The organism is Halomonas lysinitropha (assembly GCF_902500215.1).
In the GTDB taxonomy this organism is placed as follows: Bacteria; Pseudomonadota; Gammaproteobacteria; order Pseudomonadales; family Halomonadaceae; genus Halomonas; species Halomonas lysinitropha.
Map to the genome: position 1 here is coordinate 1 of NZ_CABVOU010000016.1, position 54,515 is coordinate 54,515.

General features: G+C 64.9%; 56 protein-coding genes (1 of these 56 running past the window's edge). 19 read left to right on the top strand and 37 right to left on the bottom strand.

From position 1 onward, the window contains the following. Positions 1 to 270: 270 nt before the first annotated feature. Positions 271 to 660: a hypothetical protein gene (locus tag HALO32_RS01960; RefSeq protein WP_151442111.1), complete on the top strand. Its 390-nt coding sequence runs from the start codon at positions 271 to 273 to the stop codon at positions 658 to 660. A 26-nt stretch (positions 661 to 686) separates the two neighbouring features. Here the strand turns inward: HALO32_RS01960 and paaZ are convergent, their stop codons facing one another. From paaZ to paaF, 12 genes are all read right to left on the bottom strand, one after another. Then, positions 687 to 2,729 carry a phenylacetic acid degradation bifunctional protein PaaZ gene (gene paaZ / locus HALO32_RS01965; protein WP_151442112.1) on the bottom strand — a complete coding sequence of 681 codons (2,043 nt, stop codon included), beginning with the start codon at positions 2,727 to 2,729 and terminating at the stop codon, positions 687 to 689. Between the two features lie 291 nt (positions 2,730 to 3,020). Further along, on the bottom strand, positions 3,021 to 4,118 hold the full coding sequence (paaE, locus tag HALO32_RS01970) for a 1,2-phenylacetyl-CoA epoxidase subunit PaaE (protein WP_151442113.1): 1,098 nt from the start codon (positions 4,116 to 4,118) through the stop codon (positions 3,021 to 3,023). 8 nt (positions 4,119 to 4,126) lie between these two features. Further along, positions 4,127 to 4,666, bottom strand: a complete 540-nt coding sequence (paaD, locus tag HALO32_RS01975; protein ID WP_151442114.1) for a 1,2-phenylacetyl-CoA epoxidase subunit PaaD — start codon at positions 4,664 to 4,666, stop codon at positions 4,127 to 4,129. 23 nt (positions 4,667 to 4,689) lie between these two features. Then, positions 4,690 to 5,454 carry a 1,2-phenylacetyl-CoA epoxidase subunit PaaC gene (gene paaC, locus HALO32_RS01980; RefSeq protein ID WP_151442115.1) on the bottom strand — a complete coding sequence of 255 codons (765 nt, stop codon included), beginning with the start codon at positions 5,452 to 5,454 and terminating at the stop codon, positions 4,690 to 4,692. 19 nt (positions 5,455 to 5,473) lie between these two features. After that, positions 5,474 to 5,761, bottom strand: a complete 288-nt coding sequence (gene paaB / locus HALO32_RS01985; RefSeq protein ID WP_151442116.1) for a 1,2-phenylacetyl-CoA epoxidase subunit PaaB — start codon at positions 5,759 to 5,761, stop codon at positions 5,474 to 5,476. A 12-nt stretch (positions 5,762 to 5,773) separates the two neighbouring features. Then, a complete protein-coding gene (gene paaA / locus HALO32_RS01990) occupies positions 5,774 to 6,730 on the bottom strand; it encodes a 1,2-phenylacetyl-CoA epoxidase subunit PaaA (protein ID WP_151442117.1) in 957 nt (318 codons plus the stop codon). A gap of 178 nt (positions 6,731 to 6,908) precedes the next feature. Next, positions 6,909 to 8,222: a phenylacetate--CoA ligase PaaK gene (paaK, locus tag HALO32_RS01995; protein WP_151442118.1), complete on the bottom strand. Its 1,314-nt coding sequence runs from the start codon at positions 8,220 to 8,222 to the stop codon at positions 6,909 to 6,911. A 39-nt stretch (positions 8,223 to 8,261) separates the two neighbouring features. Further along, positions 8,262 to 9,467 carry a 3-oxoadipyl-CoA thiolase gene (gene pcaF / locus HALO32_RS02000; RefSeq protein WP_151442119.1) on the bottom strand — a complete coding sequence of 402 codons (1,206 nt, stop codon included), beginning with the start codon at positions 9,465 to 9,467 and terminating at the stop codon, positions 8,262 to 8,264. Then, positions 9,464 to 9,931 carry a hydroxyphenylacetyl-CoA thioesterase PaaI gene (gene paaI, locus HALO32_RS02005; RefSeq protein ID WP_151442120.1) on the bottom strand — a complete coding sequence of 156 codons (468 nt, stop codon included), beginning with the start codon at positions 9,929 to 9,931 and terminating at the stop codon, positions 9,464 to 9,466. The genes pcaF and paaI overlap by 4 nt, the downstream gene beginning before the upstream one ends. Then, a complete protein-coding gene (gene paaH, locus HALO32_RS02010; protein ID WP_151442121.1) occupies positions 9,928 to 11,454 on the bottom strand; it encodes a 3-hydroxyacyl-CoA dehydrogenase PaaH in 1,527 nt (508 codons plus the stop codon). Before paaH ends, paaI begins: the two co-directional genes overlap by 4 nt. Before the next feature lies 1 nt (position 11,455). Further along, positions 11,456 to 12,247, bottom strand: a complete 792-nt coding sequence (gene paaG, locus HALO32_RS02015) for a 2-(1,2-epoxy-1,2-dihydrophenyl)acetyl-CoA isomerase PaaG (RefSeq protein WP_151442122.1) — start codon at positions 12,245 to 12,247, stop codon at positions 11,456 to 11,458. A gap of 15 nt (positions 12,248 to 12,262) precedes the next feature. Next, entirely contained in the window at positions 12,263 to 13,036 is a 774-nt protein-coding gene (paaF, locus tag HALO32_RS02020) for a 2,3-dehydroadipyl-CoA hydratase PaaF (RefSeq protein WP_151442123.1), read from the bottom strand. A gap of 398 nt (positions 13,037 to 13,434) precedes the next feature. On the opposite strand from paaF, the gene paaN reads away from it, so the two are divergent. After that, positions 13,435 to 15,114, top strand: coding sequence for a phenylacetic acid degradation protein PaaN (paaN, locus tag HALO32_RS02025; RefSeq protein WP_151442124.1), 1,680 nt, complete (start codon positions 13,435 to 13,437; stop codon positions 15,112 to 15,114). 12 nt (positions 15,115 to 15,126) lie between these two features. Continuing rightward, positions 15,127 to 15,741, top strand: coding sequence for a phenylacetic acid degradation protein PaaY (paaY, locus tag HALO32_RS02030; protein WP_151442125.1), 615 nt, complete (start codon positions 15,127 to 15,129; stop codon positions 15,739 to 15,741). A gap of 404 nt (positions 15,742 to 16,145) precedes the next feature. On the opposite strand, the gene paaX is transcribed toward paaY, so the two are convergent. The 7 genes from paaX to serA form a co-directional block, all read right to left on the bottom strand. Continuing rightward, positions 16,146 to 17,072: a phenylacetic acid degradation operon negative regulatory protein PaaX gene (gene paaX / locus HALO32_RS02035; RefSeq protein WP_151442126.1), complete on the bottom strand. Its 927-nt coding sequence runs from the start codon at positions 17,070 to 17,072 to the stop codon at positions 16,146 to 16,148. A 153-nt stretch (positions 17,073 to 17,225) separates the two neighbouring features. Then, positions 17,226 to 17,738 (bottom strand): Lcl C-terminal domain-containing protein, encoded by a 513-nt coding sequence (locus tag HALO32_RS02040; protein ID WP_151442127.1) that lies wholly within the window; start codon positions 17,736 to 17,738, stop codon positions 17,226 to 17,228. Further along, the gene (gene bhcR, locus HALO32_RS02045; RefSeq protein ID WP_151442128.1) at positions 17,735 to 18,580 is read right to left on the bottom strand and encodes an HTH-type transcriptional regulator BhcR; all 846 of its coding nucleotides are present in this window, start codon (positions 18,578 to 18,580) and stop codon (positions 17,735 to 17,737) included. Before bhcR ends, HALO32_RS02040 begins: the two co-directional genes overlap by 4 nt. A gap of 106 nt (positions 18,581 to 18,686) precedes the next feature. Continuing rightward, entirely contained in the window at positions 18,687 to 19,472 is a 786-nt protein-coding gene (locus tag HALO32_RS02050) for an enoyl-CoA hydratase (RefSeq protein WP_151442129.1), read from the bottom strand. A 74-nt stretch (positions 19,473 to 19,546) separates the two neighbouring features. Further along, positions 19,547 to 20,890, bottom strand: a complete 1,344-nt coding sequence (locus tag HALO32_RS02055; protein ID WP_151442130.1) for a uracil-xanthine permease family protein — start codon at positions 20,888 to 20,890, stop codon at positions 19,547 to 19,549. A gap of 60 nt (positions 20,891 to 20,950) precedes the next feature. Continuing rightward, the gene (locus tag HALO32_RS02060; protein WP_151442131.1) at positions 20,951 to 22,306 is read right to left on the bottom strand and encodes an 8-oxoguanine deaminase; all 1,356 of its coding nucleotides are present in this window, start codon (positions 22,304 to 22,306) and stop codon (positions 20,951 to 20,953) included. Between the two features lie 358 nt (positions 22,307 to 22,664). Further along, on the bottom strand, positions 22,665 to 23,915 hold the full coding sequence (gene serA / locus HALO32_RS02065; RefSeq protein ID WP_151442132.1) for a phosphoglycerate dehydrogenase: 1,251 nt from the start codon (positions 23,913 to 23,915) through the stop codon (positions 22,665 to 22,667). A gap of 262 nt (positions 23,916 to 24,177) precedes the next feature. On the opposite strand from serA, the gene HALO32_RS02070 reads away from it, so the two are divergent. The 4 genes from HALO32_RS02070 to djlA are packed head-to-tail and all read left to right on the top strand — an operon-like array spanning position 24,178 to position 28,049. Next, complete coding sequence (locus HALO32_RS02070) at positions 24,178 to 24,462, top strand: exodeoxyribonuclease VII small subunit (RefSeq protein WP_151442133.1); 285 nt, start codon at positions 24,178 to 24,180, stop codon at positions 24,460 to 24,462. After that, complete coding sequence (locus HALO32_RS02075) at positions 24,449 to 25,336, top strand: polyprenyl synthetase family protein (RefSeq protein ID WP_151442134.1); 888 nt, start codon at positions 24,449 to 24,451, stop codon at positions 25,334 to 25,336. The genes HALO32_RS02070 and HALO32_RS02075 overlap by 14 nt, the downstream gene beginning before the upstream one ends. A gap of 15 nt (positions 25,337 to 25,351) precedes the next feature. After that, positions 25,352 to 27,262, top strand: a complete 1,911-nt coding sequence (gene dxs, locus HALO32_RS02080; RefSeq protein ID WP_151442135.1) for a 1-deoxy-D-xylulose-5-phosphate synthase — start codon at positions 25,352 to 25,354, stop codon at positions 27,260 to 27,262. 28 nt (positions 27,263 to 27,290) lie between these two features. Beyond that, positions 27,291 to 28,049, top strand: a complete 759-nt coding sequence (gene djlA / locus HALO32_RS02085) for a co-chaperone DjlA (RefSeq protein WP_151442136.1) — start codon at positions 27,291 to 27,293, stop codon at positions 28,047 to 28,049. A gap of 6 nt (positions 28,050 to 28,055) precedes the next feature. Here the strand turns inward: djlA and trhA are convergent, their stop codons facing one another. Together trhA and ribA are read right to left on the bottom strand one after the other, a co-directional pair. Next, positions 28,056 to 28,727, bottom strand: a complete 672-nt coding sequence (gene trhA / locus HALO32_RS02090; protein ID WP_151442137.1) for a PAQR family membrane homeostasis protein TrhA — start codon at positions 28,725 to 28,727, stop codon at positions 28,056 to 28,058. Between the two features lie 49 nt (positions 28,728 to 28,776). Further along, complete coding sequence (ribA, locus tag HALO32_RS02095; RefSeq protein ID WP_151442138.1) at positions 28,777 to 29,412, bottom strand: GTP cyclohydrolase II; 636 nt, start codon at positions 29,410 to 29,412, stop codon at positions 28,777 to 28,779. A gap of 155 nt (positions 29,413 to 29,567) precedes the next feature. Here ribA and hemE point away from each other — a divergent pair, with 155 nt between their 5' ends. The 3 genes from hemE to HALO32_RS02110 all read left to right on the top strand — a co-directional run bounded on the left by hemE (position 29,568) and on the right by HALO32_RS02110 (position 31,598). Next, the gene (gene hemE, locus HALO32_RS02100) at positions 29,568 to 30,644 is read left to right on the top strand and encodes a uroporphyrinogen decarboxylase (RefSeq protein WP_151442139.1); all 1,077 of its coding nucleotides are present in this window, start codon (positions 29,568 to 29,570) and stop codon (positions 30,642 to 30,644) included. After that, complete coding sequence (locus HALO32_RS02105; protein ID WP_151442140.1) at positions 30,637 to 31,029, top strand: VanZ family protein; 393 nt, start codon at positions 30,637 to 30,639, stop codon at positions 31,027 to 31,029. The genes hemE and HALO32_RS02105 overlap by 8 nt, the downstream gene beginning before the upstream one ends. A 140-nt stretch (positions 31,030 to 31,169) precedes the next feature. Continuing rightward, entirely contained in the window at positions 31,170 to 31,598 is a 429-nt protein-coding gene (locus HALO32_RS02110; RefSeq protein WP_151442141.1) for a host attachment protein, read from the top strand. A gap of 55 nt (positions 31,599 to 31,653) precedes the next feature. On the opposite strand, the gene HALO32_RS02115 is transcribed toward HALO32_RS02110, so the two are convergent. Next, entirely contained in the window at positions 31,654 to 32,580 is a 927-nt protein-coding gene (locus HALO32_RS02115) for a LysR family transcriptional regulator (protein WP_151442142.1), read from the bottom strand. A gap of 144 nt (positions 32,581 to 32,724) precedes the next feature. Between HALO32_RS02115 and HALO32_RS02120 the strand changes: the two genes are divergently transcribed. Then, complete coding sequence (locus HALO32_RS02120; protein WP_151442143.1) at positions 32,725 to 33,501, top strand: ferredoxin--NADP reductase; 777 nt, start codon at positions 32,725 to 32,727, stop codon at positions 33,499 to 33,501. A gap of 197 nt (positions 33,502 to 33,698) precedes the next feature. Here HALO32_RS02120 and glnK read toward each other — a convergent pair whose 3' ends face one another. The 3 genes from glnK to HALO32_RS02135 form a co-directional block, all read right to left on the bottom strand. Further along, positions 33,699 to 34,037, bottom strand: coding sequence for a P-II family nitrogen regulator (gene glnK, locus HALO32_RS02125; RefSeq protein WP_151442144.1), 339 nt, complete (start codon positions 34,035 to 34,037; stop codon positions 33,699 to 33,701). 153 nt (positions 34,038 to 34,190) lie between these two features. Next, positions 34,191 to 35,450 carry an ammonium transporter gene (locus tag HALO32_RS02130; protein ID WP_407646809.1) on the bottom strand — a complete coding sequence of 420 codons (1,260 nt, stop codon included), beginning with the start codon at positions 35,448 to 35,450 and terminating at the stop codon, positions 34,191 to 34,193. Positions 35,451 to 35,485: 35 nt separating this feature from the next. After that, positions 35,486 to 35,824 (bottom strand): P-II family nitrogen regulator, encoded by a 339-nt coding sequence (locus HALO32_RS02135; RefSeq protein ID WP_151442145.1) that lies wholly within the window; start codon positions 35,822 to 35,824, stop codon positions 35,486 to 35,488. Between the two features lie 290 nt (positions 35,825 to 36,114). Between HALO32_RS02135 and HALO32_RS02140 the strand changes: the two genes are divergently transcribed. Together HALO32_RS02140 and HALO32_RS02145 are read left to right on the top strand one after the other, a co-directional pair. Then, on the top strand, positions 36,115 to 36,462 hold the full coding sequence (locus HALO32_RS02140) for an accessory factor UbiK family protein (RefSeq protein ID WP_151442146.1): 348 nt from the start codon (positions 36,115 to 36,117) through the stop codon (positions 36,460 to 36,462). A 73-nt stretch (positions 36,463 to 36,535) separates the two neighbouring features. After that, entirely contained in the window at positions 36,536 to 38,038 is a 1,503-nt protein-coding gene (locus tag HALO32_RS02145; protein WP_151442147.1) for a YifB family Mg chelatase-like AAA ATPase, read from the top strand. A 20-nt stretch (positions 38,039 to 38,058) separates the two neighbouring features. Here the strand turns inward: HALO32_RS02145 and HALO32_RS02150 are convergent, their stop codons facing one another. Together HALO32_RS02150 and HALO32_RS02155 are read right to left on the bottom strand one after the other, a co-directional pair. Next, on the bottom strand, positions 38,059 to 38,541 hold the full coding sequence (locus HALO32_RS02150; protein WP_151442148.1) for a hypothetical protein: 483 nt from the start codon (positions 38,539 to 38,541) through the stop codon (positions 38,059 to 38,061). After that, on the bottom strand, positions 38,538 to 39,512 hold the full coding sequence (locus HALO32_RS02155) for an alpha/beta hydrolase (protein ID WP_151442149.1): 975 nt from the start codon (positions 39,510 to 39,512) through the stop codon (positions 38,538 to 38,540). Before HALO32_RS02155 ends, HALO32_RS02150 begins: the two co-directional genes overlap by 4 nt. Before the next feature lie 218 nt (positions 39,513 to 39,730). On the opposite strand from HALO32_RS02155, the gene HALO32_RS02160 reads away from it, so the two are divergent. Together HALO32_RS02160 and HALO32_RS02165 are read left to right on the top strand one after the other, a co-directional pair. Then, positions 39,731 to 41,917 (top strand): malate synthase G, encoded by a 2,187-nt coding sequence (locus HALO32_RS02160; protein WP_151442150.1) that lies wholly within the window; start codon positions 39,731 to 39,733, stop codon positions 41,915 to 41,917. A 152-nt stretch (positions 41,918 to 42,069) separates the two neighbouring features. Beyond that, a complete protein-coding gene (locus HALO32_RS02165; protein WP_151442151.1) occupies positions 42,070 to 42,483 on the top strand; it encodes a PaaI family thioesterase in 414 nt (137 codons plus the stop codon). On the opposite strand, the gene HALO32_RS02170 is transcribed toward HALO32_RS02165, so the two are convergent. Next, positions 42,459 to 42,851 carry a DUF423 domain-containing protein gene (locus tag HALO32_RS02170; protein ID WP_151442152.1) on the bottom strand — a complete coding sequence of 131 codons (393 nt, stop codon included), beginning with the start codon at positions 42,849 to 42,851 and terminating at the stop codon, positions 42,459 to 42,461. The genes HALO32_RS02165 and HALO32_RS02170 overlap by 25 nt on opposite strands. 253 nt (positions 42,852 to 43,104) lie before the next feature. Between HALO32_RS02170 and trmB the strand changes: the two genes are divergently transcribed. After that, entirely contained in the window at positions 43,105 to 43,845 is a 741-nt protein-coding gene (gene trmB, locus HALO32_RS02175) for a tRNA (guanosine(46)-N7)-methyltransferase TrmB (RefSeq protein WP_151442153.1), read from the top strand. Positions 43,846 to 44,041: 196 nt separating this feature from the next. On the opposite strand, the gene HALO32_RS02180 is transcribed toward trmB, so the two are convergent. After that, on the bottom strand, positions 44,042 to 44,956 hold the full coding sequence (locus HALO32_RS02180; RefSeq protein ID WP_151442154.1) for an AEC family transporter: 915 nt from the start codon (positions 44,954 to 44,956) through the stop codon (positions 44,042 to 44,044). Positions 44,957 to 45,064: 108 nt separating this feature from the next. On the opposite strand from HALO32_RS02180, the gene HALO32_RS02185 reads away from it, so the two are divergent. Together HALO32_RS02185 and HALO32_RS02190 are read left to right on the top strand one after the other, a co-directional pair. Beyond that, the gene (locus HALO32_RS02185; RefSeq protein WP_151442155.1) at positions 45,065 to 45,574 is read left to right on the top strand and encodes a hypothetical protein; all 510 of its coding nucleotides are present in this window, start codon (positions 45,065 to 45,067) and stop codon (positions 45,572 to 45,574) included. 2 nt (positions 45,575 to 45,576) lie between these two features. After that, positions 45,577 to 46,173, top strand: a complete 597-nt coding sequence (locus HALO32_RS02190) for an SCO family protein (protein WP_151442156.1) — start codon at positions 45,577 to 45,579, stop codon at positions 46,171 to 46,173. A gap of 13 nt (positions 46,174 to 46,186) precedes the next feature. Here the strand turns inward: HALO32_RS02190 and HALO32_RS02195 are convergent, their stop codons facing one another. From HALO32_RS02195 to HALO32_RS02225, 7 genes are all read right to left on the bottom strand, one after another. Further along, a complete protein-coding gene (locus tag HALO32_RS02195) occupies positions 46,187 to 47,254 on the bottom strand; it encodes a prolyl oligopeptidase family serine peptidase (protein WP_225809668.1) in 1,068 nt (355 codons plus the stop codon). After that, on the bottom strand, positions 47,247 to 47,939 hold the full coding sequence (locus HALO32_RS02200) for an FKBP-type peptidyl-prolyl cis-trans isomerase (protein WP_151442157.1): 693 nt from the start codon (positions 47,937 to 47,939) through the stop codon (positions 47,247 to 47,249). The genes HALO32_RS02195 and HALO32_RS02200 overlap by 8 nt, the downstream gene beginning before the upstream one ends. 147 nt (positions 47,940 to 48,086) lie before the next feature. Next, on the bottom strand, positions 48,087 to 48,530 hold the full coding sequence (locus HALO32_RS02205) for a universal stress protein (protein WP_151442158.1): 444 nt from the start codon (positions 48,528 to 48,530) through the stop codon (positions 48,087 to 48,089). A gap of 17 nt (positions 48,531 to 48,547) precedes the next feature. Next, positions 48,548 to 49,831 carry a TRAP transporter large permease gene (locus HALO32_RS02210; protein ID WP_151442159.1) on the bottom strand — a complete coding sequence of 428 codons (1,284 nt, stop codon included), beginning with the start codon at positions 49,829 to 49,831 and terminating at the stop codon, positions 48,548 to 48,550. Positions 49,832 to 49,861: 30 nt separating this feature from the next. After that, on the bottom strand, positions 49,862 to 50,440 hold the full coding sequence (locus HALO32_RS02215; protein ID WP_151442160.1) for a TRAP transporter small permease: 579 nt from the start codon (positions 50,438 to 50,440) through the stop codon (positions 49,862 to 49,864). A 211-nt stretch (positions 50,441 to 50,651) separates the two neighbouring features. Beyond that, positions 50,652 to 51,674: a TRAP transporter substrate-binding protein gene (locus HALO32_RS02220; protein ID WP_151442161.1), complete on the bottom strand. Its 1,023-nt coding sequence runs from the start codon at positions 51,672 to 51,674 to the stop codon at positions 50,652 to 50,654. 102 nt (positions 51,675 to 51,776) lie between these two features. Next, entirely contained in the window at positions 51,777 to 52,292 is a 516-nt protein-coding gene (locus tag HALO32_RS02225; protein ID WP_151442162.1) for a TIGR02444 family protein, read from the bottom strand. 56 nt (positions 52,293 to 52,348) lie between these two features. On the opposite strand from HALO32_RS02225, the gene HALO32_RS02230 reads away from it, so the two are divergent. Then, positions 52,349 to 54,292, top strand: a complete 1,944-nt coding sequence (locus HALO32_RS02230; protein WP_151442163.1) for an ATP-binding cassette domain-containing protein — start codon at positions 52,349 to 52,351, stop codon at positions 54,290 to 54,292. Here HALO32_RS02230 and dtd read toward each other — a convergent pair. Further along, on the bottom strand, positions 54,289 to 54,515 hold the 3' portion of the coding sequence (dtd, locus tag HALO32_RS02235; protein ID WP_151442164.1) for a D-aminoacyl-tRNA deacylase. The gene runs 211 nt beyond the window's last position; the window shows 227 of its 438 coding nt (coding positions 212-438); the start codon falls outside the window, past its right edge; it ends in the stop codon at positions 54,289 to 54,291. The genes HALO32_RS02230 and dtd overlap by 4 nt on opposite strands.

Sequence of the window (54,515 nt, forward strand, 5' to 3'; positions counted from 1 at the left end):
TCCGCGGGGTGACCCCCTTCTGGGTGGCGGGCACGCTGCGCGCCCTGCTGGTGCTGGTCTTCCCGGGGGTCGTGCTCTTCCTGCCGCAGCTGCTTTACTGAGGCGGGGTGAGGCGCCGATCCATTCAGGATATATGATACAAAAAAATCCATAATACGTTTTTTTGTGTGTCTAAATTTGCCCTGATTTGACCCTTGTCAAATCAGGGCGTTTTCCGTTGCGCTACTCTGAGGATGAGCAATAGATGATACCCGATGAGGAACGTGAAAGATGGAAAGGTTAGCTGATTACATTCAGGGGGAGCGCGTGGTTCGCGAGCTTCGTCGCCATGCCCCGGAGACCCTGGAAGCGCTGGCCCGCGACCTGGAGCAGCCTCTGAGTCTACCCCTGGAGCGGGCCGTGGCGCGGACCCTGGACGACCGTCGAGTGCCCGACTTCCAGGCCGCCGAGGCGTTGATGCCGGCGATGATGAAGACCTTCGAGGTGAACCCGGCCGCCATTGCGGAAGAGGAACTGGCGGTACTGGAATCCGCCTGCAACCGCTGCGAGGTAGTCGGCCAATGCTGGCGGGCGATGCGTGACTACGTGGATGCCGAGGCGTGTCGGAGTTTCTGCCCCAACGCCGAGGCCTTCATGGGCCACGGCGTCGAGGAGGGCTAGTCGGCAAGAGCCGCCATGCCGAGGACTTACTGTCGCTTCGCCACCAGCGTCAGGATGTCATAGCTGGCCACCAGCTCGTCTTCCTGGTTGGTCACCGCCACGTCCCATACCACCACGCCCTGTGGATGACCTTCGGGAGAGGCGCGTCCCTGGTCGATCTTGCGCTTGCACGTCAGGCGGGCGCGGATGGTGTCGCCCGGAGCCACCGGGGTAATGAAGCGCAGGGTGTCCAGGCCGTAGTTGGCCAGGACGGGGCCCTCGCCCGGGTAGACGAACAGGCCGGCAGCAGCGGACAGAACGAAGTAGCCGTGGGCGATGCGCTGGCCGAACTGGGTTTCTTTGGCGGCGATTTCATCGAAGTGCATGTAGAAGTGGTCGCCGGAGAGGCAGCCGAAGTTGACGATATCGGCTTCGGTGACGGTGCGGCGGTGGGTCAGCAGGGACTCGCCGATCTGCAGGTCGTCGAAATGGCGACGGAAAGGGTGGACGTCGTCCTCGATCACCTTGGCGCCACGAACGTATTCGCGGGTAACCGCGGCCAGCATGGTGGGGGAGCCCTGGATGGCGGTGCGCTGCAGATAGTGATGGACGGCAAGGATGCCGCCGAGCTCTTCACCGCCACCGGCGCGGCCCGGGCCGCCGTGTTTGAGCATGGGTAGTGGCGAGCCGTGGCCGGTGGATTCCTTCGAGGCCTCTGCGTCGAGGATCTGCAAGCGGCCGTGTTGTGCAGCCAGTACCGGGATCATCTCGGCGGCGATGGCAGGGTCCTTGGTGGTCAGGGTGGTCACCAGGCTGCCCTTGCCCTTGGCGGCGATGGTGAGTGCCTCCTCGATGCCGTTGTAAGGCATCAGGGTGGCCACCGGGCCGAAGGCCTCGAGGTCGTGGGCACCGCCGTCATTGAGCGGGTCGTGGTTAATCAACAAGTGCGGGGCGATGAAGGCGCCGTTCTCGACGCCCTGGCCCACTGGCTTGAAGCTGCCATCCTTGCCGAAGACGCATTCGCTGGTCTCCAGCAGTCGCTCGATGGCATCGTTGACGTCCCTGAGTTGATCGCTGGACGAGAGGGCACCCATGCGCACCCCTTCCTCTTTCGGATCACCCGCGACGATTCTGGACAGCCGCCCCTTGAGGATATCCGCCAGGGCGTCCAGGTGCTCGGCCGGGACCAGGACCCGGCGGATCGCGGTACATTTCTGGCCCGCCTTGGCCGTCATTTCCTTGACCACTTCCTTGGCGAAGATTCCGAACTCCGCGTCTTCGGGGCTGACATCCGGGGCCAGGATGGCGCTGTTGAGGGAGTCCGCTTCGGCGTTGAAGGGAATGCTGCGGGCCATGATGTTGGGATGGCCTTTCAGCTTCCTTGCGGTGTCGGCGGAACCGGTAAAGGTGACGAAATCCTGCTCTTCCAGTCGGTCCAGCAGATCGCCGGTGCCACCGATGACCAGCTGCAGCGCGCCTTCGGGCAGCAGGCCGGAGTCGTTGATGACTCGAACCGCGGCTTCTGTCACGTAGCTGGTGGCCGTGGCCGGCTTAACGATGCAGGGCATGCCTGCCAGGAAGGCGGGTGCGAATTTCTCCAACATGCCCCAGATGGGAAAGTTGAAGGCATTGATGTGAACACACACACCACGGCGGGGCACCAGGATATGCGTGCCGTTGAAGTGGTTGTTCTTGCCCAGCTGGGCCACAGGGCCCTCATGGGCCACATTGCCGGAGGGGAGTTCCTTGCGGCCGGTGGAGGCAAAGGTGAATAGGGTGCCGAAGCCGCCATCGATGTCGATCGCGGAATCCGACCGTGTGCAGCCGGTATGATGGGAAATGGCGTAGAGCGCTTCCTTGCGCTCCTGAATGTAAATCGCCAGTTCCTTGAGGATGGCCGCGCGCTGCTGGAAATCCAGTGCCAGGAGGCGCTTCACACCGGTGTTGCGACCGAATCCGACGGCTTGCGCAAAGTCGATGGTTTCCCCGTGGGTATGGGCAATAGTGTTGCCGTTGATGGCGCTTGGCAGGGCCCTGGCTGGGGTTTCACCCAACCACTGGCCGGCAATATAACTCTGAAGGACTGACATTAAGGGGTTCTCCCAGGAAAAATTCGAGCTGATCGGGCAGGCTATCCATCGACCCGATGACACATGTTGAACGGCAAGCGTGACGTCAGCCTGGACTAAACCGAGGTACTATCCAGCAGTTCAGGTGGCCAGCGGGTGAGGGGGCGACCGGAAGGCCGCCGATGCCTGACCGACCCACACCATCGTTCTAGCCACAGGCGTGATCAGGTCACCCAAAGCGGCGCGCATTTTTCGTGTGGATGATGGGTTACAAGGGTCTTATATGGGGACTCTTGTGGATTCGGCTGATCTTCAGCGCTGATCGAAATCGAGGGTCACTTCATCGGTAAGGGGGTGAGCCTGGCAGCTCAGCACATAGCCCGCTTCGATTTCGTGTTTCTCGAGTCCATGGGTCACGTCCATATCTACCTCACCCACTACCAGCTTGCACTTGCAGGTGGAACAAACACCGGCCTTGCAGGAGTAGGGAAGGTCCATGCCGTTGGCGATTCCCGCGTCGAGGATGTTCTCGCCGACCGTCGCCAGATCGAACATCACCGAACGGCCATCCGCGACCACGGTGACCTTGCTGCTCTTCTCCTCGCCGTACTCTTCGATACGCTGCTGCGCCTTGGCGAGCATCTTTTCCGAATCTGCCGCGGAGTTTGCGAAAAGTTCATAATGAATCTGGTCGTTGCTCAGGCCTTCGAGGCGGAAGCCATGTGAGACCTCGGCCATCATGGCTTCGGGGCCGCAGATAAAGGCCTCGTCGGTATTCTTGATATCGATCAGGCCGCTTTTTTGCAGCTGGTAGCCTTTCTTGTTATCGATTATGCCGTTGAGAAGATCCGCCCCCTGATCTTCGTAGTTCATGATGTTGATCCACTGGAAGCGATCCATATAGCGGTTCTTGACGAAGCTCAATTCATCCTTGAACATTACGGAGTTGGTGCGGCGATTTCCGTAAATCAACGTCACCTTGCTCTCAGGCTCGACAGCGAGTACCGACTTGATGATGGATAGCGTCGGCGTGATACCCGAGCCTGCTGCAATGCACATATAGCTCTTGGCATTCTCGGGGTCGAGCCGGGTATAGAAATTCCCTTGCGGCGGCATGACGTCGATTTCCATGCCACGCTTGAAGTTGTCATTGGCGTAGTTGGAGAACAGTCCATTCTTGACGCGCTTGATCCCTACGCGCATGTGACCGTCATTGACGCCGGAACAGATGGAGTAGGAGCGGCGTACTTCCTCACCGTCTATCCTGGTTCGCAGTGTCAGGAACTGACCCTGTATAAAATCGAATGTTTCCCTCAGCGTCTCCGGGACATCAAGGGTCACGCGGATGGCAGTATCCGTCTCTGGCTGGACGTCGGCGATTCGCAACGTATAGAAGTTCGTGTCAGACATCACTTAGCCTATATCTTCTTGAAATAGTCGAAGGTCTCCTTGCATGCTTGACACTGGAATAGTGCCTTGCAGGCGGTGGAGCCGAATTCGCTGAGCATTCGTGTTTCACGCGAACCGCAGTGGGGGCAAAGCGCATGAGCGTCGGGCGTCAAGCCATCCTCGGAGGCATCGGCATCCTCCGGTGGGGCGACACCGTAGTTGCGTAACTTACGACGCCCTTCAGGTGACATCCATTCGGAACTCCACGCCGGTGATAGCTGCAATTTCACTTCAAGATTTTCATAACCCTTGGCGTCAAGTGCAGACTTGATATCCTCGGTAATGGTATCCATCGCCGGGCAACCGGAATAGGTCGGCGTGATAGTGACGATAATACGTTCACCATGACGCTCGATGTCGCGCAAGATCCCTAGATCCCAGATGCTCAGCGCTGGTATTTCGGGGTCCTTGACCTCATCGAGCAGATCCCAGAGCTCCTTGACCTCAGAAGTGGCTCGCTGTTGTTGCCGAAGGTACTGTTCCTCCGGCATCAGTGAGATTTCGCTCATAATCAATTACCAATTAGATCCGGTTACCACTGGCAGCCAGGATAGGAGCGGTGAACAAATTGCATTTCTGTCAGCAGGTGACCCAGGTTCTCGGTGTGGTAGCCGATGCGTCCGCCGCGAACCGCCCAGCCATCCTCGGGCACGTTCAGGGTCGCCTCCTTGAGAATCTCGCTCACTCGGCGATGCCACTCGTCACGCAGCCTGGTGATATCGACGCCAATGCCGCTGTCAGCTAATAGTTGCTCGGTATCATCCATCTCGAACATTTCGTGGGTATAACCCCACAGGCTGTCCACCGCGCGTTGCGTACGACGATGACTTTCTTCGGTGCCGTCGCCCAGCCGCAGCACCCAGTCACGGCTGCGGCGCAGGTGGTACCGTGTTTCCTTGATCGCCTTGGCGGCGATGGCCGCCAGGGTATCGTCCTTGGACTCGGCGAGTTCCGGTAGCATCAAGCTGTAATAGACATCGATGAACAGCTGGCGAACCTGAGAGTAGGCAAAATCTTCCTTCGGCATCTCCATCAGCAGCAGGTTATGGTACTGACGGTCGTCGCGCATATAGGCGAAATCGTCCTCCGTGCGTCCATCGTTGGCTAACTCGGACGCATAGCCATAAAACATCCGGGCACGGCCAATGTAGTCCAGTGCCACGTTGGCATAGGCGATATCTTCTTCCAGGAAAGGACCACGACTCACCCATTCGGAGATTCGGTGACCCAGGACGTTGGCATCATCACCCAAGCGAATCACATACTCGAGGGTGGCGTCCTTGATGGTGTCGCTCATTACGTAGTCTCCTGAGCAGCTACATGTTGTTGACGGCATCGGGAAGATCGTAATAAGTCGCGTGCCGATAGGGTTTGTCATCGTTGGGATCGAAGAAATCTTCCGCATCATCTTCCTGGGAGGCACAGATATCGGCCGACTTGACAACCCAGATACTCACACCTTCGCTGCGTCGGGTATAGACATCTCGTGCATACTCCAGCGCCTGGGCGTGGTCCTCGGAATGCAGGCTGCCTACATGCTTATGATCGAGGCCGCGCTTGGAGCGAATAAAGACCTCAAAGAGTTCAAGGGCGTTGTCTTTCATGACTCTTACTCCTCAGGCGGCTTTGGCTTTATTGGCCTGCTTCTTGGCGTTATAGGCAGCCAGTGCTTCACGCACCCAGGCGCCTTCCTCATGGGCCTTGATGTGGTGTTCCAGGCGCTGACGATTGCAGTGACCGTTACCGGCAATCACGCTATGGAACTCTTCCCAGTCGATCTCTCCGCTATCATAGTGGCCGCGCTCCTCGTTCCACTTGAGATCCTTGTCCGGATGTTCGAGCCCCAGAAATTCGATCTGTGATGCAGTCTGGTCGATGAACTTCTGGCGCAGATCATCATTCGTCTCGCGCTTGATCTTCCACTCCATGGATTTCGCGGAGTGTGCGGATTCGGAGTCGTGAGGACCGAACATCATCAGCGCTGGCCAGTAGAAGCGGTTCAGGGAATCCTGGGCCATTGCCTTCTGTTCTGCGCTGCCGTTGACCAGTGTCAGCATGATGTCGTACCCCTGACGCTGGTGGAAACTCTCTTCCTTGCAGATGCGAATCATGCCACGCGAGTAGGGGCCATAGGAGGTACGCTGCAGGGATACCTGGTTGACGATTGCTGCACCATCAACGAGCCAGCCAATCGCCCCCATGTCGGCCCAGGTCAGAGCAGGATAGTTGAAGATTGAAGCGTACTTGGCCTGGCCACTCTGCAGCGCCTCGATCATCTCTTCACGGGTAATCCCCAGGGTTTCCGCGGCACTGTAGAGGTAAAGCCCGTGGCCAGCCTCGTCCTGGATCTTCGATAACAGGATCGCCTTGCGGCGCAAGGAAGGTGCGCGCGTCAGGAAGTTGCCTTCCGGTTGCATGCCAATGACTTCCGAGTGTGCATGCTGAGAAATCTGGCGAATCAGGTTCTTGCGATATTTTTCGGGCATCCAGTCCTTGGGCTCGATCTTCTCTTCCGCCTTGATCTTGTCCATGAACTGCTGTTCTTGAAGAGAAATATTCTTTTCAGAAGACATCGTTATGCTCTCCAGCCATTGGTTGAGCCTGTACTGCTTGTGCTGTGTTCCTCAGCATAGCAGACCGATTCTTTAAGCGACACAAAAATACAGCTTATCAATTTAATTCTGTATCGCCATTCATGTTGTTTGATTAACCGCCTGTCTAAAAGGACTTTTCAGCTTGGGTGGCTGTCGGTCAGCGCAAATCTTTCACCCGTTTGGCCTTGCCCACGGAGCGCATGACCTCCTCCACGCCGCAGACGTCCACCTGGGTGCTGATTCCCACATAGGTCTTGATGGCATGCTGGAGCTCACGGCCCAGTTGTTCGCAGGCCACCGGGTCGCGCGCAACATCGTTGCTGCACGCTTCGACACGCACGAGCACCATGTCCATATTGCCCTGTCGCGTGACCTCGATCTCATAGTGGGGCGAGAGCTGCTCGATCTTGAGCAATCGCTCCTCGATCTGGGTCGGGAAGACGTTGACGCCGCGGATAATCAGCATGTCGTCGCTGCGCCCGGTGATCTTGTCGATACGGCGCATGGGGCGCGCGGTGCCGGGCAGCAGGCGGGTGAGGTCGCGGGTACGGTAGCGGATCACCGGCAGCGCTTCCTTGGTGAGGGTGGTGAATACCAGTTCGCCGTACTCGCCGTCCGGCAGCACCTCGCCGCTCACCGGATCGATGATCTCGGGATAGAAGTGATCCTCCCAGATGGTCGGTCCGTCCTTGGTCTCCAGGCTCTCCATGCCGACGCCGGGGCCCATCACCTCGGAGAGGCCGTAGATGTCGAGGGCGTCGATGCCCAGGCGCTGCTCCAGGGAGCGGCGCATGTCGTTGGTCCAGGGCTCGGCACCGAAGATGCCGGTACGCAGCGGCAGTTCCCGGGGATCGATGCCCTGGCGCTCCATCTCATCGGCGATGTTGAGCATATAGGAGGGGGTGACCATGATGATGTCCGGCTGGAAGTCACGGATGAGCTGCACCTGCTTCTCGGTCTGGCCGCCGGACATGGGGATGACTGCGCAACCCAGGCGTTCGGCGCCGTAGTGGGCGCCCAGGCCCCCGGTAAACAGGCCGTAGCCATAGGCCACGTGTACCTTGTCGTTACGGCTGCCGCCGGCGGCGCGGATGGAGCGGGCCACCACATCCGCCCAGATGTCGATATCGTTCTGGGTGTAGCCGACCACGGTAGGCTGGCCGGTGGTGCCGCTGGAGGCGTGCACCCGCACAACCTCGCTCATCGGCGTGGCGAACATGCCAAAGGGATAGTGGTCCCGCAGGTCAGCCTTGGTGGTGAAGGGCAGCTTGCCGAGCTCCTCGAGGCTCTTGATGTCCTCGGGGTGCACGCCGGCTTGATCGAAGGAGTGCCGGTAGTGGGGCACGTTGTCGTAGGCGTGCTTCAAGCTCCACTGCAGGCGCTTGAGCTGAGCGGCACGCAGTTCATCGAGACTGGCGGTTTCCAGGGGGTCGAGTCGGGAGGTGTCGAGGGGTTTTACGCGCTGGTTCATGGGGGTCTCCGGTCGCAGGGATTGTTGTCGTGTGCGCTCTTAGAGTCGCTCGATGATCAGGGCGATCCCCTGACCCACGCCGATGCACATGGTGCATAGCGCGTAGCGTCCCTGCCGGCGTTCCAGTTCATGCAGGGCGGTAGTCACCAGGCGGGCACCACTCATGCCGAGCGGGTGGCCCAGGGCGATGGCTCCGCCGTTGGGATTGAGGTGCTCGGCGTCATCGGGTAGGCCGAGGTCACGAGTGACGGCCAGTGCCTGGGCGGCGAAGGCCTCATTGAGCTCGATCACGTCCATCTGCTCGAGAGTCAGGCCGGTTTGCGCCAGCACCTTGCGGGTCGCCGGGGCCGGGCCGAAGCCCATGATGCGCGGCTCGACACCGGCGGTGGCCATGCCCACCACCCGGGCGCGTGCCTTGAGGCCGAACTGCTCGGCCTGCTCGGGAGAGGCCAGCAGCAGGGCGCAGGCGCCGTCATTGACGCCAGAGGCGTTGCCGGCGGTCACGCTACCACCTTCGCGGAAGGGCGTCGGCAGCTTGGCCAGCTGCTCCAGGGTGGTAGAGGCGCGAGGATGCTCATCGGTGTCGACCACCAGCGGCTCCTGCTTGCGTCGCGGCACCTCGACGGGAACGATCTCCTCCGCCAGTCGGCCGGCTTCCATGGCGGCGGCGGTGCGCTGCTGGCTGCGCAGAGCGAAGGCGTCCTGATCCTGGCGGGAAATCCCGAACTGTGCGGCCACGTTCTCGGCAGTCTCCGGCATGGAGTCGATGCCGAACTGCGCCTTCATCTGGCGGTTGACGAAGCGCCAGCCGATGGTGGTGTCGTGAATCTCCGCGCTGCGCGAGAAGGCCTGCTCGGCCTTGCCCATCACGAAGGGCGCGCGGGACATGGACTCCACCCCACCGGCGATCATCAGATTTCCCTCGCCGGCCTTGATGGCGCGGGCGGCGTTGCCGATGGCGTCCATGCCGGAGCCGCACAGGCGGTTGAGCGTGGTGCCCGGGACCTCGACCGGCAGGCCGGCCAGCAGCGCCGACATGCGGGCCACGTTGCGGTTGTCCTCACCGGCCTGGTTGGCGCAGCCGTAGAAGAGGTCGTCGATCCGGGCCCAGTCCACCGAAGGGTTGCGCTCGATCAGTGCACGCATGGGAACGGCACCGAGATCGTCGGCGCGCACCGGAGCGAGGGCGCCGCCATAGCGGCCAACGGGAGTGCGGATGGCATCGATGATCAAAGCGTCTTTCATGGCGTCTCTCCGGCGGCAGTCTCTTCCAGGCGGCGTACGGTGCCGCGGATCTTGTAGGAGCGGCCGCGAAACAGGGCGACCTCATTACCGTGCTGGTTGCGCACGGTGATGTCGTAGATGCCGGTGCGACCGCGGCGGCTGCGCTCCTCGGCGGTGGCGGTGAGCACGTCGCCCAGCTGGCCCGGGCCCAGGTAGTCGATGCTGCAGCCCGAAGCCACGGTGGCTTCGTCATAGGTATTGCAGGCGAAGGCGAAGGCGGAGTCGGCCAGGGTGAAGAGGAAGCCCCCGTGGCAATTGCCGTGCCCCTGCACCATCTCCTCGCGCACCGTCATGGAAAGCACCGCACGGCCCGGCGCTACGCTCTCGATGCGCATACCCAGCCCCTGGCTGGCGCCGTCGCGGGAAAACATTGCCTCGGCACAGGCCTCGGCCAGCTGCTGGGGACTCAGTTCGCTGTCGCTCATGTGAAGGACTCCTCGGCCAGGGCCATGCGGCGCAGCAGGAAGGAGGCGCGATAGCGCTCCTCGCCATAGCTCTGCTGCAGGTGGGTCAGGGTGCGGTGCACGAAGTCGAGTCCCAGGTCGTCGGCCCAGGCCAGCGGGCCGCGGGGATAGTTGAGGCCGGCCTGCATGGCAAGGTCGCCGTCGCGGGCGCTGCAAACGCCCTGCAGCACGGCGTCGGCGGCCTCGTTGGCCAGCATGGCCACGGTGCGCAGTACCACCAGCCCGGGGGTATCGGTGAGCCAGGCCACGTCCAGGCCCAGGCGCTGGAAGAGTGCCGTCGCCAGGTCGCGGCTCGCGGCGTCGACGCCGGGGCTGGCGGCCAGGGCGATGGCGCTGGCCTCGCCGTAGTCGAGGCAGAGATCGAACAGCACCAGGGCCTCGAGGCCCTCATCCACGGCACGCTCGGTGGCGCAGCGCCCGTCGCTCAGGGCCAGGGTCAGGCTGCCGAGGCGCAGGCGCGTTTGACCGGAGACGCTCCCGCGACGCACGACCTCGAGGCCGGATTGCTCGGCGCGTGCTACCAGCGGGGCGACGGTCTCGAGCTGACCCTCGGCGACCAGCGGTGGCAGCTCGGCCTTCACGAGGGAGGCGAAGACGGGGGCGTCGCCCTCGGCATTCTCGCTGTAGTCGTAGAAGCCCAGACCACTCTTGCGACCCAGGCGGCCGGCCTCGACCAGTGCCTGCTGCACCAGTGAAGGCTCGAAGCGGGTGTCGCCGAAGTAGGCATCGAATACCGAGCGGGTCACGGCATAGTTGACGTCGTGACCGATCAGGTCCATCAGCTCGAAGGGGCCCATGCGGAAGCCGCCGGCCTGGCGCAGCAGGGCGTCCAGGGTGGCGGGCACGGCGGCGCCCTCCTGGAGCAGACGCAGCCCTTCGGCATAGAAGGGGCGTGCTACCCGGTTGACGATAAAGCCGGGGGTGGAGCTGGCATGGACCGGCACCTTGCCCCAGGCCTCGGCGGTGGCATAGAGAGTCTCGGCAACGTCGGCGTCGGTGGCCAGTCCCGAGATCACCTCGACCAGCTTCATCACCGGCGCGGGGTTGAAGAAGTGCATGCCCGCCATGCGCTCGGGGCGCTCGAGGTTGGCGGCGATGGAGGTGATCGACAGCGAGGAGGTGTTGCTGGTCAGCAGGGTATCCGCCCCGCACAGGGATTCGAGCTCGGCGAACACCTGGCGCTTGACCTCGAGGTTCTCGACGATGGCCTCCACCACCAGGCGGCTGTCGGCCAGGTCGGCGAGGCCGTCTACCGGCGTCATGCGCGCGACGATGGCCTCCCCCTCATCCTGGGCCATCTTGCCCCGGGCCACGCGCTTCTCGAGCTGGCGGCGGACGCCGTCGATGCCGGCCCGGGCCGCGCCGTCGCGATTGTCATAGAGGCGTACCGGATGGCCGGCCTGGGCCGCCACCTGGGCGATGCCGGCGCCCATGGCGCCGGCGCCGATCACGGCGATGATCTCACTGGTTGCGAGGGCTGGCATGTCACTCCCCCTTGAAGCTTGGCTGGCGCTTTTCCATGAAGGCGCTGACGCCTTCGCGGTAGTCGGCGGTGCGGCCGGCGAGGCGTTGCAGGTCGCGCTCCAGGTCGAGCTGGGCGTCGAAGCTGTTGTCGGTGCTGGCATGCAGGGCTCGCTTGATCAGTGCCAGGCCGCGTGTCGGCTGGTTGGCCAGATGGCGCGCCAGGTCGAGGGCCTCGTCCTGCAGGGTCTCGTCGTCCACCACCTTCCAGATCATGCCCCACTGCTCGGCCTGTTGGGCGCTGAGCTTGTCGCCCAGCATGGCCAGGCCCTTGGCGCGAGCCATGCCGACCAGGTGGGGCAGTGTCCAGGTGCCGCCGGAGTCGGGAATCAGCCCGATCTTGCAGAAGGCCTGAATGAAGCTGGCCGAGCGGGCCGCCAGCACGATGTCGCAGGCCATGGCAATGTTGGCCCCGGCGCCGGCGGCGACCCCGTTGACCGCACAGACGACGGGGATCGGCAGTCCCTTTATGGTGCGCAGCATGGGGTTGTAGCGCTTCTCCAGAGATTCGCCGAGGTCCGGGGCTTCGGCGCCGGGGGCCACGTTACGGTCGGAGAGATCCTGGCCGGCGCAGAAGCCGCGACCGTTGCCGGTCAGCAACAGCGCGCGCACGCTCTCGTCCTGACGAACCGACTTGAGCGCCTGGCGCATCTCGGCATGCATCTCGGGATTGAAGCTGTTGAGGCTGTCGGGCCGGTTCAGCGTGATGCGGGCGACGCCGTCTTCCACGGCATAGAGCAGGGGCGCTTCACTCATGGTCAATGTCCTGTGTCAGTGCCCTTTGAAGGTGGCGGGGCGTTTTTCCTGAAAGGCGCGGATGCCTTCCTCGCGATCGTCGGTACCGGCCAGCAGGGTGAAGGCATGGCGCTCGAAGCGCAGGCCGGTGGCCAGGTCGGTCTCCTGGGCCTTGTGCAGGGCCTCGCGGGCCAGGCGCACGGCGAGCGGGGCCTTGGCGGCGATGGACTCGGCCACTGCCGTGGCACGTTCCACGGTCAGCTCGGGCTGGGTGATCTCGCTGACCAGGCCGGCCTCCAGGGCGCGGCGGGCGTTGATCGGCTCGCCGGTGAGGACCATCTGGGTCGCCAGTGACTTGCCCACGGCGCGCAGTAGGCGCTGGGTGCCACCGGCGCCGGGCATGATGCCGAGATTGATCTCGGGTTGGCCGAACCTGGCATCCTCGCCGGCGATGAGGATGTCGGCGTGCATGGCCAGCTCGCAGCCACCGCCCAGGCAGAAGCCGTTGACGGCGGCGATGAGCGGCTTGCCAAAACGCGCGATGCTGGCCCAGTGGCGCTGGCGGGGATCCTCCAGCATGCCCACCAGGTCCCGAGCGGCCATCTCCTTGATGTCGGCCCCGGCGGCGAAGGCGCGCTGGCTGCCGGTGATCACCACGGCACGCACCTCGCTATCGTCCTCGGCGGCGGTCAGGGTCTCGGCCAGTTCTGCCAGCAGGGCAGTATTGAGGGCGTTCAGCGCTTCCGGGCGATGCAGGGTGATGCGCAGCACCCCCCGTTGGGGCTCCTCGACGATCAGGTGATTCGGCATGGCGTCCTCGTCTTCGGCACGGCGATGGCGCGGCAATAGCCGGCGGCCTGCCACGGGCGGGTTTGAAGGACGAGTATAGGTTTTTTTTGATACGCATCAACCTTGGTGTTCGTGATGTAATGTATCGTATTTCGTGCCCAGGCCGCTTTTCCTTGTTTCGTTTCAATCATTTGTTGCGCTGTGACGCCCGTCGTCACGGGCGGATTAGACCATGGTCGAAAGGTTGCCGGCTGTGGCGCGTAAATAAGTCTAATATATTGATATATTGACTCTTTATGTCGGTGGCTCGGCCGTGCATGGCGAGGGGGCCGAGGAAGCGGTTTGATGTTTTGTTACGCTATGAATAGTCTTTCGCGTTATCCCGTATCGAATACGGCCGCTCATTACAGGAGCCATGCATGTCTCAGCAAGCCCAGCAGATGCTCGATCGTCATCGCGAGACCCTCGACCAGGCCGTCGAGGCCATCACCACCCGCGGTTTCTGGAGCCCCTACCCGGAAAACCTCAAGAAGTATCCGGAAGAGGCCGTCAAGGGCGCCCCGCAGCGCTTCGAGGCGCTGCTCAAGCAGCCCTTTTCATTGGTCAAGGCACCGGCGGTCGCCGGCCAGGTCGGCGCCGAAGTTTCCCCCTATGGATTTGAACTGGGCGTGACCTACGACCAGCCCGAGCAGGCCGGTCTGATCAAGGCGATGCAGGCCGCCATGCCGGCGTGGCGAGATGCCGGCGCCGAAGCGCGGGTCGGGGTCTGCCTGGAGGTTCTGGCCCGGCTCAACGCCATGAGTCCGGACCTGGCTCAGGCGGTGATGCATACCAGCGGCCAGGCGCCGATGATGGCCTTCCAGGCCGGCGGCCCCCACGCCCAGGATCGCGGCCTCGAGGCCGTCGCCTATGCCTGGCAGGCGATGTCGCGGGTGCCCGCGACGGCCAAGTGGGTCAAGCCCCAGGGCAAGCATGATCCGCTGGTGCTCGACAAGCGCTACCATATCGTGCCGCGTGGTATATCCCTGGTAGTGTCCTGCTCCACCTTCCCCACCTGGAACACCTACCCGGGCCTGTTGGCCAGCCTGGCCACCGGCAACCCGGTGATCCTCAAGCCGCACCCGGGGGCCATCCTGCCCCTGGCCATGACCGCTCGCGTCGCCCAGGAGGTGCTGGAGGAGGCCGGTTTCGATCCCTGTCTGGTCAGCCTGGTACCGGACAGCGCCGAGGCGCCGGTGGCCAAGCAGCTGGCGCTTGATCCGGCGGTCAAGCTCATCGACTTCACCGGCTCCAGCGCCTTCGGGGACTGGCTGATCGACAACGCTCGCCAGGCCCGTGTCTTTGCCGAGAAGGCCGGCATCAACAGCGTGATCATCGACAGCGTCGACAATCTCAAGGCGGTGGCCCAGAACCTGGCGTTTACCCTGAGTCTCTACTCCGGCCAGATGTGCACCACCACCCAGGCCATCTATGTGCCGAAAGGGGGTATCGAGACCGCCGAAGGGCCGCTCTCCTTCGACGAGGTGGCCGCTGCCCTGGCCAGGGCCGTCGAGACGTTCCTCTCCGACAACGACCGCGCCTGTGCCGTGCTGGGCGCCCTCCAGTCGCCGGCGACCGCGGCGCGCATCGACGAGTGCCGAGGCCTCGGGGAGATCCTGCTGGACAGCGAGCCCCGCGAGCATGCGCAGTTCCCCGGGGCGCGCGTTCACACGCCGCTGCTGCTCAAGGTCGACGCCAGCCAGCGTGATGCCTACGGTGAGGAGCGTTTCGGCCCGATCAGCTTCGTGATCGCCACCGACAGCACCGACCACAGCATCCAGCTGGCCCGCGAGGTGATCGGCGAGAAGGGGGCCATCACCCTGGGCGCCTATACCACCGATGACGAGGTCGCCGAGCGGTTCGAGACGCTGGCCATCGAGGTGGCGGTCCCGCTTTCGCTCAACCTGGACGGCGGCGTCTTCGTCAACCAGTCCGCCGCCTTCAGCGATTTCCATGCGACCGGCGGCAATCCGGCGGCCAACGCCTCGCTGAGCGACCAGACCTTCGTGACACCCCGTTTCGTGGTGGTGCAGAGCCGCCGTCACGGCCAACCGGAATAAGGAGGCACACCCATGCCCTGCTATCGACTCGAGGGGGTGACGCCGGTGGTGCATCCCACCGCCTATGTGCACCCCACCGCGGTGCTGATCGGTGACGTCATCGTCGGCCCGGGCTGCTATGTGGGACCCGCCGCGGTGATGCGCGGCGACTTCGGACAGCTGGTGCTGGAGGAGGGCGCCAACCTCCAGGATACCTGCGTGATGCACGGCTTCCCCGGGTGCGTCACCCGGGTGGAGAAGGATGGCCATATCGGCCACGGCGCCGTGCTTCACGGCTGTGTGGTGGGCCAGGATGCCATGGTGGGCATGAACGCCGTGGTGATGGACGGCGCCGTGATCGCCGCGCGCTCCATTGTCGCCGCGGCGGCCTTCGTCAAGACCGGCTTCGAATGCCCCCCTCAGTCGCTGATTATGGGGGCCCCGGCCAAGGTCAAGCGTGAGCTGAGCGACCAGGAGGTGGCCTGGAAGCAGCAGGGCACGCGTGAATACCAGCGCCTGACCGAGCGTTGCCGGGATAGCCTGGAACCCTGCGAGCCGCTGGCCGAACTGGACGTCGACCGTCCGCGGCTGAATGCTGGAGATACCCAGCCCAAACAGCAGACCCTCGACAAGGGGCAGGCCTCATGAGCCAAGAGAGCCTTCAGTGAGGTCTAGCGTAGCCCACCGTCCCCCGCCATGGCGGGGGACGCTCGCGTTACGGGCCAAGGGCAGGGCAATTGCAGTTAGCCGCAGCGAGAGGCGCCGGGGACAGGTCGAAGGGGAGGTCCTACGCCAGGGGTGAGAAGCACTGCTTCGAACGGGCTGGCCAAGGATGGCCAGCACCGGTCCTGCAAGCGGAGCGGGACGCGAGAGCGAAGCTGGGCGTCGGTAGCGCCCAGGGAGGGGTTCACAGCGCCTCCCCGCAGAACTGTCGCCGGAACAGCCTCGAGCATTACTTCCATCTGCGATAACCCTGGGGTCAAGGGTAGCCGCCTGATATCGGTCGTGGGTTGGCGCTTGCCGGGCCGACCTCGTTGGCACGAAAACCGCTCTTACTCCAGCCCACCGAAACGCTGGTAGAAAGTGGGGCCGGGGGCCGGCAGCGGGCCTTCGGCGGTTTCCAGGTGACGGTCGAGCCAGCGTTCGGCGCGCTGGTAGATGGTGCGATAGATGTTGCGGCACAGCTGGTGGGCGTTGCGTCCCTCCCAGGCGGTGGGCAGCAGCTCGTCGGGCAGTTGGGGGTCACGCAACTGTACCCGCCGGTATTCATGGATCAGCAGGGTGCGGGCGATGAAGCAATCCTCCTCACCGAGGTGGTTCTCCTCGTTGAGTGCCTTCCACAGCGGGCGAAACAGGGTCAGAAACCACTGATAGTGTTCAGCCAGTTCGTCGAGGTTCCAGCTTTCCTGTACCTGCAGGCGCAGGGGCTTGCTGGCCAGTGGCTCCAGAGCCTCGGTCTGCAGAACGATCACATCGTCTGCGTCTCCAATCTCCTGCAGGGCGGCAATGGCTTCGGCGCGGCTGAGCATTGAGTGAGCGAGCAGGCCGGGGGCGAAGTGACCGAAGCCCAGCCACTCCAGTTCATACCGCACCTTCTGGCGGCGGGCCGTGTCTAGCTGGCTCAGCAGCACCAGGGTCCATTGGCCCGACCAGGGCGCCTGAGAACCGTGGTAGACGCGCTTGAAGGCCTGTTCGAAGCGGCGGCGTCCGGGCCCGCTCAGGCTGTAGTAGCTGCGCCGGCCGACCTTCTCGCCCTGCAGCCAGGTTTCCCGCGTCAGTCGATAGACCGAGGTGCGTACGAGTCGCTCGTTGATGCCGATCGGTTCCAGTAGCTTTGACAGGCTGCCCAGCCAGACGGTACCGCCGCGTGGCGCTATCGCATCGCCGTAGAGGGTGATGATCAGCGAGCCGGCACGAATTGGCCGGCGCTTCTGGAAGTTGTCGACAAGGGTGGCGACACACTCTGAGGCGGATGACATGAGTACGAGCCGGTTTCCTCTTCCAGGTTTGCGAACAGCCGTCGCGCCAAGCGCGTCTAAACCATGGCGGGTCAATGTTACTGAGTGAGATATTTTACCATAGAAAACCTATCAGACTGCTCGGCGCTATCGGGAGCGGCTGTGATGGCGCGGTCAGGGGGTGCTGCAGCTGGCGGGGGTCGTCGAGGCGTCAAGGTCCATCACCAGGCGCACGTGGAAGTCGCCGGCCATGTTGCAGCGCGTGCGCCCGTTGCCGGTGAAGTCGACGAAGCAGTCCTGCTGGGAGTGGCCACCGGCGCTCACCTGGTTCCAGTACCAGCCATGCGGCGTGTCGGGAAAGGCGGTCGAGTCGATGGCCACGGCCGTGTCGTCCGGTTCCTGCATCAGTGAGCGCAATTCGAAGAAGCGTGGCAGCCGCCAGGGGCAGTCGGCGCTGGCCTGGGCCGCGGCGTAGGCGTCGGCCTGGTCGAGGCCTACGCTTGCGGCTTCGCCGCGACAGCCCTGCTCGTGAAAGGTCTGTCCCATACTGCAGCGCATCCACATCAGAGACTGAGCCTCGTCCGTGACCAGGCCATCGGCGGGAAAACGGAAGCGTTCGGCAGTGTTTCCCAGGGCGAGCGGCGCGACGATTAGCATCGTCAGCAGGGTGAGGGGGCCCCGCCTCATGCCTCGGCCACCGGTTCGCCGGCCGTGGGGACGCGCCCGCCCAGCTGCGCGGTAATCTCGGCGGCGGTGTCGCGCACGCGTACGCCCAGTTCGGCCAGCCGCTCCTCGGGAATGCGGGCCTTGGGGCCGGAAACCGAGATGGCGGCCAGCGGGATGCCGTGCTCGTCGTGGAGGCAGGCGGCCACGCAGTGCAGGCCGATGGCGTGCTCTTCCCGATCACAGGCGAAGCCCTGGTGGCGGATCTCGGCCAGCCCCTCACGCAGCGCTTCGGGCGTATGCAAGGTGTTCTCGGTGACGCGGGCCAGACCCCGCTCGTCGAGGATGCGCTCTACCTCGCTGTCCGGCAGCCAGGCCATCAGTGCCTTGCCGACGCCCGAGGCGTGCAGCGGCGCCCGGGAGCCGAGCCGGGTGATCATGCGCATCATCTGGGGCGACTCGCTCTGGGCCAGGAAGACCGCGGTGCCGTTGTCGCGCACGCCGAGGTTGGCCGTCTCGCCGGTCTGGGCGGTGAGGCGGCGCAGGAAGGGGCGGCTGGTGCCGACGAAGTCGCGGGCCTCTATGAAGCTGCTGCCGATGCGGAAGGTCTTGACGTCGATCTTCCACACGCCGAGTTCGCTGTCCTGGGTCACGAACCCCTGGCTCTGCAGGGCCTGCAGCAGCCGATGGGTAGTGGAAGGCGCGAGGTCCGCCTGTTCGGCCACTTCAGACAGTGCCAGGCCGCCGGGACTGGCCGAGAGGCGTTCGAGCAGATTGAGTCCGCGCACCAGCGATTGGCTGTGGCCGCTGGTACTCTTGCCTGACCCGGCGGGTCGTCCCGCTGTCCTGCGCTTGCCGTCGCTCACCCGGATTGTCCTCTTGCCGCGTTATCTCGAGGCTACAGGATACCGTGTCGACTCGGCGCTGTCGCGGCTGCGGAAATGGCTTCCATCCAGCCCTGACATCGCATCTTCAGCGGTGTCGCCACTCGGGCGGGCGTTTCTCGATGAAGGCGTCGATCCCCTCGCCGGCATCCTCGGCCATCATGTTCCGTGCCATCACCTCACCGGCGTAGGTATAGGCCTGGTCCAGAGGCATCTGCAGCTGGCGATGGAACATTGCCTTGCCGGTGCGCACCGCGACGGCACTCTTGGCGCAGATACTGGCGGTCAGCTCAGACACGGCCTCGTCGAGGGCCGCGTCGTCGGCAACCCGGTTGACCAGCCCCCAGTCGCGGGCCTGGTCGGCGTCGATGAACTCACCGGTAAACAACATCTCCATGGCTCGCTTGCGGCCGACATTGCGCGAGAGTGCCACCGCCGGGGTGGAGCAGAACAGCCCGGCATTGATACCCGAGACGGCAAAGCGTGCCGAGCGGGCGGCCACGGCCAGGTCGCAGCTGGCCACCAGCTGGCAGCCCGCCGCGGTAGCGATACCCTGCACCCGGGCGATCACCGGTACCGGCAGGGCGACGATGGCCTGCATCACGGCCCCGCAGCGTGCGAAGAGCCATTGATAGTAGGCCTCGTCGGGCGTGGTGCGCATCTGCTTGAGGTCGTGTCCGGCACAGAAGGCGCGGCCCTCGGCGGCGAGCACCACGCAGCGTACGCCCTCATCGGCGGCCACGCGGTCGAGCTCGCCGCCCAGGGCATCGAGCATCTCCTCGGAGAGGGCGTTGAAGTGCGTCGGCCGGTTCAGCGTCAGGGTTGTCACGCCATCGCGATCGTGGCGCCGAACGAGGGGGCTATCATCCTGCATGCTGGGGTCTCCGATGAAAGGGAACGGCCCCCAGAATAGCACCTCGGGGGCCTTCCTCGCCGGGACAGGTGTCCTCAGACGTCGCTGCGGAAGGGGCGCTCCTCGTTGGGCAGGATCAGATTGAGGACGATGGCACACAGCGCGCCGGGAATCAGCCCCGACTCGATGATCGCCTGGAGGTTGTCGGAGAGGTTGGCGTAGAGCCCCTCCTGCGCCGGGAGGCCGATGGCCGCCGATAGCGAGACCCCGATGATCACCATGTTGCGCTTGTTGAAGCTGATGTGGGAGAGCATCTTGATACCGGCGCTGGCGATCATGCCGAACATGATCACCACCGCGCCGCCGAGTACCGCATTGGGAATGCTGGAGACGATGGCACCGAGCTTGGGCAGCAGGCCGGCGATGACCAGGAAGCCGCCACCGATGGCGACCACGAAGCGACTGACCACCCCGGTCAGCGCCACCATGCCGACGTTCTGACTGAAGCTGATCTGGGGGAAGGCGTTGAAGATGGCGGCGAAGACGCTGGCGAGGCCGTCGGCCATCACCCCGCCGGAGAGTTCCTTCGGCGTGGGCGCGCGATCCAGCCCGCCGGCGGTGGTGCCGGCGATATCACCGATCGACTCGGCGCAGGTCACCACGGCCAGCAGCACCACGGGCAGCACGGCGGCCCAGTGAAACTCCAGGCCGATGGCCAGTGGCGTGGGCAGCGAGATCCAGTCGGCGCCACCGATGGCGGAGAAATCCACCAGGCCGAAGGCGGTGGCCGCGGCGTAGCCGGCCAGCAGGCCGATCAGCGGGGCCGCCTCCGACCAGATGCCGCGGCCGAACTGGTGCAGGCCCAGGGTGATGAGCAGCACCAGTCCCGCCAGCAGCAGGTGATGCGAGGCCCCGAAGTCCTCGGCGCCGAAGCCGCCGCCGACATAGGCCAGGCCCACCGGCATCAGCAGGGTGCCGAGCATGATCACGAAGGTGCCGGTGACCACCGGCGGGAAGAGGAAGCGGAACCAGGGCAGGAAGAGCCCCACCAGCGCCATGGCGACCCCGCCGCACAGCGCCGCGCCCAGGGCCGCCGGCAGCCCCATGCCCACGGCGATGGGGATCAGTACCGGCACGAAGCCGAAGCTGGTACCCATGACGATGGGCAGGCGGGCCCCGATGGGACCGAGCCCCAGGGACTGCACCAGGGTGGCCACCCCGGCCACGAACATGGCGGCCTGGATCATGAAGGTGGTCTGCTCGGCGGAGAGGTCCGCGGCACCGGCAATGATGATGGGCACGGTGACGTTGCCGACGAACATGGCCAACACGTGCTGCAGCCCCAGGGGAATGGCGCGTCCCAGGGGTGGCATGGCGTCCACGTCCTGGGTGCTGCGTACCCGAGGCTCCGTCGTTGCGTCGCTGGATTCGGTGGTCATGGGGTGTCTCCAGTTGTCGTTGTTGGAAGTGGTTGAGAACAGAGGGAAGCGGGAAGGGAATCAGACTGATCCGCGCAGCTCGCGGGCGGCCTGGTCATGCCGGGCCAGCAGGGCGTCGAGGTCGAGGTCTCGGGGTCGGCCCTCCTCGATGCGCCAACGCCCGGCGACCATCACCCGGTCGGCGCGATGGGCCCCGCACAGTAGCAGGGCCGCGACCGGGTTCTCGGCACCCGAGAAGCGGGCCTCGTCCAGCCGGAACAGCGCCAGGTCGGCCTGCTGGCCGGGCGCCAGCCCGCCGATGTCGGTGCGCCCCAGGCAGGCCGCCGAGCCTTGGGTGGCCCAGCGGATCACGTCGTCGTGGGTCACCCGGCTCGGCGCGTAGCGCAGCCGGCCCAGCAGCAGGGCCTGGCGCATCTCCTCGGCCAGGTTGGAGTGATCGTTGGAGGCCGAGCCGTCCACCGCCAGGCCTACCGGGCAGCCGGCGGCCTCGAGCTCCAGGGTGCGGCACATGCCGGAGCCCAGCACCATGTTGGACGACGGGCAGTGGGCGATGCCGGTGCCGGCCTGCCCCAGGCGAGCGACTTCCTGGTCGGTGAAATGGATGCCGTGGGCCAGCCAGGTGCGCGGCCCCAGCCATCCGCTGGCCTCCAGGTAGTCCAGGGGGCGCATGCCGAAGAGCCGCTGGCAGTAGGCCGTCTCGTCCTCGGTCTCGGCCAGGTGGGTATGCAGGCGCACGTCCTTCTCTTCGGCCAGGCGGGCGCTCTCCTGCATCAGCTCGCGGCTCACCGAGAAGGGTGAGCAGGGGGCCAGGGCAATGGTGGTCATGGCGCCGTCGCCACGCTGGTGGTGGGCGTCGATGAGCCGTCTGCTCTCGTCGAGGATAGTGGCCTCGTCCTGCACCACCGACTGGGGCGGCAGGCCGCCGTCGTCCCGTCCCACGCTCATCGAACCCCGGGTCAGGGCGGCGCGTACCCCCAGCCGGTTGGCGGTCTCCACCTGGACGTCGATGGCGCTCTCCAGCGCGCCGGAGAAGACGTAGTGGTGGTCGGCCACGGTGGTGCAGCCGGACATCAGCAACTCGACCATGGCGAGTTCGCTGGCGAGTGCCAGCTGTCGCTCGGTGAGGTTGGCCCAGACGTCATAGAGGGTCGTCAACCAGGGGAAGAGTTCCTTGTTCAAGGCCGGTGAATAGGCCCGGGTCAGGGTCTGGTAGAAGTGATGGTGGGTGTTCACCAGCCCTGGCAGCAGCACATGCGCGGAGGCGTCGAAGGTCTCCCCGATCGGCGTCACGGGGGTGCCGCCGGCCGGTACGGCCTCGACGATGCGCGAGTCGCGGATCACCACGCCGCCGGCGGCACGTGCATCGCTGCAGGCGCGAGGGGCCCGGATCCATAGGGTCTGTGAAGTCGGGGTCATATTGTCCTCCCGGGGATCTCCTGGTAGCGCCCCCTGTCGTCTTGAAGAAAGGCATGGACAAAGGGGTACCCAAGTCTCGTGTCGGATCGGAGCCCTGGTTCAGGTATCTTCGACATCTTATGTATACTTGTTTTGTTATCTAGTTTTAGACTGGATTGTGTACAAAATGAAAGGCTTTTGGTCATCTGTCAAGGCCATGAAGCTCAACGCGCCTCTGCTCGCGCCGTGCCGCATGCGAGCGGGTTGATATGCGCTTCACCTTGAAGGCAGGAGCAGGCAGGAAGAGCGGGTCTCCGTCCATGAAAAGAGCCGCCGCGTCATCGACGCGGCGGCTCCGGTCTGTCGAAAGGAAAAGGGCTCAGTCGGCGTAGCTGCTCTCGGAGTAGAGTACGCGCACGCGCAGCGTATGCTTCACCTGGCGCAAGGCCTCCAGGGCCTGTGATCCATAGGCCTTGTCCACGTCGATGACCACGTAGCCGATGCGTTCGTTGGTCTGCAGGTACTGGCCGAGGATGTTGATATCGTTCTCGGAGAGCACACGGTTGATCTCGGAAAGGACCCCGGGCACGTTGTCGTGGATGTGCAGCAGGCGGTGCTTCCCCGGGTGGGCCGGCAGGGCCACTTCGGGGAAATTGACCGAGCTGACGGTGGTGCCGTTGTCGGAGTAGGTGACCAGCTTCTCGGAAACCTCGATGCCGATGTTCTCCTGGGCCTCGAGAGTGGATCCGCCGATGTGTGGGGTGAGGATGACGTTGGCCAGGCCGCGTAGCGGGCTCTCGAACTCCTCGTCGTTGCCCTTGGGCTCTACCGGGAAGACGTCGATGGCGGCGCCGTGGAGGCGATTGGCCTTGAGCGCCTCGGCGAGGGCCTCGATCACCACCACGCTGCCACGGGAGGCGTTGATCAGGATGGCGCCCGGCTTCATCAGGGCGATCTCGGCTTCACCGACCATCCAGCGGGTGGAGGGCAGGTCCGGCACGTGCAGGCTGACCACGTCGGCGCGGGCCAGCAGCTCCTCGAGGCTGGCCACCTGGCGAGCGTTGCCCATCGCCAGCTTGGTCACCACGTCGTAGTAGATGACATCGAAGCCCAGCGACTCGGCGAGCACCGAGAGCTGCGAGCCGATGCTGCCGTAGCCGATGATGCCCAGTGTCTTGCCGCGCGCCTCATGGGCGTTCTTCGCCGATTTCATCCAGCCCCCCTGATGGGCACTGGCGCTTTTCTCCGGAATGCCGCGCAGCAGCATGATCGCCTCGGCCAGCACCAGTTCGGCGACCGAGCGGGTGTTGGAGAAGGGGGCGTTGAAGACCGGGATGCCGCGCACCAGGGCGGCATCGAGATCCACCTGGTTGGTACCGATACAGAAGCAGCCCACCGCGACCAGCTTCTCGGCCGCGTCGAAGACGCGCTCGTTGAGCTGGGTCCGCGAGCGGATGCCGATGAAGTGGACGTCACGGACCTTCTCGATCAGCGTCGCCTCGTCCAGCGAGGTCGGCAGGTGCTCGATATTGGTGTAACCGGCATTGAGTAGATTGTCCACCGCGCTCTGGTGGACGCCCTCGAGCAGCAGGATCTTGATCTTGCTCTTGTCCAGGGACGTTTTGGCCATGATCGATTCAACCCCTTCGTCGGCGCGCGCCGCTTGCATGTGTCATGAAGATGCTGAAGAGCCTGGGGCCCGCCGCAGAGGGGCTAGGGCAGGCTCGAAACAGGGCCGGTAGCTTACCACAGCCGCCATGAGCGAGGATGAAAATGCTGGGCGTCCGAAGTGAATGGCATGCAAGTTGGGTGAGGCCGGGTCGGGGCAGACGACCCCCCGGGGAGAGCGTGTATACTGTCCGCCCATGTACAAGCCACCAGCGAGAAAGGCGATGGCGCAACATCACAGCCAAGGGAACGGCGAGGAGCCGGCACCGGCCGACTTCGCCGCCACCGTCGAGCGGCTCGAGCAGCTTGTCGAGCGGCTGGAATCCGGCGAGCTGTCGCTGGAGGGGTCGCTGGCCGCCTTCGAGCAGGGGGTGCGCCTGACCCGGGACGCCCAGCGTCGGCTCGACGAAGCGGAGCTGAGAGTCCGCACCCTGACCGAGGGCGAGGCCGGCGGGGTTGATCTGCAACCCTTCGACGCCCCTTCTGCGGAGGATGATGGTGAGCGCTGATCCCCTGGCAGGACGCCTGGTCGCGGATCGTGCCCGGGTCGATACGGGTCTCGAGGCGCTGTTCACGTCGCGCTCGGCCCCTTCGCCGCGTCTCGAAGCGGCCATGCGTCACGGCCTGCTGGTGGGGGGCAAGCGGCTTAGGCCGGTGCTGGTCTATGCCGCCGGCCGTGCCCTGGGCGCCGCGGACGACGACCTGGATGCCCCGGCCATGGCGCTGGAACTGGTTCATGCCTACTCGCTGGTCCATGACGACCTGCCGGCCATGGATGATGATGACCTGCGCCGCGGCCAGCCCACGGTGCATCGCGCCTATGACGAGGCCACCGCGATCCTCGCCGGTGACGCGCTTCAGGCGTTGGCCTTCGAGGTGCTGGCGCGGACCGCCCACCCCCGACTGCCGGCGCTGGTCGCCAGCCTGGCCGCTGCCGCCGGGCGCGACGGCATGGTGGCCGGCCAGGCGCTGGATCTCGCCGCCGTCGGCGGGCATCCTGATGCAGCAGCGCTGGCGGCCATGCACGGCCACAAGACCGGTGCGCTGATTCGCGCTGCGGTGCGTCTCGGCGGCCTGGTTGCCGTCGACGAGGCCGACCCGCGGCTGGCGGCCCTGGATGCCTATGCCGATGCCATCGGCCTGGCCTTCCAGATCCACGACGACGTTCTCGACGTGACCGGTGATACCGCTACCCTGGGCAAGACCTCAGGGGCGGATGCCGCCCGGGCCAAACCCACCTATCCGAGCCTGCTGGGGCTCGAGGGTGCTCGCCGGCGGGCCGATGAGCTGGTCGAAGCGGCCTTGGCGGCCCTGGCGCCGCTGGGCGTGGCTGCCACTCCCCTGACCGACCTGGCCCGCTACATGATCGAGCGTGACCATTGACACTACAGGGTCTACATGAAGCTGTTCGATGACATCCCCGTCGAGCGTCCGGCCACGCCGCTGCTCGATACCCTGGAGACACCGGCGGCGCTGCGCGCCATGAACGCCGGCCAGCTGGCCCAGGTGGCCGATGAGTTGCGCGCCTACCTGCTCTATAGCGTGGGCGTCTCCGGCGGCCATTTCGGCGCCGGCCTGGGTGTGGTGGAGCTTACCGTGGCCCTGCATCAGGCGTTGGAGACCCCTTACGATCGCCTGGTATGGGATGTGGGCCATCAGGCCTATCCCCACAAGATTCTTACCGGGCGTCGTGAGGCGATGACCGGTATCCGCCAGTATGGCGGCCTTGCCGCCTTCCCCCGGCGCGCCGAGTCGGAGTACGACACTTTCGGCGTGGGCCATTCGAGCACCTCGATCTCGGCGGCCCTGGGCATGGCCCTGGCCGCTCGCACCCGCGGCGAGAAGCGCCGGGTCTGTGCAGTGATCGGCGATGGCGCCCTGACCGCCGGGATGGCCTTTGAGGCCCTGGCGCATGCCGGCCATGTGGATGCCAACCTGCTGGTGGTGCTCAACGACAACGAGATGTCGATCTCCGAGAACGTCGGCGGCATGGCGAGCTACCTCGCGCGCATCCTGGTCAGCAAGCCCTATCTCAACATGCGCGAGAGTGGCAAGAAGGTGCTCTCTCACTTGCCCGGTGCCCTGGAGCTGGCACGGCGCACCGAGGAGCACATGAAGGGTATGGTCAGCCCAGCCACGCTCTTCGAGGAAATGGGCTTCAACTATATCGGCCCCATCGATGGCCATGATTTGCCGTTACTGATGGACACCCTGCACAGCATGCGCGACCTGGAGGGGCCTCAGTTCCTTCATGTGAAGACGTGCAAGGGCAAGGGCTTCCTGCCCGCCGAGGCCGACCCCATCGGCTACCATGCCATTACCAAGCTGGAAAAGAACGGCGAGACGCCGCCGCCGTTCAAGCCGGTCAGCGGGCCGGCAAGCAGCAAGCAGAAGTACTGCCGTGTCTTCGGCAACTGGCTGTGCGACATGGCGGCGGTTGACGAACGGCTTATCGGTATCACCCCCGCGATGCGCGAGGGCTCTGATCTGGTGCGCTTCTCGACGGAGTATCCTGAACGCTACTTCGATGTGGCCATCGCCGAGCAGCATGCGCTGACCCTGGCGGCGGGGCTGGCCTGCGAGGCGATGAAGCCGGTGGTAGCGATCTACTCGACCTTCCTGCAGCGCGGTTACGACCAGCTGATCCACGACGTGGCGGTACAGTCACTCGATGTCACCTTCGCCATCGACCGTGCGGGTCTGGTGGGCGAGGACGGCCCCACCCATCACGGCAGCCTGGATCTCTCCTACCTGCGCTGCGTGCCGGGGCTGGTAGTGCTGGCACCCGCCGATGAGGCGGAATGCCGGGCGATGCTCAGTGCCGCCTATCACCATCCCGGCCCCGCTGCGGTACGCTATCCGCGTGGCACCGGCCCGGGTGTCGCGACGCCGGAGCACCTCGAGCCGCTCGAGATCGGCCGAGCCGAATGGCGGCGTCGTGACAGCGGGGGCGCGGTGCGGGTGGCCCTGCTGGCCTTTGGTAGCCTCAACGGCCCGGCGGCGGAGGTGGCCGAGCGCCTCGAGGCTAGCCACCTCAACATGCGCTCGATCAAGCCGCTGGACCGTGACGCCGTGCTGGCCGCGGCCGATGAACACGACCTGCTGGTGACCCTTGAGGAAAACGTGGTCGCCGGCGGGGCCGGCAGCGCGGTCAACGAACTGCTGATGGCCGAGGGCGTGCAGGTGGAGGTGCTCAATCTCGGGCTACCCGATGCCTTCATCGAGCACGGCAAGCCTGCCGAGCTGCTCGCCGAGTGCGGCCTGGACGCGGATGGCATCGAGGCCTCGATTCGCGCCCGACTACCCTGAGATTTCATTTTCCTGCCATGAGGTTGCGATGCTGTTCCTGATACTGATCGGTGCCCTGCTGGGACTGGCCATCGGCGGCCCCATCGGCCTGCTGGTGGGCGGCGCCCTGGGTTACTGGCTGGGTAGACGCCTGCGTCGGCGCCTGGTCGATAAGCTGGTTGGCGTCCAGTCCCAGTTCCTGGAGTCGACCTTCGCCGTCATGGGTTGCCTGTGCAAGGCCGATGGCCAGGTCTCCGAGGACGAGTTGGAAGCCTCCCGGCGGCTCTGGGATCGGTTGCGGCTCAGCGAGGCCCAGCGCGCCCAGGCCCGTGCCGACTTCAACCGCGGCAAGAGCGCCGACTTCGATCTGGACGCCGAGCTGGCCAAGATTCGCCACATCGCGGCGAATCAGCCAGCCCTGCGCCAGGTCTTCCTCCAGGTGCAGCTGGCCGCGGTCGCCGCCGATGGCGAGCTGCATCCCGCCGAGCACGAGATGCTGATGCGGGTGGTGCGCGGCCTGGGCTGCAGCGAGGCCGAGATTGCCCAGATCGAGGCCATGCTGCGGGGTGGCCCCGGAGGCACGGATGAGCATGGTCCATCGCTGGAGGACGCCTACCGGGTGCTGGGGGTCGACCAGGACGCCAGCGATGCCGAGATCAAGAAGGCCTATCGCCGCCTGATGAGCGAGAACCATCCCGACAAGCTCGCTGCCAAGGGGTTGCCCGAGAGCATGCGTGAAGTCGCCAAGGAGCGCACCAGCGAGATCGGCAGCGCCTACGAGCGCATCCGCAAGGCCCGCGACGCTTGACGAGGCTCAGGCCGTGAAGGGCAGCACGGTGGTGTACACCGCGAGGTAGTGGCAGGTGCTGCCGCCCATGACGAACAGATGCCAGATCGCGTGGTTGAAGGGGATGGCTCTGATGGCATAGAAGGCTACCCCCAGGGTATAGGTGATGCCGCCGACGACCAGCAGGTTGAAGCCGGTATCGGATAGGCGGGCCGCCAGTTCGTCGCCGGCAAAGACGATCAGCCAGCCCATCACCAGGTAGATGGCGACCCGCAGCGCGGCGAAGCGGTGGGGCCAGGCCAGCTTGAGGGCGATGCCGACCAGGGCCAGGGACCAGACGGCGGCGAACAGCGTCCAGCCTGTCGGGCCACGCAAGTTGACCAGCAGGAAGGGGGTATAGGTTCCGGCAATCAGCAGATAGATCGCGCAGTGGTCCAGCAACTGGAAAAGGTGCTTCAGGCGCGGGTGGCGGACCCCATGGTAGAGGGTAGAAACGGTGTAGAGCAGCACCAGGCTTGCGCCATACAAGCCGATACCCACGAGCTTCCAGGGGTCGACCCGAGTGGCCAGGCTGGCCAGCACGAGCAGCACCACCACCCCGACGAGACTGAGTGCCGCACCGATGCCGTGGCTGACGCTGTGAAGGCGTTCCTCGACGTTGCTGAAGGGGGACGCTTTGTCATGGGCGGGGTGCGTCATCGGGAAATCTCCTGCCGAGGAGCCGCCACGATACCGGGACCCGGGGGGCTCAGGGCTTGCGTTCAATATCCACGTCACTGGCCTGGGTGAAGTCGCCCAGCGCCATCATGTGGCCCAGCTTGCCGGCCTTGGTAGTGAGATATTGTTCGTTGTGTGGATTCAGGCCGGTGGTCAGCGGGACGCGCGCCTTTACCACCACGCCAGCCTGGGTCAGGGCGTCGACCTTGCGAGGGTTGTTGGTCATCAAGCGTAGCGCCTTGATACCCAGGTGATCGAGCATTGGCACGCAGAGGTCGTAGCGGCGCAGATCGGCAGCGAAGCCCAGTTGCTCGTTGGCTTCCACGGTGTCGGCGCCGGCATCCTGGAGATGGTAGGCGCGGATCTTGTTGAGCAGGCCGATACCGCGACCTTCCTGACGCAAGTAAAGCAGCACGCCCCGTCCTTCCTCGGCGATGCGCTTGAGCGCTTCTTGCAGCTGGAAGCCGCAGTCGCAGCGCATGGAGAAGAGCGCATCGCCGGTCAGGCACTCGGAATGGACTCGCCCCAGCACCGGTTCGCCATCGGCGACGTCGCCCAGTGTCAGGGCGATGTGATCCTTGCCGGTGGCATCATCCTCGAAGCCGTGCATGATGAAGGTGGCCCAGGGAGTGGGCAGCCGGGAGGCGGCGATGAATCGAATCGTCACGATGTACCTCGGTGGAAGACCACGGCAATGCCGACGGGGTAAAGGATCATTCTATCAGGAAGGCAGAGCCGGCTCATCGTTGTGTCACGGGGGCTCATCCCCGGGCCGTTCGATGGGGTACAATGGCGCCCACATTTCCGTGGACGAGCGCCTGCATGGAACTCAACAACGACCGCTTTCTGCGCGCCCTGGCGCGTCAACCCGTCGACCGCACCCCGGTGTGGATGATGCGCCAGGCCGGCCGCTACCTGCCGGAGTATCGCGAGGTACGTGGCCATGCCGGCAGCTTCATGGACCTGTGTCGCAACCAGGAGCTGGCCTGCGAGGTCACCCTCCAGCCGCTGGAGCGCTATCCCCTGGACGCGGCGATCCTCTTCTCGGATATCCTGACCATCCCCGATGCCATGGGGCTGGGGCTCTACTTCGAGACCGGCGAGGGCCCGAAATTCCGCAAGCCGGTGCGCACCTCGGCCGAGGTGGACGCCCTTCAGGCGCCAGACGCCGAGCGCGACCTGGACTACGTGATGCGGGCGGTCTCGACCATCCGCCGCGAGCTCAACGGTCGAGTGCCGCTGATCGGCTTCTCAGGCAGCCCCTGGACGCTGGCCACCTACATGGTGGAAGGGGCCTCCAGCAAGGACTTCCGCCACGTCAAGACGATGCTCTACGATGCGCCGGACACCATGCACCGGCTGCTCGATACCCTGGCCCATGCGGTCACCGACTACCTCAATGCCCAGATTCGTGCCGGCGCCCAGGCGGTACAGATCTTCGATACCTGGGGCGGTGCGCTCTCCACGCCGGCCTACCTGGAGTTCTCGCTGCGCTACATGGAGCAGATTGTCGCCGGCCTGATACGCGAGCATGAAGGGCGTCGGGTGCCGGTGATCCTGTTCACCAAGAACGGCGGCCAGTGGCTCGAGGACATCGCGGCGGCCGGCTCCGAGGCCGTCGGCCTGGACTGGACCACCGAGCTCTCCGATGCCCGGGCCCGGGTTGGCCATCGCGTCGCCCTGCAGGGCAACCTCGACCCCCACGTGCTGTTCGCCCGCCCCTCGGCGATCCGTGCCGAGGTAGCGCGCACCCTCGACAGCTTCGGCCACGGGCCCGGCCACGTCTTCAACCTGGGGCACGGCATCAACCAGTTCACCGATCCGGATCATGTCACGGCTTTCATGGACGCCCTGCATGACCTGAGTCCGGCTTATCATCGCAACATCGCCCATGGCTGACTGGCTGGATCGGCTGGTCGCAGGGGAGGACCGGCAGTGGCGTCGCCGCTGGGCGGTGCTGGCCTGCCTGGCAGCGCTGGTGATCCTCTGGGGCAGCCTGACGCCAAGCAGCGAGCTGCCCGAGACGCTGCCTTGGGACAAGGCCAGTCACTTCATCGGTTATGCCGGCCTGGCGGGCCTGGTCGGTCTTGCCGGGGTCCGCCTGTCGCTGGCCTTCCTGGCGGCACTGCTGCTGGGCATCGCCATCGAGTTTGCGCAGCTCCTGGTTCCCGGTCGCAGCGGCGGTGACTGGGCCGATATCCTGGCCAATGGCCTCGGGGCCGGTGCGGCCGTGCTGTTGCTGGTCGGCTTACGCAAGTATCTGATGGCCGGGCGCCTCGGCTGAGCTTGATGCCCGCCGTTCGGGGTTCAGCGCGTATCGCCTGGTTGACCAACGGGAGCGCGCTTGCCAATGTGGAGCGAGAGGCGGAAGGGAATATCCCTGAGGGAGAACTTCCGTCAATTTACCAGCATCAAGGAGCGGCTATGACAACCTATATCGTGGTGGCTGATGCGGCACGGGCTCGACTGTTCACTCGCGACGGACTCAAGGTCAGTGAGAAGGACAGCCTCGTCCATGCCGAGGGTCGAATGCACGAGGGGGATCTCGTGACGGATCGCGGTGGCGATGTCCACGAGTCGACGGCAACCACCTCGCGTAGCGCCGGCGGTGAGAACGTGGCGACCCAGCACCACGAGGAAATCTTCGCCCGCGAGGTCGCCGAGCGCCTTTATCGCGCCCGCGTCGACAACACCATGGAGAAGTTGATCCTGGTCGCACCGCCGCGCTTCCTCGGCCAGCTGCGTGACAAGATCGACGGCCCTACTGCCAAACTGGTGATCCATACCCTGGCCAAGGATCTCACCAAGGCGTCCCTCGCCGATATCCAGGAGGCCGTCAGCGACCTTCGCTAGGCACCCACTGACGTCTTCCCTGCGGCCCGGTCCCTTTTCGCCGGGCCGCTCTGCGTCAGGGTACCTGGGGCAGGTCGATCTGGTCGCTGCGGCGGATGCCCTCGGTCATCTGCCGGCACAGCTTGAGGAATTCACGCATGCCGGTGGCCAGGTACTTGTGGCGGTGCCAGATGAAGGTGAACTGGCGGCTCAGGTCCAGTTCCGGAGTGGCGATGGGCACCAGGCTGCCGCGGCGGAAGGCGTCGCGCAGGGCCAGCTTCGAGACGCAGCCGATGCCTAGCCCCGATTCCACCGCCCGCTTGATGCCTTCGGTATGCTCCAGTTCCAGCAGGATGTTGAAGCGCCCGCGGCGGTGACGCGCTGCCTGCTCCAGGGTCAGCCGGGTGCCGGAGCCCTGCTCGCGCATGATCCAGGCCTCACGTAGCAGGCGATCCAGTTCCACCGGGCCGGCCGTGGCGAGCGGATGGCGGGGCGAGCAGAATACCGCCAGCTCGTCCTCCACCCAGGGCTGAGTGATCACGTCCTCCTCCTCGCACTGTCCTTCGATCAGCCCCAGGTCGAGCCCGTGCTGACGAACGCTGTCGATGATGGTGCGGGTATTGCGCACCGAGAGGCGCACCCGGCTGCCCGGATGGCGCTGCATGAAGTCACTGATCAACAGGGTCGCCAGGTAGTTGCCGATGGTCAGAGTGGCGCCCACGTCCAGGGTGCCGATGCCTTTCTGGCCACGCAGCAGCTCCTCCACCTCCTCGGCTCGGTCGAGCAAGGACACAGCCTTGGGCAGCAGCTGGAAGCCCAGGGCATTGAGCTTGAGACGCTTGCCGATGCGGTCGAGCAGCCGACAGTCGAACTGCCGTTCCAGTTCAGCAAGGGCGGTGCTTGTCGCCGACTGGGAGAGCGCCAGGGCGCTAGCCGCCCGGGAGACGCTCTCGTGCTGGGCCACGGCGACGAAGACTTCCAGCTGGCGCAGGGTGTAACGCATGACGCTCCTCGGGAGATTTGATATCCATAGTATAGATAAGTGTTATCCATACAATCCATTTAACAGATATTGCCTCGGCTCTTAGAATTGCACTCAAAGATTGGCTATCCGATCTATTCTATTTTGGAATATCAAGGAGTCGGCATGAGCAAGTTTGCGCTTGAGGACGTTCTGAGTGTGCACCACTGGAACGATACCCTGTTCAGTTTCCGGACCACCCGCGAACGCAGCCTGCGCTTCAAGAACGGCCAGTTCGTGATGATCGGCCTCGAGGTAAACGGCAAGCCGCTGATGCGGGCCTACTCCATCGCTAGCCCCAACTACGAGGACCACCTGGAGTTCTTCAGCATCAAGGTACCCGATGGCCCCCTGACCTCGCGCCTCCAGCATCTCGAGGTGGGTGATCAGATCATGGTCAGCCGCAAGCCCACCGGCACCCTGGTCACCGATGACCTGCTGCCGGGGCGCAATCTCTACCTGCTCTCCACCGGCACCGGCCTGGCACCGTTCATGAGCCTGATCCAGGACCCGGAAGTCTACGAGCGCTTCGAGAAGGTGGTGCTGGTGCACGGGGTGCGCAATATCAGCGAACTGGCCTATGCCGACTTCATCCAGAAGGAGCTGCCCGCCCACGAATACCTCGGCGAGGAAATCAGCGAGAAGCTGATCTACTATCCGACCGTGACGCGTGAGACCTTCCATACCATGGGGCGGCTGACCGACCATATTCGCAGCGGCAAGCTGGCCGAGGATACCGGCCTGCCGACTATCGATCCCAAGCAGGACCGCGCCATGATCTGCGGCAGCCCGGCGATGCTCGACGATACCAGCCATCTGCTTGATGAGCTCGGCTTCACCATCTCGCCGCGCATGGGCGAGCCCGGCGACTATGTGATCGAGCGGGCGTTCGTCGAGAAATAAGCGCCGAGCTTCAAGCGCCGAGCCGCCAAGCTGTTCGGTGACGGGCATTAGGTAGCGAGGCAGAAACACGAAACCCCACCAGAGGTTAGTCCGGTGGGGTTTCTTGCTACTCGTTACCTGGACCTAGACTCCGCTTGGCCGCTTGGCCGCTTGGCCGCTTGGCCGCTTGGCCGCTTGGCCGCTTGGCCGCTTGGCGTCTAGACAGCATCTTTCCCCGTCTCGCCGGTACGAATACGGAGCACCTGCTCCAGGGCGGTGACAAAGATCTTGCCGTCGCCGATCTTGCCGGTATTCGCGACCTGGGTGATGGCATCGATCACCTTCTCGGCCATCTCGTCGTCCACGGCAACCTCGAGCTTCACCTTGGGCAGGAAGTCGACCACGTACTCGGCCCCGCGGTAGAGCTCGGTGTGGCCCTTCTGGCGACCGAAGCCCTTGACCTCGGTGACGGTGATGCCCTGGACGCCAATCTCGGATAGCGATTCCCGTACGTCGTCGAGCTTGAACGGCTTGATGATGGCGGTCACCAGTTTCATGGTCTTGATCCTCGTCCTGTCCGTTGGTTGGTGACGCTGGTCGCCACCCCTGTTGCGTTCATTGTGCCAGAGCATACACCCGCTGCGGGAGGAATAAAAAAGGCCCCCCGGAGGAGGCCATCAGCAGTATGCAGGCTCGGTCTCGAGCTTGCCTCATTTCTTGGAGACACTGAACTCGGGGTAGGCTTCCATGCCGCACTCGGCCAGGTCGACGCCTTCGTACTCCTCCTCCTCGGTGACCCGGATGCCCATCACGGCCTTGAGAATCAACCAGACGATCAGGCTGGCCACGAATACCCAGAAGAAGATGCCGAAGATGCCGATGATCTGTGGACCGAAGCCGGCTTCCCCGTTGGTGAACGGGACCGCCAGCACCCCCCAGATACCCACCACCCCGTGCACGGAGATGGCGCCCACCGGATCGTCCAGCTTGAGCTTGTCGAGGGTGACGATGGCGACCACCACGATCAGGCCACCCACGATGCCGATGAGGGAGGCGCCGACGGCACTGGGAGAAAGTGGATCGGCGGTGATTGCCACCAGACCGGCCAGGGCGCCGTTCAGGGCCATGGTCAGGTCGGCCTTGCGGAACCACAGCTTGGCCAGGATGAGGGCGGCGATCACCCCTCCGGCGGCGGCGGCATTGGTGTTGACGAAGACCTGGGCGACGTTGTTGGCGGAAGCCGCGTCGGAGAGCTTGAGCTCGGAGCCCCCGTTGAAGCCGAACCAGCCCATCCACAGGATGAAGGTACCCAGGGTGGCCAGGGGCATATTGGCACCGGGGATGGCGTAGATGCTGCCATCCTTGCCGTACTTGCCCTTGCGCGGACCGAGCACGATCACGCCGGCAAGGGCCGCAGCGGCGCCGGCCAGGTGGACGATGCCGGAGCCGGCGTAGTCGGAATAACCGACCTCGGCCAACCAGCCGCCGCCCCAGGTCCAGTAGCCCGATACCGGGTAGATGAAGCCGGTCATCACCACGGCGAAGGCCAGGAAGGCCCACAGCTTCATGCGTTCTGCCACGGCGCCGGACACGATGGACATGGCGGTTGCCACGAACACCACCTGGAAGAAGAAGTCGGAACGCATGGAGTAGTAGGGTGCGTCGTCACCGCCTGCGGTGATGGCGTCCACGGTGTTCTCGCCACCGATCAGGAAGCCGAGGTTCGGCAGGAAGCCACCTGCGCCGCTGGAGTACATCAGGTAGTACCCAAGAACCAGGTACATGGTGCAGGCGATGGCGAACAGCGCGATATTCTTGGTGAGAATCTCGGCGGTGTTCTTGGAGCGGACCAGGCCCGCCTCGAGCATCGAGAAGCCGGCGGCCATCCACATCACCAGCACGCCGCAGATCAGGAAGTAGAAGGTATCGACCGCGTACATCAGCTCGGTCAGTTGCGGAATATCATTCATGCGTCAGTCTCCGTTTTGGGAAGTCGTAGGCATCGTTAAACGGCATCGGCACCGCGCTCACCGGTGCGGATGCGGATGACATCCTCGAGCGGCGTGACGAAGACCTTGCCGTCGCCGATCTTGCCGCTATTGGCGGCGCTGCAGATGGCATCGAGCACCGTCTCCAGGCGGTCGTCGTCCACCGCAACCTCGACCTTTACCTTGGGCAGGAAGTCGACGACATATTCGGCCCCGCGATACAGCTCGGTGTGGCCCTTCTGGCGACCGAAGCCCTTGACCTCGGTGACGGTGATGCCCTGAACGCCGTTGTCGGCGAGTGTTTCGCGCACGTCGTCGAGCTTGAACGGCTTGATGATGGCAGTGATCAGCTTCATCCCGGTTCTCCCCTGCTGGATGTCGGCGGCGTGATGCCGCGCGATGAGTGGCTGCTCTGTCCAAGCGTAAATCATGCCACCTTCAGAAATATGTCTTTTATATCAGCGTTCTGAAGGTATTTTTTAGGCGGGATTTTTGTGGGATGAAGCTCGGTGCTGCCGTGTATGCACTCTTGCGGTGCCTTGTCGTGGTGCGCATGCCCCACAAGAGAGCGGAAGGGGAGAATGCGCTGGGCGGGAGCCTTGCGTATCCTGTGTTCAGGCATCCATCACGATTCAGGAGAGACACCATGGTGAGCCAAGATCGCATCAGCCGCCTGGCCCAGCAGATCGGCGACCGGCTGCAGGGCGCTTCCCAGGCCCCGGAAGAGGTACAGAAGGGGGTCCAGCAGGTGGTCAAGGGCGCTTTCGATCGCCTGGAACTGGTCTCGCGGGAGGATTTCGACATCCTGATGGACGTGTTGCAGCGCACTCGGGCGCGTGTCGAGGCGCTCGAGGTGCAGGTGGCGGCCCTCGAGGAGGCGCTGGATCGCAACGCCTCGCCGGAGGCGGAAGCGAGTGAGCCTCCGGCCGCGTTGCCGAGCGAGCCGAACCCTAGCCCCGAAGAGGATGCCGGCGCCGGTGAAACCGACCGCTGACGCTCACTCGTTACCGGGCGCATCGCGGCCGCCTGGGCTAGCCTGAGGTCAGACGGGCTGCGAGGGACCGCCGATGACGCTGGCAATCATCCACACTCGGGCAGGTCTCGGGCTCGAAGCGCCCGAGGTTCTGGTCGAGGTTCACCTCGCCAATGGGTTGCCCGGCATGACCCTGGTGGGCCTGCCGGAAGCCGCCGTCAAGGAGAGCCGAGAACGGGTACGCAGTGCCCTGGTGAATGCCGGCTTTGACTTCCCGCTGAGGCGCATCACGCTCAACCTGGCGCCCGCGGACCTGCCCAAGGAGGGGGGCCGCTTCGATCTGCCCATCGCCCTGGGGCTGCTGGTCGCTTCCGGACAAGTGCCGCTCGAGGCGCTGACGGATGTCGAATGCGCCGGCGAGATGGCTCTGGATGGCCATCTGCGCCCGGTGACCGGCGTCCTACCGCTGGCCATGGCAACACGGAGCGCCGGCCGGCGACTGATCGTGCCGCGGGCCAATGCCGACGAGGCGGCCTTGGCTGGCGATCTGGAGGTTCTGCCCGCGGATCACCTGCTGGAGGTGGTGGCGCATCTGCTGGGACAGGCGATCATCGTGCCCCATCGCTCACCGAGTATCGTCCCGACACCCCAGGCGGGACCCGACCTGGCGGAGGTGCGTGGTCAGCATCAGGCGCGTCGAGCCCTTGAGGTGGCGGCGGCCGGCGGCCACAACCTGCTGCTCGCTGGCCCTCCCGGCACCGGCAAGACCATGCTGGCCAGTCGCCTGCCGGGGATCCTGCCGCCGCTTACCGAAGAGGAGGCCCTCGAGGTGGCGGCGATCCGTTCGGTCAGCGGGCTGGCGCATGCCGAGCAGTGGGGCGTGCGTCCCTTTCGAGCCCCGCACCATACCGCCAGCGCTGTGGCCCTGGTGGGTGGAGGCTCTAAACCGCGGCCTGGGGAGATCTCCCTGGCCCACCATGGCGTGTTGTTCCTCGACGAGCTGCCGGAGTTTTCTCGACATGTGCTGGAGGTGATGCGCGAGCCCATGGAGTCGGGGCAGATCCATATCGCCCGGGCCAGCCACGAGCGTCGTTACCCTGCCGGCTTCCAACTGGTGGCGGCCATGAATCCCTGTCCCTGCGGCCATCTCGGTGATCCGCGTCAGGCCTGTCATTGCACGGCCGCCCAGATCCAGCGCTATCAGTCGCGCCTCTCGGGGCCACTGCTCGATCGCATCGATCTGCAGGTGGAAGTCCCGGCGCTGGCCCCGGAGCAGCTTACCTCTCGTGAACCGGGCGAGTCCTCGGCAGTGGTGCGCGAGCGAGTGCTTGCGGCACGGGAATGCCAGGCGGCCCGTGGTGCACTGAATGCGCGGCTGGCCGGACAGGCCCTGGAGGAGGCCTGTGCCCTGCAGGCGGCGGATCGCGCCTGGCTCGCCGGCGTGCTGGAGCGACTCAAGCTGTCGGCACGGGCCTACCATCGGGTATTGAGGGTGGCCTTGACCCTGGCCGACCTGGCCGGCGAAGCACGACCCGGGCGAAACCAGCTGATCGAGGCCATCGGCTATCGCCAGCTCGATCGTCTGCTAAAGGGATAAGGCGTGAGGAGCATGACGCGCTATAGCGCCGTGGCGTCCAGGGCCCCGCTGATCTCGCTGCGCCAATCCGGCGCGTCGCTCTCCGTGTGTCGCAGTTCCAGGGTCAGGCGATAAGGCAGCAACTCGCGGTCGGAAAGCTGAAGCCGGGGGCCATCGGACGCGAGTCGGCTGTCCAGACGCCAGTGGTTGTCAACGTTCCCCTCGGCCATGGCCTCGCGCCACGCCAGCACCTGGGGGCCATCGGAAACGGCCAGCAGAGCGCGGGTCAGGCTCTCGAGCAGGCGCTCATTGCTGAGCCCCAGGCGCTGGTCGACGTCTGGTTCGGCCAGCAGCAGAACCTGATCGGCCACCGGGCTGGGCAAGGGCGGCGTCGCCGTGAGTTGCTCGGCGGCGCGCTCGCCTAGCCCGAACAGAGCCTGGCGCAGCGCAGTCGACTGTTCCGGCGCAGCCGCACAGCCGGCAAGCAGCAGGGTTGCCAGCAGCAAAGGCAGGTGGGTTTTCATGTCGCGGTTGTCTCGTGAGATGGGGTGTCGGTCGGCTCCAGTCCGGCAATGAAGCGATCGAGCAGCGTGAAGAGCTCGCGGCGAATCGGCTCGGCCTCGTTGACCAGGTGGTGACGCGCCTCGGGATGGCGATGGATCTCGGCGCTGGGAAACTTGCGCGCCAGCACCTCGAGGTTCCACTCCCAGTCCACGGTCAGATCCTGCTCGCCCTGCAGGATCAGGGTGGGAACCGGGCTCGGTGGCAGTGCCAGCAGTTGCGGCATCCAGCGGCGCATGGCCCCCACCCAGTCCATCGCCAGGCGATCGGCCTGGAGGGGGTCGCCCTCGCGCAGGAAGTCAGCGAAGTCGGCATCCGTGGAATTGGCGCGGAACTTGCGCGGGATCGAGTCCACGAAGGGCCCTACCAGAAGATGCAGCCAGCTCGACTGATTCCAGCCCCAGGGGCGCACCAGCGGCGCCAGCAGCGCCAGCCCCGACCAGGCGCCGTCGTCTCCGCGAGTCAGGGCATCGGTGGCGAGAATCGCCGCCCCGGTGCTCTGGCCGATGCCGAGCCAGGGCCGGGGGGCCAGCCCCTCGTCTTGGAGATGTTGCTGCAGGTGGTGCAGGCAGCTGCCATAGTCCTTGAAGTCGTCGATGGAGGCACGACGGCCGCTGGAGAGGCCATGGCCGGGCAGGTCCCAGAGCACCACTCGCCAGCCACGCTCGAGCAGGCATTCCAGCAGATGTCGGTAGAGGCCGAGATGGTCGAAGTAACCATGCACCACGAAGGCGGTGCCGATGGGTGCCTCGGGGCTCCACACCTGGGTCCAGAGGCGGAAGTCACCGGCCTCCAGGTAGCCCACATAAAGCCCCACGTGCTCGGCAAGCAGCGGCGCTAGGCCATAATGACCCAGATAGCGCTCGAGATTCTGGCCGGACAGGTCTGCCGGCGCCAGCGGGCCCAGGGCCTGCAGGGGGGTGAAGTCGCTCATCGGTTTCTCCGCAATGCCCGTTCATGCTAGCGCCAAGCCGACAGGCCGGCCAGCAATGCCTTGGCCTAATCATTTGGTCTAGCGGCAAATGGCAACAGGCCTGTACGGGTTTACATATGGAAGTATTTTCCACAAAATCAGTGCTACGCAGTCATCATTCCCTTCCGGTCGGTCGGTGCCAGGGGGCACCGAGCAGCCAAGCATGAGGAGCACGACCCATGACCCAACGCATCACTCGCCATCGCCTGCAGGTGGCCGCCGAGCTGGACCATTTCATCAATGAGCAGGCCCTGCCGGGCACCGGTGTCGACCCCGAGGCCTTCTGGGCCGGCGTCGACGCCCTCTTCCACGATTTGACCCCGCAGAATCGCGAATTGCTCGCGGAGCGTGATCGCCTGCAGGAGAAACTCGATGCCTGGCATAGCGAGCACCCCGGCCCGATCCGCGACATGGCGGCCTACCGTGCCTTCCTCGAGGAGATCGGTTACCTGGTGGATGCCCCGGCCGACGTCAAGGTCACGACCGGCAACGTCGACCGCGAGATCGCCGTCCAGGCCGGGCCGCAGCTGGTGGTGCCGGTCAACAACCCGCGCTATGCGCTGAATGCCGGCAATTCCCGCTGGGGCAGCCTCTATGACGCCCTCTACGGGACCGACGCCATTTCCGAGGAGGGCGGTGCCGAGAAGGGGTCGAGCTTCAATCCCAAGCGTGGCGAGAAGGTCATCGGCTATGCGCGTGGCGTCCTCGACCGAGCCGCGCCGCTGGCTACCGGTTCCCACCACGATGCCGTCAAGTACGTGCTGCGCGATGGCCACCTGGTGGTCTCGCTGGACGGCGGTCGCGAGACCGGTCTCAAGGACCCGGGCAAACTGGTGGGTTTCAACGGCCCGGCCGAGAGCCCGGAGTCCGTGCTGCTCGTCAACCACGGCCTGCACCTGGAGATCCAGATCGATCCGAGCCACCCGATTGGCAAGACCGACCCGGCCGGCGTCAAGGACGTGGTGGTCGAGGCGGCGCTGACCGCCATCATGGATTGCGAGGATTCCGTGGCCGCGGTGGATGCCGAGGACAAGGTCGGGGTCTATGCCAGCTGGCTCGGCCTGATGAAAAGCGACCTGGAGGAGCAGGTCGAGAAGGGCGGCGAGACCATCACCCGCCGCCTCAACGCCGACCGCACCTGGCACAACACCGAGGGGGGGACCGTTACCCTGCCGGGGCGCTCGCTGATGTTCGTGCGCAACGTGGGCCATCTGATGACCACGCCAGCGGTGCTGGATGCCGATGGCAATGAGCTGCCCGAGGGTATCCTCGACGGCATCGTCACCGGCCTGATTGCCCTGCACGACCTGAAGAAGGGCGAGAACGAGGCGCGCAACTCGCGCACCGGCTCCATGTACATCGTCAAGCCGAAGATGCATGGCCCGAAGGAAGTCGCCTTCTCCAATGCACTGTTCGGGCGCATCGAGGATATCCTCGGCATGGCTCGCGATACCCTGAAGATGGGCATCATGGACGAGGAGCGTCGCACTTCGGTCAATCTCAAGGCCTGCATTGCCGAGGCGACCTCACGGGTGGTGTTCATCAATACCGGCTTCCTCGATCGCACCGGTGACGAGATGCATACCGCCATGGAGGCGGGCCCGATGATCCGCAAGGGTGACATGAAGGGCTCCGCCTGGATCCAGGCCTACGAAAAGAGCAACGTCCTGGTCGGTCTGGCCTGTGGGCTGCGCGGCCGCGCCCAGATCGGCAAGGGCATGTGGGCCATGCCCGAAATGATGGCGGCCATGCTCGAGCAGAAGATCGGTCACCCCAAGGCCGGCGCCAACACCGCCTGGGTGCCGTCTCCCACCGCCGCCACCCTGCATGCCCTGCACTATCACCAGGTGGATGTGGCGGCAGTGCAGCGCGAGATGGAAGGTCAAGGCGAATCGGACCTGCGTGAAACGCTTCTTGACGACCTGCTTACCGTTCCGGTGGCCGAGTCACCGCAATGGAGCGACGAAGAGCGTCAGCAGGAGCTGGACAACAACTGCCAGGGCATCCTCGGCTACGTGGTGCGCTGGGTGGAGCACGGTGTGGGCTGCTCCAAGGTGCCGGACATCCATGACGTGGGGCTGATGGAGGATCGTGCCACCCTGCGGATCTCCAGCCAGCACATTGCCAACTGGCTGCGCCATGGCGTGGTCGACGCCGACCGGGTCCGGGCGACCCTCGAGCGCATGGCCAAGGTGGTCGACCAGCAGAACGCCGACGACCCGACGTATACGCCGATGAGTGCCGACTTCTCCGCCTCGACGGCCTTCCAGGCCGCCAGCGACCTGATCTTCAAGGGCCGCGAGCAGCCCGCCGGCTATACCGAGCCGCTGCTGCATCACTGGCGTGCCATGCACAAGGCGAAATAATCGGCTTCGGGCTCAGCGCAGCGGAGACAGCGATATCCGTAGCTCGTAGCCCATAGCGTGTGGCCATTAAGCGCCCCGGCTACCTGCCTGGGGCGCTTTCGGTTATGTTGACGCAAGCGTCACCTACCCCATGAATCGCATGGAGCCTGCTGATGACCGTGATGACCGCCGCTGCCATCGAGGACTTTCTCGATGAGGTCTTTCCCCAGCGGATGGGGACCATCGAGGGCGTCGACGAGATGCGCGCGACCATGAGCCTGGCCATCGACGACGAGCATCTGCGACCCGGCGCCAGCGTGTCTGGCCCCACCCTGATGGGGCTGGCCGACGTCTGCCTCTATGTGGCGATACTGGCCCAGATCGGTCCCGAGCCGATGGCCGTGACCAGCGACCTGCATTGCCGCTTTCTGCGCCGCCCGCGCGGAGATCGCGACATCATCGCCAACGCGCGCATCCTCAAGCTGGGTCGGCGCCTGGCCGTGGGCGAGGTGCAGCTCTTCTCGGCCGGCGATGAGCGGCCGATGGCCCTGGTCACGGCAACCTATGCGCTGCCGGACAACGACTGAGCGCGCAATACCGCCACGGCCAGCGCCAGCCAGCCGCTGATCATCAGCACACCGCCAAGTGGGGTAATCATGCCCAGGCCGCTCAGGCCCGTCAGTGCCATGGCGTAGAGCGAGCCCGAGAAGAGCCCCATGCCGGCCGCCCAGAGCCCCAGGGCCAGCCGCTGGCCGGCCAGCGGGCATGATACCCGCCAGACCAGCACGGTCAGCATGGCCAGGGTATGCCACGCCTGGTAGCGCACCCCGGTCTCGAAGGCCGCCGCCAGCCGCGGTGCCAGCTGCCCCTCCAGCGCATGGGCGCCGAAGGCGCCGGCCATCACCACCACTGCGCCGGATAGTGCCGCTCCGAACCACCAACCTCTGTCCCGCATCCTCTTTCCTTGTGTCGCTAATACCCAAGATGGTGGTGCTGGCTCACGCGAGAGGCGCCGGGGACAGGCCGAAGAGGGGGGCCTATGCCATGGATGGCATCGGTAGCCCCCAGTGAGGGGTTCACAACGCCCCTAGCAGGCCTGTCGCCGGATCAGCCTCGAAGCGATCAGCATTCGTACCGTACCCCGGGAAAGCGTAAGCCGCTACAATACCGCCCCCCGATTCACCGCTGGCGACGAGTGCCCCAAGCCCATGAACGACCCGCGACACGACGACAAGACGACCGGCCTCGAGGGGCCGAATGCCCCGCTGCATCGCCGCGGCATCAAGAGCTACGTGCTGCGTGCTGGCCGCACGACCCAGGCCCAGACCCGGGGACTCGAGGAGGTCTGGCCGCGCCTGGGGCTGACCCTCGCCGATGGCCGCCAGGACCTCGATGCGCTGTTCGGGCGACAGGCTCCCCGGGTGCTGGAGGTTGGCTTCGGCATGGGGGGCTCCTTGATCGAGCAGGCCGAGCGTCACCCCGGCACTGACTTCATCGGCATCGAAGTGCATGCGCCGGGAGTCGGCAAGCTGCTCGATGAGGCCGACAAGCGTGGCCTGACCAACCTGCGTGTCTACCGCGAGGATGCCCTGGCAGTACTCGAGCAGTGTCTGCCCGAGGCCAGCCTGGATACCCTGCAGCTGTTCTTTCCGGACCCCTGGCCGAAGAAGAAGCATCACAAGCGCCGCATTGTCCAGCCGGCCTTCGTCGAACTGGTGCGCGGCCGACTCAAGCCTGGCGGCACCCTGCACATGGCCACCGACTGGCAGGCCTATGCCGAGTGGATGGCCGAGGTGATGGAGGCCGCTCCGGGCTTCGCCAACACCGCCGGCCCTGAGACGGCCCCCTATGTGCCACGTCCCGAGTTTCGACCGCTGACCAAGTTCGAGGCGCGCGGCGAGAAGCTGGGACACGGCGTCTGGGATCTGATCTTCAAGCGGGTCGACTGACCCGGCCGAGCAAAAGAAAGCCGCCCCGGAAGAGGCGGCAAAAAGACCGTGACTAGCAATGAGAGGGAGAAACCAAGGCAGGAGACTGGCGGGTTCCTGCTTGGTGTGGCGCCTCATCAACGCCACGATATAAGCGTAATAATTCTCGTTTTCTCTGTCAATACAAATACGAACGTTTTTCGTTAACTCTCTTTCTTCAACCGGCCAGGCGTAGCCAGAGCGGCAGGGTCACCATGGCCAATAACGTCTGGCCGGTGATCAAGGCCGCCATGAGCTCGGCATCTCCTCCCAGCTGGCGGGCCAGGATATAGGCCGAGGTGGCGGTGGGCAGAGCGGCGAAGAGCAGGGCCACATCACGGGTCACCGGGTCCAGGCCCAGCAGTTGGGCCAGTACGAGCACCAGGGCCGGCATCAGCCCCAGCTTGACCAGGTTGGCGGCCCAGACCCCGCGATCAAGCCTCAGTAGGGCGGCGGGGCGCAGCGCTACGCCCACCGCCACCAGGCCCAGTGGCAGGGCAGCCCGGCCCAGCAGCTCCACGCCGGGCTGGCTCCAGCCCGGCAGGCCGATGCCGCTCACATTGAGGATGATGCCGGTCAAGCAGGCCAGGATCAGCGGGTTGCGGGTCAGGGCGGCGAGGCTCTTGCCCAGGCTTGCAGAACCCAGGGTGCCGGCAGCGATGAAGCTGACGACGCAGAGGACATTGACCACCGGCACCATCAGCGCCACCGCGACCGCGCCTACCGTGGCCCCGGGACTGCCGTGCAAGGCGGCAGCACCGGCCACGCCGACATAGGTATTGAAGCGGAGTCCCCCCTGAAAGGCTGAGGTGAAGGCGGGCGGATCGAGCCGCAGCCAGTTGCGCAATGCCCAAAGCAAGAGGCTGAACAGGCCCATGGCACCGAGCAGGGCGATGGCCAGCCGGGCCACCGGCACCTCAGCGACATTCGCAGTGGCCAGGGTCGAGACCAGCATGGCGGGAAACAGCAGGAAGTAGATCAGCCGTTCCATGCGTGGCCAGAAGTCGCCGCCCGGCTGGCGCCACCAGCCGAGCCCGGCGCCCAGCAGGATGAGCAGGAACAACGGCCCCAGTGCATCGCCCACGCCTTCCATGACACCTCCCGTGTGGTAGCCCCTGCGACATCCTTGCGCACTTCGCCGCAGGCAAATGCTGATAAGCTTACCGCTATCCTGCCACCAATGGAGGCCCCGCTCTCCGCCATGTCACAACCTAGTCTGTCATCGGCAGGTGCGGCGCGCCCGCCGCTGCTGCACCTGCTGATCGCCATTACCTTGGTGACCCTGGCCATCGCGCTCTGGTATCTGACCCGCTACACCCTGCAGGACGAGGCCGACGTGCAGTGGCATCCGCCGGGCGAAATGTCCTGCGATCTGCATTCGGCGCCCTGCACGGTGCCTCTGGGACAGGACGTCTCGTTGCGCCTGACGATCGCCGCCGAGGGTCCCATCCGCGCCCTGGAGCGCCTGCCGCTGGAGGTTCACCTGAGCGGCATACAGGCCGATTCCGTCCGTGTCGACTTTGTCGGCCGTGACATGGACATGGGGCTGCACCGTTTCCCCCTCGAGGCCGTGGGGAGCGGTGTTTTCCGCGGAGAGGGGCAGGTAGCGATTTGTACCGAGGCGGTCATGCCCTGGCGCGCCAAGGTAGTGGTGGACACGCCGCAAGGGCGCCTGGGAAGCTGGTTCGATTTCGAAGTGACGAGGCGATGAGCATGAAGCGACGAGGCATCTGGCTGGGACTGGGCGCGATACTGGTGGTGATGGCGGTTGGCATCGGTTTCTACCAGCATCAACTGAGGGACCGGGCGAATGGCGAACCCCAGGGAGGGCCTATAGACCTACCCTCGACCGAGGGCGAATTCTCGCTGAGCCAGCTCGACGACGATCAGCTGGCGGTCGTCTTCTTCGGGTACACCTGGTGCCCGGATGTCTGCCCGATGAGCCTTGCGGTGGTGCGTCAGGTGATGGGGCGTCTCGATCCCGAACAGCGGCGCCGGGTGGTGCCATTGATGGTGTCGGTGGACCCAGAGCGAGACACGCTGGCACGATTGGAGGAGTATCTGGGCTTCTTCGGGGAGGAGTTCATCGGCGCCACCGGGAGTCAGGAGGCGCTCGAGGAAGTGACCCAACGCTACGGCGTGGTCTGGCGCCGAGTGGAGACACCGGACTCCGCCATGGCCTATACCATCGACCACAGCGCCTCGCTGTTCCTGGTGGACCCCGAGGGCGAGATTAGACGCCGGGTGTTGCACTCGCCCACATCGGGGCCACTGCAGGCTGCCCTGGCTCAGGCGCTGAAAGAAGGATAATGCGCCGGCCGGCTCACTTCTCGTCGGGTGTCTGTTGCAGACGTTCGATCATGGCCATCAGCGCGCCCGTCTGGGAACCCTGGCGGCTGTCATGCAGGGGGTCGAGTTGCCAGGTGCTCTCGGCAAAGCCCCACCAGTCCCAGCACCCCTGGGGATTGGGCAGGCTGGTTTCCGCCTGAGGGTAGAGCACCACTCGCTGATTGGCGGCGGCCCACTCGTTGAGGCCACTGTGGCGAACGAAGGCCTCGTCGATCTGCTCGACATCCATGGCACAGCCATGCAGTGCCACTGTCAGCTTGCAGCCACCTGCCTCGCAGCCCGCCGGCATGAACAGGTAACCGGCATCACCCAGCCCTCGAGCGTCGAAATCCGACTGGTCGAAGCGCACGAGCTCGCCCTGTGGCTTGCCCGGCTCGGGAGGTGTCAGGTCGCCGTGCAGCCAGCCCAGCATCTTTCCGGCAATGTCCAGGTCACAGGCCAGCAGGTGGGTGCCGCCCCCACCACGGCAATCCGCCAGGGCGTCCACGGGCGTGCCCGGGCGCGTTGCCAGCGGCCAGCCGTGGCCGGCCTGCTCGCTCGTCATGAACCTCAACTGGTCATCCGGTGAGGCCAGCCAGTCGCGGAACTGATCGGCCAGGACCTGGCTCAGGGCCGGGTCCACGGTCTCGTCTTCGCTGCCATGCCAGATAAATACCCGCAGGTCGGCCAGGGCATCGGGGTCGCCCACCAGGTCCCGGCGCGCATAGGCGTCATAGCGGTTCTGCAACTCCGTGAGATCGGGCATGCCCCGCTGAGTCATCATGCACTGGCCCAGAGCCAGGCCCAGCGAGCCCCGGGCGCAGGCCCAGGGCCCGGCGGCAGCCACGCCCAGCCCGGCGAATTGCTCGGGCCAGGCTACCGCTAGCTGAGTCGCCATATACCCCCCCGAGGAGACGCCGAGCACGCTGGTCCCGTCCCGGTCGATATCGAGGTGAGGTAGCTGTCCCGGGCCTTCCTGGGCGGCCACTGGGGCCGCCAGCCCGAGGCAGAGGCTGGTGGCGGCCAGGCAGCGAAAGGCGCTCATCGGGGCAGGGTCACTCACCGGCCACGTCAAGCAGTTCGACCTTGAAGATCAGTGTCTCGTGGGGGCCGATGGGACCCTGCCCCTGGGCGCCATAGGCGAGGTCGGAGGGGATCACCACTTCCCAGGTGTCGCCCACGCTCATCAATTGAAGGGCTTCCTGCCAGCCTTCGATGACCTGACCGACCTGGAAGCTCACCGGCTCGCCGCGCTCGTAGGAGCTGTCGAAGACGGTACCGTCGATCAGGGTGCCCTCGTAATGGACCTCGACGGTGTCGTCGGCACCTGGGGTGGCGCCGTCGCCGGATTCAAGCTCGCGGTACTGAAGGCCCGAGTCGGTGACCGTTACCGCATCCTGTTCGGCGTTCTCTGCCAGGTAGGCCTCGCCTTCGGCGCGGTTGGCCGCGGCCTGCTGCTCGGTCTCGGCCTCGCGAGCGGCCATGGCCTGCTGCTGGAATGCCGTCAGGGCCTCGGCCATCTCCTCGTCGCTCATTGCCAGCTCGTCGTCGCCCTCGAAGACGTCACGGATGGCCTGGGTAAAGGCATCGATGTTCAGCTCCTCGACATCCTGCTGGATGCTCTGGCCCAAGGTCACGCCGAGGCTGTAGCTGAGCTTTTCGTCGTCGGTCTCTGGCGTCGCGGCCAATGCCAGGGGAGCGGCGGTCATCAGAGCCGCAAGGGAGGCGGAGGTCAGTAGTGTCTTCATGAAGGAACCTTGTGGTCTGGCGCAGCAGCGCCTTGAATGAGTGTCGGATAATGCATGGGAACCATGGGACCCTAACAGGACCGGGCCGGTTCCGCACCCGCCTGTCATGGAGGGGGAAACCGGCCCGGTGAGGGGCGTTCCCGAGGGTCAGACGATCAGGGTCGGGCAGCTGGCAGAGCCGGCCACTCGCTGGGAAACGCTACCCAGGAGCAGACTCTTGTCACCGTTGGTGCCCTGGGAGCCGATCACGATCAGGTCGCACTCGCGCTTGCGGGCGAAGCGCACGATGGTGCGCGACGGCCGCCCGCCCTTGACGAAGCCGCGTACCTTCTCGGCCGGTACCCCGAGCTCTATGGCATGGGACTTGGCGTGCACCGCGATCTCGGTGGCGTACTCCTTGAGGACGTCATCGGGCAGATCGAGCCGCTCGGGCCGCACCATGGAGAGCGAGGCCTCGAGCAGGCTGTGGTGCTTGAAGACACACAGGATGTAGAGCTCTGCCCCGGTCAGCAGCTGTAGCCCAGCGCCTTTCTCCAGCGCCTTGAGGGCGCCCTTGGAGCCATCTACCGGGATCAGTATCCGATTGAACATGCTCGTTACTCCTTGGATCAGCGGAAGGCTACGTCGCGCAGGAAGAGAGCGATTTGCGGGAACATGATCAGCAGGGCCGCCGCCAGAATCAGGATGCATACGAAGGGTGGTGTGCCCTTGATCACATCCCAGTAGGGCCGTTTGAAGATGGCGATGGCGGTGAAGATGTCACAGCCGAAGGGTGGCGTCGCCGAGCCGATGGCTACTTGTAGGGTGATCAGGATACCTACCAGCACCGGATCGAGCCCGGTGGCGGCCACGGCCGGGGCGAAGATCGGCGTCAGCACCAGGATTACCACGATCGGGTCGACGAACATGCAGGCCACGAAGAAGGCGATGCAGATGGCGATCAGTACGCCGGTGGGGCCGGCCTCGTTGATACCGGCTGCGGCGAGGATCTCCTGGGGGATCTGGGCGAAGGAGATGATCCAGGAGAAGCCATTGCCCACCGCCACCAGGATAAACACCACGGCGGTGATCAGGCCGGTGGACTTGGCGATGGCGTAGATATCGTTGACCTTCAGCGAGCGGAAGATCAGAAACTCCAGGAAGATGGCATAGAGCACGCAGGCCGCCGCCGCTTCGGTGGGGCTGAAGATCCCGCCATAGATGCCGCCCACGATGATCACCGGGAAGCCCAGCGGCCACAGGGCCATGCGAACCGCGGTGAAGCGCTCGCCCCAGTTCGACTTCGGCTCGGTGGGCACCTTGCGGACGATGGCGTAGATCACGCAGTAGAGCGAGAACATCAGCAGGATCATCATCCCGGGGCCGATGCCGGCGATAAACAGTTCGGCGATGGAGGTTCCCGAGATGACGCCGTAGATGATCATGCCGATGCTCGGCGGAATCAGGAAGGCAATATCACTGGAATTGATGATGAGTGCCAGGGAAAAGGAGTCCGAATATCCGGCCTTGAGCAGCTTGGGACGCAAGGGCGAGCCGATGGCCACTACCGTGGCCTGGGTGGAGCCCGATACCGCGCCGAACAGGGTGCAGGAGGCGGCGGTGGAGACCGCCAGACCTCCCTTCACGTGGCCGATGAAGGACATCACCATATTGATCAGCCGCTCGGCCGACTGGCCTCGGGTCATGATATCGGCGGCGAGAATGAACATGGGCACCGCGATCAGCGAGGCGGGACGTATACCGGCCATCATCTGCTGGATGAGCGTTTCCATCTGGCCCATGCCATTGAACATCATGAAGAAACCGATGACCGCCGCGGTGATCAGCGGGATCATCATGGGAAAGCCCAGCAGTAGCAGGGCGATCATGGTGGTAACCATTATTGTCGTCATTGTTCGCTCTCCTGGGCGTTCTGCCCTGCGTCAGACTTCCGTTTCCGTGTCCTTGTAGCCGTCAAGCACGCTGGTCGACAGGTAGACGTCCCGTGACGTCAGGTTCTTGATGGCGGTAAGCAGGTACTGGATCCCGGTAATCAGAAAACCCAGGGGGGCCCAGAGGTAGATGATCCAGATCGGCATCCCCAGCGCCGGCAGGATCCTGCCCTTGGACTGTAGGTCCAGGATGAAGAAGATCGAGAAATAGAGCAGGAAGAACATCACCAGTGAGGTGAATAGCGCAATGACGATCATCAGCACTCGGCGGCCGCCAACCGGCAGAGCGTCATAGATCGCCGACATGCGGATATGGCGCCCGTGGCGGGCGGCATAGCCGATGCCGGCAAAGGTGATCATGATGATCAGGATGCGGTTGATCTCGCCAGAAAAGAAGATGCTGTTACCGAACACGAAGCGGGCGATGACATTGGCGATGGTGTTGAAGGCCATTAACAGCACACCGAGCGCCAGTATCACCGCTTCCAGCTTGCTTATCAGGGTATCGATGACCCCGAGTGGGCCAGGCAGGCCCGAGCGATAGTGCTTTTCGGACTCTTCATCGGACATGTCCGCACTCCCTTATCTGCATGCAAGACGGGAAAATCGGGATTCCCTTATAGCCAGCATACGTGTGGATCCTTGGCAACGGAGCCGCCGACATCAACGCTGGGTGCACGCTGCCATGTCAGCCAAGCTGATGCCTGTAACCGCATCTGCAGAAACAACGGGGGGGCGGCCCGGACAGGCCACCCCCCTTGAAGGTCGAGGCCGGCAGTGATTACTCCGCGTCGTCGCTCACGGCTTCGAGGTCGGCCTTGAACTGGTTCAGCAGTTCCTGGCCGCGCTCGCCGGTCATGTCGATGAACTCTTCCTCGACCTGAGGTGCACGCTCCTTGAAGGCCTGGATCTGCTCCTCGTTTAGGCGGGTCACAGTAACCTCGTCGGAGGCCTCCTGGATCTTCTCCAGCGACTCCTTGGCCAGGCCCTGGATGTGCTCGATGGTGTGATCATAGGCGGCATCGGATGCCTCGCGGACCAGCTCCTTGTCCTCGTCGGAGAGACCCTCGAAGAAATCCTGGTTGGCCATCATCGCGGTGGTGAACCAGCCATGGCTGGTGAAGGTCAGGTGCGGGGAAACCTCGTAGAGTTTGCCGGACTCGATCCAGAAGATCGGGTTCTCCTGACCGTCGATGATGCCGGTCTGCAGGCCACCATAGACCTCGCCCCAAGGCAGCGGCGTGGGTGTCGCGCCGAAGGCATTGTAGGTTTCTGCCAGTAGCGGGTTGGTCATGGTGCGGATCTTCTTGTTGCTGAAGTCCTCCGGCGACGTGATCGGCTCGTCGGCGGTGACCACCATCTCGCCTTCCGGATACATCTGCAGCAGCTCGAGCCCATGCTCCGCATAGAGCTTCGGGAACATCTCGTTGATGGCTTCGCTCTCGTCGAAGAACTCGAGCACCTGATCCATGTCGGTGGGCATCAGATAGGGGATGAAGAAGATCTGTGCCTCCGGGATCAGTGAACCGGTGAAACCGGGCGACTGGTTGACGAACTGCAGGATACCGTTCTGGGTCTGCTCCATGATGTCGTCGGACTCGCCGAGTTCGCCGAAGCGGTAGATCTGCACGCTGTGATCGGAATTCTCCTCGACATACTCCTTGAAGGCGACGGCGAAGACATCCTGAACGTCGCCCTCGTATTCCTCATGGGCGTAGCGCCAGTTGTCGGCGAAAGCGGCGGTGGACATGCCAAACATCAGTGCGCCAATACCGGCGCCCGTCAACAGCTTATGTGACTTCATACTTGGTCCCTCTGCAGGTTTGTCCTGTGATGGAGGATGCATCCATCAGCTGGTTTGAGTGAACATGACATTCACTTTGCTAAACTCAGGCTAGCCCGGCCGTCATGAGGGGTCAAGCGAGCCTTTCAGGGCTTGCAGGGCGCTAAGATGAGGTTTTTGCTGCAATTGCAGTTGCTCGGAGAGATGATCGTCCAGGCGGGGAGAAGGGCTGGGCAGGGCCCAGAGCCGGTCGCTCTCGAGCGCCAGCCGTTCCAGGCGCGACAGGGCCTCGCCCTCTGCCTGGAGCTCGGCCTGCTGAAGCGTCCGGCGCAGTGTGGCAACGGACTCTCGCTGACCGGCCTCGGACTTCAGCTCCCGACGCAGCCGGCGCAGAGGCGCCGTGACCCGCTGCTGCCAGCGGCGGACCGCGTCGGTGCAATCGTTGCACGCCAGCCCATGATGATGCAGCCAGCAGTGCCAGAGCAGCTCGCAGACATCCACGCCCGCCTCGTCCTGAAGTTCCAGGCAGGCTTCTTCGACGCCGTCGCTCGCATACAGGGCCAGAGCGAATTCCCACAGGGGGGCGTCGAGCAGTCGGGCCCGCAGAGCGGCCGGCAATTGGGTAGAATCGTGGGTCATGACACGGCTGTCGTCCCGCTGGGCGGCAGCCTCACTGACTGCCGAGTGGAGCCTGCATGATCGCACTGCGCCAAGTTTCCCTGCAACGCGGCACCCAGACCCTGCTCGAAGGGGCCGACCTGACCCTGCATGCCGGCCACAAGGCGGGCATCGTCGGGCCCAATGGGGCGGGCAAGTCGAGCCTTTTCAAGCTGTTGCTTGGCGAGCTCTCCCCGGACAAGGGAGAGGTGGAGATGAGCGGTGGCCAGCGCATCGCCCATATGGACCAGGAAGTGGAAGCGCTTGAGCGCGCCATCGTCGACTACGTGCTGGACGGCGACCGTGAACTGCGCCACACCGAGGCGGCCCTGGCGGCGGCCCGCGAGCAGGGGAACGCCCATCGCGAGGCGGAACTGCATGGCGCCATCGAGTCGCTGGACGGCTACAGTGCACCATCCCGGGCGGCCCAACTGCTGGTGGGCCTGGGCTTCGTCCAGGCCGATCTGGAGCGGCCGCTGGCGGATTTTTCCGGTGGCTGGCGGATGCGCGTCAACCTGGCGCGTACGCTGTTCAAGCCCTCTGACCTGCTGCTGCTGGACGAGCCCACCAACCACCTGGACCTGGATGCCCTGCTCTGGCTCGAGCAGTGGCTCACCCGCTACCCCGGTACCCTTCTGCTGATCTCCCACGACCGCGACTTTCTCGATGCGGTGTGCGACCACATCGCGCACTTCGATCGCCAGAACCTGGTGCTCTATCGCGGCAACTACTCCACCTTCGAGCGCACCCGGGCCGAGAAGCTGGCCCTGCAGCAGGCCGAGGCGGCCAAGCAGCAGGCGCGCCGCGAGGAGATCGAGCGCTTCGTGGCGCGCTTTCGCTACCAGGCCAACAAGGCGCGTGCCGCCCAGAGCCGGCTCAAGACCCTCGAGCGCATGGGCGACATCGCCGTGGCCCATGCCGACTCGCCCTTCCACTTCACCATTCCCTGCGCCGACAAGGTCTCCCACCCGCTGCTAGTGCTCGACGAGGCGCGCCTGGGCTATCGTGACGAGGCCGGCCAGGAAACGGTGCAGCTCGACGGCGTCAAGCTGACCCTGCTGCCCGGCCAGCGTATCGGCCTGCTGGGCCCCAACGGGGCCGGCAAGTCGACCCTGATCAAGTCGCTGACCGGTGACCTGCCGCTGCTTTCCGGAAAGCGGGTGGCCGGTGAACACCTGGCGATCGGCTACTTCGCCCAGCATCAGCTGGAGGGGCTGGACCTGACCTCTACGCCCTTCATGCACGTGCAGCGTCTCTCGCCCACGGCTGCCGATCTGGATATCCGCAAGTTCCTGGGGGGCTTCGGCTTCCACGGCGACGACGTCTTCGCCGAGGTGGGCCGTTTCTCGGGCGGCGAGAAGGCCCGCCTGGCCCTGGCGCTGGTCGCCTGGCACAAGCCCAACCTGTTGTTGCTGGATGAGCCCACCAACCACCTGGACCTGGAGATGCGCGAGGCGCTCACCGAGGCCCTGGCAAGCTTCGAGGGGACGGTGATCATCGTCTCCCACGACAGGCACCTGTTACGTGCCACCGTGGATGAGTTCTGGCGGGTGGCCGATCATCGCGTCGAGCCCTTCGACGGCGACCTGGAGGACTATCGGGCCTGGCTCAAGGCGCGCCTCGAGGGCGAGCGCCGCGAGGCCCGGGCCGACAAGGCCGACCGCCAGGCCGTGACCGAAGCCCCCAGGGAGGATCGCAAGACGACCCGTCGTGTTGCCGCGGAACTGCGCGAGAAGCTTCGTCCTCTGAAGAAACAGCGCGACCGCACCGAGCAGGCCATGGAGAGGGTCCAGAAGGAGCTGGCCGCGGTGGAGGAGATGCTGGGTGATGCCGAGCTCTATACCGATCCGGCGCGAAAGGAGGAGCTCACCAGCCGCCTCGGTCGCCAGGGCGAGCTCAAGTCCCGCCTCGAGGATCTCGAGGCCGAGTGGCTGGCCGCCGAGGAAGCCCTCGAAGCCATGGAGGCCGAGCTAGGCGGCTAGCTTTCCAGTAGGAAGGTCACCGGCCCGTCGTTGATCAGCGAGACCTGCATGTTGGCGGCAAATTCGCCGCTGGCGACTCTCGGCCAGGCCGCTTCGGCGCGCTCCAGCAGATAGTGGAAGAGGCGGTCGCCCTCGGCGGGCGGTGCCGCGCTGGAGAAGCTGGGTCTCAGCCCCTTGCGGGTGTCGGCGGCCAGGGTGAACTGTGAGACCAGCAGCAGGCCAC

Coding starts and splice junctions, on each gene's coding strand:
- paaB (WP_151442116.1), bottom strand. CDS start 5,761: ATGAAAGACAACGCCCTTGAACTCTTTGAGGTCTTTATTCGCTCCAAG.
- HALO32_RS02225 (WP_151442162.1), bottom strand. CDS start 52,292: ATGACCCACGATTCTACCCAATTGCCGGCCGCTCTGCGGGCCCGACTG.
- djlA (WP_151442136.1), top strand. CDS start 27,291: ATGCTGTTCCTGATACTGATCGGTGCCCTGCTGGGACTGGCCATCGGC.
- HALO32_RS02105 (WP_151442140.1), top strand. CDS start 30,637: ATGGCTGACTGGCTGGATCGGCTGGTCGCAGGGGAGGACCGGCAGTGG.
- HALO32_RS02055 (WP_151442130.1), bottom strand. CDS start 20,890: ATGACCACCGAATCCAGCGACGCAACGACGGAGCCTCGGGTACGCAGC.
- HALO32_RS02185 (WP_151442155.1), top strand. CDS start 45,065: ATGTCACAACCTAGTCTGTCATCGGCAGGTGCGGCGCGCCCGCCGCTG.
- HALO32_RS01960 (WP_151442111.1), top strand. CDS start 271: ATGGAAAGGTTAGCTGATTACATTCAGGGGGAGCGCGTGGTTCGCGAG.
- HALO32_RS02155 (WP_151442149.1), bottom strand. CDS start 39,512: ATGAGCGACTTCACCCCCCTGCAGGCCCTGGGCCCGCTGGCGCCGGCA.
- HALO32_RS02130 (WP_407646809.1), bottom strand. CDS start 35,450: ATGAATGATATTCCGCAACTGACCGAGCTGATGTACGCGGTCGATACC.
- paaC (WP_151442115.1), bottom strand. CDS start 5,454: ATGAGCGACACCATCAAGGACGCCACCCTCGAGTATGTGATTCGCTTG.
- paaF (WP_151442123.1), bottom strand. CDS start 13,036: ATGCCGAATCACCTGATCGTCGAGGAGCCCCAACGGGGGGTGCTGCGC.
- HALO32_RS02050 (WP_151442129.1), bottom strand. CDS start 19,472: ATGCAGGATGATAGCCCCCTCGTTCGGCGCCACGATCGCGATGGCGTG.
- HALO32_RS02070 (WP_151442133.1), top strand. CDS start 24,178: ATGGCGCAACATCACAGCCAAGGGAACGGCGAGGAGCCGGCACCGGCC.
- paaG (WP_151442122.1), bottom strand. CDS start 12,247: ATGAGTGAAGCGCCCCTGCTCTATGCCGTGGAAGACGGCGTCGCCCGC.
- HALO32_RS02110 (WP_151442141.1), top strand. CDS start 31,170: ATGACAACCTATATCGTGGTGGCTGATGCGGCACGGGCTCGACTGTTC.
- HALO32_RS02040 (WP_151442127.1), bottom strand. CDS start 17,738: ATGAGGCGGGGCCCCCTCACCCTGCTGACGATGCTAATCGTCGCGCCG.
- hemE (WP_151442139.1), top strand. CDS start 29,568: ATGGAACTCAACAACGACCGCTTTCTGCGCGCCCTGGCGCGTCAACCC.
- HALO32_RS02060 (WP_151442131.1), bottom strand. CDS start 22,306: ATGACCCCGACTTCACAGACCCTATGGATCCGGGCCCCTCGCGCCTGC.
- HALO32_RS02205 (WP_151442158.1), bottom strand. CDS start 48,530: ATGTTCAATCGGATACTGATCCCGGTAGATGGCTCCAAGGGCGCCCTC.
- HALO32_RS02180 (WP_151442154.1), bottom strand. CDS start 44,956: ATGGAAGGCGTGGGCGATGCACTGGGGCCGTTGTTCCTGCTCATCCTG.
- HALO32_RS02230 (WP_151442163.1), top strand. CDS start 52,349: ATGATCGCACTGCGCCAAGTTTCCCTGCAACGCGGCACCCAGACCCTG.
- trmB (WP_151442153.1), top strand. CDS start 43,105: ATGAACGACCCGCGACACGACGACAAGACGACCGGCCTCGAGGGGCCG.
- paaA (WP_151442117.1), bottom strand. CDS start 6,730: ATGTCTTCTGAAAAGAATATTTCTCTTCAAGAACAGCAGTTCATGGAC.
- HALO32_RS02115 (WP_151442142.1), bottom strand. CDS start 32,580: ATGCGTTACACCCTGCGCCAGCTGGAAGTCTTCGTCGCCGTGGCCCAG.
- paaK (WP_151442118.1), bottom strand. CDS start 8,222: ATGAACCAGCGCGTAAAACCCCTCGACACCTCCCGACTCGACCCCCTG.
- HALO32_RS02075 (WP_151442134.1), top strand. CDS start 24,449: ATGGTGAGCGCTGATCCCCTGGCAGGACGCCTGGTCGCGGATCGTGCC.
- paaN (WP_151442124.1), top strand. CDS start 13,435: ATGTCTCAGCAAGCCCAGCAGATGCTCGATCGTCATCGCGAGACCCTC.
- HALO32_RS02200 (WP_151442157.1), bottom strand. CDS start 47,939: ATGAAGACACTACTGACCTCCGCCTCCCTTGCGGCTCTGATGACCGCC.
- dxs (WP_151442135.1), top strand. CDS start 25,352: ATGAAGCTGTTCGATGACATCCCCGTCGAGCGTCCGGCCACGCCGCTG.
- glnK (WP_151442144.1), bottom strand. CDS start 34,037: ATGAAACTGGTGACCGCCATCATCAAGCCGTTCAAGCTCGACGACGTA.
- HALO32_RS02160 (WP_151442150.1), top strand. CDS start 39,731: ATGACCCAACGCATCACTCGCCATCGCCTGCAGGTGGCCGCCGAGCTG.
- paaY (WP_151442125.1), top strand. CDS start 15,127: ATGCCCTGCTATCGACTCGAGGGGGTGACGCCGGTGGTGCATCCCACC.
- trhA (WP_151442137.1), bottom strand. CDS start 28,727: ATGACGCACCCCGCCCATGACAAAGCGTCCCCCTTCAGCAACGTCGAG.
- paaX (WP_151442126.1), bottom strand. CDS start 17,072: ATGTCATCCGCCTCAGAGTGTGTCGCCACCCTTGTCGACAACTTCCAG.
- HALO32_RS02140 (WP_151442146.1), top strand. CDS start 36,115: ATGGTGAGCCAAGATCGCATCAGCCGCCTGGCCCAGCAGATCGGCGAC.
- paaE (WP_151442113.1), bottom strand. CDS start 4,118: ATGTCTGACACGAACTTCTATACGTTGCGAATCGCCGACGTCCAGCCA.
- HALO32_RS02210 (WP_151442159.1), bottom strand. CDS start 49,831: ATGACGACAATAATGGTTACCACCATGATCGCCCTGCTACTGCTGGGC.
- HALO32_RS02215 (WP_151442160.1), bottom strand. CDS start 50,440: ATGTCCGATGAAGAGTCCGAAAAGCACTATCGCTCGGGCCTGCCTGGC.
- HALO32_RS02120 (WP_151442143.1), top strand. CDS start 32,725: ATGAGCAAGTTTGCGCTTGAGGACGTTCTGAGTGTGCACCACTGGAAC.
- pcaF (WP_151442119.1), bottom strand. CDS start 9,467: ATGAAAGACGCTTTGATCATCGATGCCATCCGCACTCCCGTTGGCCGC.
- paaH (WP_151442121.1), bottom strand. CDS start 11,454: ATGCCAGCCCTCGCAACCAGTGAGATCATCGCCGTGATCGGCGCCGGC.
- HALO32_RS02135 (WP_151442145.1), bottom strand. CDS start 35,824: ATGAAGCTGATCACTGCCATCATCAAGCCGTTCAAGCTCGACGACGTG.
- HALO32_RS02145 (WP_151442147.1), top strand. CDS start 36,536: ATGACGCTGGCAATCATCCACACTCGGGCAGGTCTCGGGCTCGAAGCG.
- paaI (WP_151442120.1), bottom strand. CDS start 9,931: ATGAGCGACAGCGAACTGAGTCCCCAGCAGCTGGCCGAGGCCTGTGCC.
- HALO32_RS02150 (WP_151442148.1), bottom strand. CDS start 38,541: ATGAAAACCCACCTGCCTTTGCTGCTGGCAACCCTGCTGCTTGCCGGC.
- paaD (WP_151442114.1), bottom strand. CDS start 4,666: ATGAGCGAAATCTCACTGATGCCGGAGGAACAGTACCTTCGGCAACAA.
- HALO32_RS02220 (WP_151442161.1), bottom strand. CDS start 51,674: ATGAAGTCACATAAGCTGTTGACGGGCGCCGGTATTGGCGCACTGATG.
- paaZ (WP_151442112.1), bottom strand. CDS start 2,729: ATGTCAGTCCTTCAGAGTTATATTGCCGGCCAGTGGTTGGGTGAAACC.
- serA (WP_151442132.1), bottom strand. CDS start 23,915: ATGGCCAAAACGTCCCTGGACAAGAGCAAGATCAAGATCCTGCTGCTC.
- HALO32_RS02165 (WP_151442151.1), top strand. CDS start 42,070: ATGACCGTGATGACCGCCGCTGCCATCGAGGACTTTCTCGATGAGGTC.
- HALO32_RS02190 (WP_151442156.1), top strand. CDS start 45,577: ATGAAGCGACGAGGCATCTGGCTGGGACTGGGCGCGATACTGGTGGTG.
- HALO32_RS02170 (WP_151442152.1), bottom strand. CDS start 42,851: ATGCGGGACAGAGGTTGGTGGTTCGGAGCGGCACTATCCGGCGCAGTG.